Consider the following 57,671-nt stretch of genomic DNA (forward strand, 5'->3'; position numbering starts at 1 on the left):
TCAACCCCGTATTCGCCACCGAATACCGATAAAAAACAGAACCACCCAAATCCTGAGCAGGAGCAGACAAACTCCACCCATGCCCATCCAAAGACACCGACTTCTTCGGAACCAACTCCGCCGGAGGAGTAAAGACAATACGCATTTCGGAGCGCATGAAGCTCTCATCCGTATTTCCATCATCGTCCAGATCTAGCTGGTCTGTGTAAGTATTCGAGTTCCAGGTGTTACCCGCTGGCTTTACTAAATCATTGTTATCCCACAACGTGTAATACTCAACGAGGTTAACTTTGGGATTCATTTCCGCGTACAGTGTCGTATCCAAATCAAAATTGGAACGGACTCCCAGGGATGACCAGTCACCGTTTCCGTAACGCGACTCAAGATCACCATAGTTATACACCAACGCAGTACGACCCGAATTCTTAAAATTCTGTATAACGGTCGGCTCAATCGGCTTCGGCAAAGCCTGACCATACATCCACGAACCTGTCGTGCGCAGATAATTCACACCCGGAGGCAACACTACCAGGTGACGCACATTACGGATAGGCTCATCTAGAGCGCCCCATCTGCCAGAGACATTCGAATTCACATGATAATTACGCACACGCCCACAATTTTGCGGCGTAATAGTCGCAACCGTCAGATTCTCACCACTCGAATCCCTCTTATTCTCACAATTCTCATACACAATCGACATATCAGAATTAACGAGGCCCCACTGCGATCCAGTGAACATGCCCAGCGTAGGGGTAATGCCGTTGATGTACACATCATTGTCCCAACGCCAATGACTTGGTTCCGTCATCCTGACAACGGAAGCATCTGGGCTACCTAATGACACTTGGCCATCAGCATCATTAATATAGGACTGCTGCCCTTGATAACCTTCTGCCTTCCACTTGGCTACTTCTTCTGCTACCGGATAAGCAGAAATAAGTAATCGGTAGCGAACGTTATCCAATTCCAACGGTGTGGTGAAAGCTAAACGCAGGGCTTTATACTGACGTTGTTGGTCGCCAATCTCAATCCGCTGCCCCATCTTCACATCACGGGCAAGCTCAACCTCACTATCGTCATCCTTCACACCATATAAAACATTCGAAACAGCATTGAATTTTGCAATCCAATCAGCTCTGCTCAGTGGATTATCATTAATTGAATACCCCGCTGTTTCATCCAGGCGGAAAGAGTTGTAGTACATTCTGGGGTCAAGCCCATAGTCACGGAATTCACGGTAATAACTCTTAACACCGCTGCCTTGTGCTGGTGTTCCATCAACTTCCGCAAGCTTGTTATTTATATTAGAGAAATCAATTTGCCAACGGATAAGATCCTTCTGCTCATCTGCAGCATTAATAGCTTCTTTGTCGGTGCCGCGATAGAACTTTTCATTGTAGTAGGTGAAATTTCGGTCAACTACCCACTTTGAGATTTCGTTGCGCCCCTCTGGTTTCGGTGGCACATACAGAACAGGCCTAAATGTAGCTGCGGCAGTGGTTTCTGGTAGCTGTTGCTCACTGGAGAGGCCCGGATCAACTGTCGCTACCATAGTGTTCACGTGTTTTAATTGTTCAGCTTTCGTAGCATCTGTGTACACGCGCGCGTTATTGAATTTCAAGAAAATCTGCTTGTAGTAGCCACCACATTCATTCTGGAAGTAGGCTTTCCCTTCCCAGGTGGCACTATGGCTTGACTCATCGTATGTCCAGCCTTCTGAAAGTGAACGTTCAGCTAAAGTTGCATCCTCTGGCAGTTTATCGACGAATTTTACCTTTGTCGGTTGGAAGCGACCGGTACCTGAAGGAGCAGCTTCATTGCCAGCAGGTTTTACGCACAGTTCATATTGGAACACCCTGTTCCAATTCGCAGGTGTATGAGTATCATCAGTGCCTTCACGGTAAGTGAAATCTGCCTCGGAATAGAATGCACCTCGCGGCTTTTCAAGGTGCCGATCCCAGCTCCAGATGGTTCGTTTTGAGGGAGTAAACTTATCAGCAGCCTTCGCAGTGAAAGTAACTGAATCTTCCTTGATGACTCGACCATCTTCGCCAATCAGTTTCCATGTAGGAGTAACTGTGATGCCGGTAGGCGTAACGTGGTTTCTGAAGTTAAAAGAAAATGGAACCGCTGTTTTCAAGCCACCCGTGATTTTGTCGAAACTGTAATCAATACACCAGGCGTCATCTGTTTCTCGACGAGTTGAGCCTTGCGCCTGTGAGGAGTCCACAAATCCTGGCTTCTCCAGATAGTTAGATTTCGGCACACACAGTTCAAGTTTGGCATTCGGAATATTCACGCCTGTACCTGAAACAGCGAACTGCGGATACATATTAATGATCTCGCCCGACCAGTATTCCAGTTTTTTCTCGCGCCCCTGCGCGGAATCAACCGTGTCAAGAACCAGTTTCAGGTTCTGAGTCTCATCAGCATGTGCAACATTTACACCAGGTAAGCCCTGTAATAAGGGCTGAGCCAGTACTGCAAAAGTCACAGCAATAGCTACTAGAGGTATACGGATAAAGCGAGGCATTTTATACATGAGGCAAAGACTACAGTTACCCCCCCCCCGACTCAAGATTTTGAAAAATCTACTAGAGCAGCATTTTTCGAAACAGGCGAAACCCTCAAGTGAAAATGGCTAATTTTCAAGCAAAAGAAAAAGTACCCCCCCCCCCCGCCTTAATTTATTTGTTGAAAATCACAGCATATCTCAGGGGGCGAGCAGCGTATTTGAGACAGCGAAAATTCTCTTTGACATACCCACCGTACGCCCTCATGCACTCCCCCCTCCCTCCCAAAAAAAACAAATCGCACGCACCTGTAAGCCCAGGACCAACGCGCATAAAACTTCAGTATCTGCGTATCAAACGCAAGTCATAGATCCCAGAATCGCCCTCTTATATTGTTCAAGCCAAAAGATTCAGTCCGCCAGCAATCAAAGGAGCGCATAACATTCCGGGCACATAAAAGGTGGGGCCCAAAAACACTCATGTTTTTAGGCCCCACCTGTCGATATATCAGAAAGTATCAGTGCTTTCGTAAGAAAACCCTAAGCTTTCTCATCATAAACAGAAGCTAAATGCCCTTCAATATCATTGAAAATATCCACCAAGGCATCTACTTTGTCTTCTTCAAGTTCACGTATGATGAGTTCGCGTACAAGTTCTTGATGCAGCTCGTAAGCACGGTGTACGACATCCATACCTTGTTCAGTTAGCGACACCAAAACCGCGCGAGCGTCCTCTTGACTTTGAACGTGAGCGATATATCCATCTTTCGTTAATTGCGTGACAAGATAAGTGACGCGTGAGGGCGAGTAGTACACGTGGGCGGCTAGCTGCCCCATCCGCATCGAACGATCTGGGACTGCATGCAAAGCAATGAGGATGTTATAGTCAGCAAGACTAATACTCAGCTTCTTTTTCAATCGGTCTTCAAGGGCATTTTGCAGGCATACCGTTGCCCGAAAGAAAGTATGCCAAGCTCGAGAGCGCGCATCACAGTGCCCATCGGGTGAACTACTTTTCATATCCATACATGTACGTTCTTTTTCAGGTGACATAGGGTAAAGTTACCTAATTTTCACGCATTTTGTTCTGTTCACACACAGAATTTCTCTTTTTCTTTCATGAATTACACTATTTGATTCCCAAAAATAGGACCATCAGTATATGCCGCATTCAGGGAGTAGTACATGAAATCCCCTCATTCTTTCAATCCAACACATACAGCAGCTCCCCTCATTTGCTACTTCTCTTACTTTTACGTCCAGTCCTTCATGTGAGAAAGAAAGGTGAGGCGCACATAAGTATGTATCAGATTCCATTGATGAGGCTCATCACGACTTCTCTTATTTCCCTTCAGGGAAAACACCTATCAGTTCTTTCAGCTCAGCCATTGTGATACGCGCACCTGATGTTCCACCATCAACAACGGCACTCACCAGTTTGCGCTTCTTTTCTTGCAGGGCAACGACTTTTTCTTCAATTGTTCCACTGGCCGCTAAACGATACACGTGTACTTTCTTTGTCTGACCGATCCTGTGCGCCCGATCAATTGCTTGTTCTTCAGCTGCAGGATTCCACCACGGGTCCATGAGGAATACGTAATCTGCTTCCGTTAAAGTCAGGCCTGTTCCACCAGCTTTCAGTGAAATAAGAAACACAGGAGCCTCGCCTTCCCTGAAACGCTGAATAACCTCCTCACGATGGCGTGTTCCCCCATCTAATTGAACAACCTGATAGCCTCGGCGCTCCACGGCTTGACGTATCCTCAATAAAAATGATGTGAATTGACTGAAAATTAGCACTCTATGCCCACGTGGAATGATCTCATCCAAACGCTCTGTTAAAAATTCAATTTTTGCCGAACCTACAGATGACAATGCAGGATCAACCAAAGCAGGATCTAAAGCCAGTTGCCGCAATCGCGTAATCGAAGCCAAAATATCCATTCGATGCGAGTTAAAATCATCCATCAACCCCAAAAGCTGGGCACGTTCACGCATCAAATACTGGTCATAAATATGTTGATGTTCTTCACCCAGCTGAAGCGAAATGAGGTTCATGCTTTTTTCTGGTAGTTCCTCAGCAACTTCTTCTTTTGTTCGGCGCAAAATAAATGGCTGAGTCAAGGCATGTAAATGTGTAAGCACGTCACTGCTATCACCATTTTCAATAGGACGTCGTATTTTCGTATCGAAAATTTTACGTGCCGGCAGCAGGCCAGGACAGGTCAGCGAGAGTAAGGACCACAGATCCGTTAAAGAATTCTCCACAGGGGTGCCTGTTACTGCGAAACACCAAGGAGTGTGAATTTTTCTCAGGGCACGGTAAATCGCTGTTGTGGGGTTTTTCGTTGCCTGCGCTTCATCTAAGACAAGCCCTCCCCACTGGTGTTGCGCCCATATTTCAGCATTCAAACGCATAATCGTGTATGACATGACAACAATATCTGCTGTTGTTTCTTTTATGCTGTCTTTATCGACTTGACGTGTTGAGGTAATGGTTTCCACAGCAAGCTGAGGGAAGAATCGCTGTGCTTCGTTACGCCATGTGGGAACCACTGAAGTCGGAGCTACGACAAGTATTGGCCTGCGGCTTTCCGTATCAACACGGGCGCATATGGCAGCAAATGCGGAGAGCATTTGCATAGTTTTCCCTAGTCCCATGTCATCAGCCAGTATTCCGCCTAGGCCAAGAAGTGCCCGTGAGGTCAACCATTCGTGCCCTTGTATTTGATAGGGGCGTAATACGTCAGCAATATGTGGTAGCGGCTTAAGCGAAGCCTCGGTCGTGTTCTCTGTACGTAATGCAGCAACACGCTGCTGCCATTCGTCTGATACTTCAATATAGTCAGCGAGTTCTTCTATTTCATTCCACAACCCCACATGGATCATGCGTAATGCGGGGGCAGGCGTATCTGCTTGTGTTAAGAGTTCTGCTGCTGCAATGAGTTCTTGAAGGTATTCAAGTTTCGGGTGATGTAATGACACCCAGTGCCCATTGCTGTACACATGTTCTTCACCGTTGTTGAGCGCTGTGAGGATTTCTGATAACGGAATTTCATATCCGTACACGTCGATGGTGGCTCGTAGATCAAACCAATCGCGTGTCTCTGAGTCCTCAAGATGGACACGAAGGGTGAGTGCTTCAGGGGATTCAAGGGTGAGTTTGTGGATGTCCTGGCTTATATCCCATGTCAGATGTGGGTCTTGTATACGTGCGACTACTTCATTCATGTACCGGTCTTTTTCCCATCCGGGGATTTTACGTTCCCGTAGTTCCTCCTCCCACAAATCTGGTGGGCATAGTGCGCGCCCACGCTGAGTAATTGTTGAGATAATTCTGGAAAGCTCAGGATCTTTCACCTGCGATTCAAGGGGGCTTCTGAAGCTTTGCCCAGCGATTTCGTATTCAGACCACCATCGGATCACGATATTGCCCTCTGTGTCAGTTCGCAGGGTAGCTATCACGTGAATGTGGGTAATGGATTCTGAATTCCATGTGTTATCTATGCTAATAACGGGAATATATGAGGTAAGTATGGGTAACCATTGCGAATGAAATTCTGGGATGTCGCGCAGAGGAATTTTTAGCTGCTGTGAGCTGAATTTTTTGTAGGCTTCATTGACGGCGATTCGTGCGAGGCTATAACGGTCCTGAAGGACGATCAGGTGTGTGTCCGTATTGATACAGGCTGCTGAGCGTGACTGATCCTTATGGGTTGCGGCGCTGCGTAAAGTCAGGGCTTCTTCAGAAAGTGATACGTCGCAGCATATTTCCCATAGTTCAGGCGATAAATGTAACGGTTCTGGTGGTGTGAGGCTGCCAAGGAGTGTCATGCCGGATCGTTGTAGGGAACGTAACCATTCCCATGCTTTTTCACCTAGATCATTCAAAGATACATCGTTGCGTGATTTCCATTGATTCCCTTGATGAGCGATTGCGTATCCTTCACGTAGGAGTGCCACGTGAGTGGGATTCAAGTCGAGTGTGACTGATTCCCATTGAGTAGTGGTGATATCTGCCCAACTTGCTCGTTTTGTTGTCCAATCATCTCTTTGTCCTTGACGCAGTGGAGACACGATGATGTGCTGTGGGTCAGAGGTATCAACCAATAAGCCCATTGGTTGGCCTTGAGCGCCTGAAGGGGAACCGACGAGATCCGTTAGGCACCTGCGCCATATGTGGGTGGCTTGTTCGTTGGGGTTATGTGGTTCTGCGGCTTTTTCTGTTGCGCGGCGTTCTGCGTCCCGTATGGCTAATGTAAGCGCAACTGCATGGCGGCAATCTTGTCCTAACGGACAGGCGCATGTGAGGTTGAGGTGGTGTTTCGTCGTGTCGAGAGCAACCCATGCACTGTAGGTCAGTCCTGGACCACGTACACGTCCTCGTATTTTTCCCTCTGGGGTGTCTGTCATATCGAGGACACGTTCACCGGTGTAGTCTCGTAGTCCTTTTCCCCATGTAGCTGGGCCGACTTTTTTCATAATGTCGCTGTCAGTAAGAGCCGCTATGTGTATTCGTATCTGATCAGCAGAAGACATTTTTTCATTGTACGCCATAGGTGTATTGCTTACTGGCAGCAGATTGTGAGGATTTGAGGGTGTGGAGGATACGAATGTGGGGCGCGTAGAGTTTTTCTCTATCGCACCCCATATCCGTATTGAGTTGGTGTGGCTATGTGTGCCGCATGATTTGATCGGTTATTTTTACTCGCTTGCCTTACGACGCGGCATGAAACGACCAAGTACTAAGCCAGCGCCCAGAACACCGAGCATCAATGGCACGGTGAGGATACCTGTTTTGGCTAGTCCTCCCTGTTTGCCGCCATAGGTCTGAGTCTGAGGGGAAGGATCTGTTGGTTGTGCCGCTGGATCGGTCACTGGTTTGCCGTCAACAGTCGGTACAGGATGACCTTCCGGCTGCCCACCTGTTTGAGGGAGTATCGGCATATCCTCATATACAGCTTCAAATTTGAGGTCGCCGTTTACGATGTTCCGTGCAATCAAGCTGAAAGCATCGGGGTAAATCACACCGGCAACGTCACGCCAGCCGACAAATTTCTTGCCCGGCTTGGGGTTGACCATCGGTAGTTCAGGAATGTAGGAGCCTTCTTTCAGTGAAATCATGCTTTCACCGGGCAGTTCTCCGTCCTCACGTGGGTCAAAGGTTACGTTGTGCTTTTTGGGTTCACCTGATTCGATCTTCTTGAATTTTGCGATGTAACGGTGATCTGCTGTGTGTGGTGTGGAAAGAATATTATTGTCAGGAACCACATTGAGTGCTGGGGTGTCGAACCATCCGAGGAATTCGTAGCCTTCTTTAGGGGTTACTTGAGGCAAAGTGGTGACGCCTGCAGCGTTGAGGCTATTGCCTGCTTCAGGTAAGGGGATTTCTTTCACCAAGTCGGTGGTGCCTGTCAGTGATCCGTAATCGCCTGGAACCTCAAAAGAGACGGTTGGTTTTGCTGCTTCTGGAACGAACTTCGCATAGAGTGTGCGCGTACCGAAAGCTTTCCTGTTGAGGATTTCATCATCAGAGATCACGTTCATGGATAGGTCTGCGATCCATCCAACAAATTTGTAGCCGGGCTTTGCTTGCACTGTTGGCAGGGTCCAGCCTTTAGAAGCGATTGAATCTACGTTTCCTTCAATTGGGTAGGTTGCTGTCACTCCAGTTTCATTAAAAGCAGTGAGGGTGCCTTTATCCTGTTCGGTCACGAAGTTCATTTTGTTGACAGGGTAGGACCACACGGCTCGGTAGTGTAAATCGCCTGATCCTGGCCTTACCACAATTGATGATGCTGAAGCGTCGTCGTATATGCCCTGAGTTTCAGTTGAAACGCTGCCTTCTGGGAATACGAGTTTTTCGGTTTCTTGATCCAAAGTCCAGCCAACGAATTTATATCCGTAGGCTTGTTCGGCAGGTGAAAGTGTGGGACGCACTCCTGCTAAGGAAAGTTTCATGCTGTTCAGGCTGGATGCATACAGGATACCGTTCAGCAGTGCTCGGGTTTCCCCAGCATTTTCATCAACAATTAAGCCGCCGCCATCAGGGAAGATGGTAGCGCTCTTTGTTGTTTCATTGTCACCATAGTGGCCAATTTCTGAACGAACAGAAGCGCCTACCATGTTGTAGATCAAGTACCAGGCTAAAGAAGAATCTGTTTGTTCTGTGTGTTCTGGATTGCTTTGCGTTACTTCAATAGCAGGGCTTTCGTCTTCAAGAATTTGCTGGCGAACTCCGTTATCAATCCGGTTAGCGGTAGTTGCGGGGAATTGAAGAAGGTAATCTGTGATTCCTGCGAAGTCACGGGAAATACGCAGTTTATATGTTCCGTAAGGGAGGTTATCAAAACGTACGACACCGTTCTCAAGGGTCTTTGTTTCTAGGACAGTACCTGTCCCGTCAAGGAGGGATACTGCCAGAGGTTCACCGATACGAGGAATTCCCAATTCAGCGATTGTGGAACCAGTATTTTTTAGCAGGGTGTTGTTTTCATCCATCAAAGGGTTAATGACCCGATTAACTGTTGCTTCAATAACACCTGGTCCTGTTGTTGCTGCATTCTCATCATCGGTGTCAGCCAATGCTGATTGTGTCAGCCAGGTGTTCGCAAGCAACCCCATTGCAAGAATCGCAACGATTCCGCCGCGCAGACGCTTCAAAATTTTCATTCCTTCACCCTGTATTCCTCAGTGGCACTCCAACAAATCCTGTCGAAAGCGCTTGCATCATGCAGGAGCCTTCGCAGACATCAAAACCGTGTAAATATGAATGTTTCGTAATACAGCAGCGATCTTGAAAGAATTCATAAAAATTTATACGGCTCTGTGAGCAGAATACATGATGAGATTATTCAGCGCTTGACTAAGAGGGAAGATCAATAATATAAATTTACTTTTTTAAGTTTGCGCCGCTGTTATGCGTAGTTTTTCCGCTAAAATACCACTCTTTCACACAAGCATGAAAAAGGACACATTGCTACTGCCCTACCTCTTATGGTATTGATTACCGTAACCTTCGATCCGACTCTAGATTCTGACGAAAGTTGGGCTTGAGACAGCCTTTCGGCCTGTAAGCCGTCAAAAAACAGGGAATAAGGGAGAAAAGCAACCCATTAGGGCAAAATAAAACCCGGCATCTCAGCGATTTTTCGCCTGAATACCGGGCTTTTCTGGTAGCGGGGACAGGATTCGAACCTGCGACCTCCGGGTTATGAGCCCGGCGAGCTACCGAACTGCTCCACCCCGCGTCGGTAAGATTAAGATTACTCTGAGTCCATAAGTCTCCACAAATGGAAACGTGGTGAGATGAATCATGTGCTCCCCCATATATATGTGCTCACATAAACGCCTCACAGAATCGCCGTGACAAAGTTCGGCATTTTTACAAAAGCACACTCGCTTAGAAGAATGTTTGCGCCACCAGAATTGTCAGCACCAGTAAAAGCGATGAAGCCAGGAAACTCGCCACAACAGCTCGCCCACCTTCACGTAGGATCGCTCCGAAATTCACGTTGATGCCAAGAGCAGCCATCGCCATACCAAGGACGATATATGCGACATCAACAAAAGATGAGGCGTGCGTATGCAACGCAGACACATATGTTCCTAAAACTGAGGCAATAATAAATCCCAGCATGAACCAGGGAAACATGATTTTGCGTTTTGTGGAGCTTTTTTCTTTAACCTGCGTTTTATCCCACCACAGCGCAATAGCTATTGCGGCGACAACAAGCATGAGGACACGACTGAGTTTCATAATCGTTGCGGCAGCTAAAGCTGTTTCACCGAAAGCTCCACCCACTGCTACAGCATGAGCTATTTCATGTAAGCTTGCCCCTGCTACTATGCCTTGCTGCTGCTCAGTAAGTCCAAGTAAGGGAAAAATGAGGATATCAATGAGGGCAAAAAGCGTTCCCATAATGGCAACAGTCGCAACCGCCATTACTTCATTATTTTCTTTTTCATCTGCTTGGTCTGCAGGAACAGTAATAGAGCCTGATATGCCCATGACTGCTGCTGCACCGCAAATGCTTGTCCCACCAGCGGTGAGGACAGCTAAGAGTGGACTAACTTTCAAAGCCCGAGCTAGCGCGTATGTGCCGATCGTTGTCAGCGCAACAATGGCCGCAGCAAAAGGTAAGGATCTGAGTCCTTGTGTGAAGAGGACATGAAGGTTGAGTTTGAATCCGAGGAGGATAATGCCTAAGCGCAGCAGTTTATTTGCTATTAAGCCTGCTGAGGCTTTAACACCCAGCTGTCGCACAGATTTTGATGAGGTGTACCATCTGCGCACGGGAAATTGAAGCAGCATACCGATCAGCAAGGCGATGATAAGAGCACCGAATAAGGAAAATACTGGAAACCTTTTCGCATAGCTCCCTGCTATGGATGCAAGGAAGGTGATGACAGCAACGAGAAGCATATCGACGGAGATGACACGTTGCCACCATTTTTGACAAAAGGTTTTCATAACATTCATCTAACACGATGAAAGCAGCCTAATCAAATGGCTTGTTGGCAGAATGTGAAAATACCAGTCATGCGCATATTCGACGCATTGAAGGTTGATAGTTTTTCCACTTACTTATGGGGTTTATTTAGTTGAGGCGTGTTCTTTTATTCAGTGTTTCTTTTATAGCGTCCATGAGGCGTTGTGCAGGGGTAACAAGCGTTTTATTCACAAGAACTGAGAATACGAGTGAAACAGTAAGTACGAAAATACACAGGATGACGCATCCGCCAACTTTGAGCACACTGGTATCGGTGTATGTTTCCAGATATTGGGCTGTTGGAATTAATACCATCATGTGACAAAGGTAGACACCAAATGAATGTCGGGCGATGAAACTTATGAGCCTGTTTTCTTTTAGATTCGCGCAGGCATTCAGAAGAAATACGTAAACTGCGAGGGCTGTGATGATAAAGAGGGGTGAAGTGTCTTGCGCGTTGATATTGTATCCGCGCAGTATGAGGTAGCAGTCCAGAAGGTAGGTCCCGATTCCGCAGATATAGAGAATTATTCGATATTTTCTTTCACAGAAAAGGGTATTGACAAAAGCTCCTATGCAGAAAACGAAAAAGAAACCACTGATAGGCAAGCTAAGGCTGAATTGGTATCCAAGATTTGTGAATAGGGTTGCTGCTGTTTGGTAAGCCAAGCCGATGATGAGTAAAGATTTTTGCGCGAAAGGCGTGAGTGTGTTCAATCCTTTCGATATGAAAGGTGTCATGAGCAGGTAGCCGATGAGTACGTAGATGAACCAGTATTCTGTCGCAGTGAATCCTTCTTTGAGTAGCAGGTTTTTCAGGAAATATCGGGGCACTTTCCCTATGTTCTGTATTCCTTCGTACATGAGGACGTTGTAGATACTGCGTATAACGAGGTAGCAGGCCACGGGAATGATGATGCCTTTTGCTCGCGCATACCAAAAATGTGTGAGTTTTTCTTTTGTGTCATAGGCACGTATGTTGAAGTGACCTGACATGAGGAAGAACAGTGGGTTTCCGATAAAGAAAAGTGTTTGTGAGCCGATAAAGAGCAGTTGTAGTGGTCGTGACGTGGAGTTATTGATGAGGATAAGCGAGTGAACTGCAACTACACCGATAATGGCGAGGGCTCTGATGACATCGAATTCGTATTGCCGGTGTGCTTGCGCGGATTTTGTGTCAACAGAAACGCTGTTTTTGCGGGAAACACTCAGGGATTCGTTGAAGTGTCGTGCAGCATCACTCATGTGTTTATTCCGATCAGCTAGGGTTACGGCGTTCATGATAATACGCGATCATGCAAGTGTGGGGGTATGAAGTTTTTTCTTCATACCCCCATTACTTTCTCAAGGCGCAAAGCACCTACATGCCTTGCCGCTTCCTATTCGCGTGAAGCACAAAACCTGTAGAGAAGATCAAAAGCGCTACAGCAGAAATTAACAGAGGGGCACTACCAGTATGAGCAAGTATGCGTGTATTGGTTTTCTCTGCGTGGTTCTCTGGTGTAAATACTGATGTTCCTAAGTTGTGCGTGCCCTGCGCAGAAAGCTCAGGATCAGACTGAGCGAGGACTTCAAAAGTGTACTCGGCCTGTTGTCCGTTCTGTGCTGAAGCGATCACTCGGTGTTTGCCTAATGGGAAATCTTTTGGAACAGCCCAGCGCAATACGGCTGTACCATCAGCACTCACACGAGCTGTGCCAGCGACATGCGGCTCCGAGTGAACAGTGAAGGTCACTTCCTGTCCTACTGCAAAACCGTGTGCAGTGAAAGTGATATCTGATCCGACCGCGACTTGAGGCAGTGAGGTCATCACACTGACCGGAGCCAAAGGTGCTGGCTTGGGATCATCCTGAGGCAAAGGTGCTGGCTTGGGATCATCCTGAGGCAAAGGTGCTGGCGTGGGATCGTCCTGAGGCAAAGGTGCTGGCGTGGGATCATCATGAGGCAAAGGAGCAGGCTCGGGTTCGTCCTGAGGCAAAGGTGCTGGCGTGGGATCATCATGAGGCAAAGGCGCTGGCGTGGGATCGTCCTGAGGCAAAGGAGCAGGCTTGGGATCGTCCTGAGGCAAAGGTGCAGGCGTGGGTTCACCATAAGGAAACTCATCGCACACGTCACCAATTCCGTCACCATCGGAATCAGCCTGGTCTTCATTAGGGTGTGCAGGGCAGTTATCAGCGGCATCATCAATCAGATCGCCGTCACGTGTAACAATCAGCGGCGCAGTGGCCGTCGCTGTCTTTCCGTAGCTATCGGTTACACGCAAAGTGATGGTGGTATTGACCGGAGCAGTGAAAAGCGCGGAGTGAATAGGCTGGGCCGTATTTCCAGCATCTGTTCTGCTGATAACTTCAAATACGCCGTCACCGTCAAGATCCCATTCATAAGAGACAATCGGACCTTCAGCAGCAAATGATCCAGAAGCGTTAAATTCGATGTTTTCACCGATTCGCGCGGGCGCAATGGATGTAATATTTGCTGTTGGCGCCTCAACGATAAGAGGTTTAAGTGTCCGTGCTGTCGTGACGTGTCCACCAGTATTCAAGGCGAGGTTCTTTATCGACTCATCGGTGTTCTCATCTGGGTCGATAACGAGGAACTCCACAACATCCGCATTAAAAGCGCTGCGGAGAATCGCATCCCAATCTGGCGTTGAATTTTCGTCAACGTTAATTTCTGCATCACCTAGCAGGATGACAACTTTTCGCGCATCGGCATTCCAAGGGCTATGAACAGCTGTGTCGAGAGCAGTGTATGTGGACAGGCCGCCACCAGCTTCGCTCGTGCTTGTCACTGTTTCTAATGTGCTTACTAGTTCGTCAGCGTTGGAGAAAAAGACCCCGTTTTGAGTCACTGTGGCATGAGGGTCATCAGTATTACGGAAAGTGATGAGGCCGAACCTTGCGTTCTTTCCGCCTTCAGTGGCTTTTCGCGTAACTTCAGTGCTGATACGACGGATTTGTTTTTTCAAGTCATTGAAGGAATCTTTTGTCTCAGTGGAGTCTTCAAGGACGAAAACAACATCGACATCCTTTGAGAAGGATCGAGTGGTGCGCACCGACTGTGGGATTCCGACCTTTTCTTGGAGGAGTTTACCTATTTCCTCGTGACCTGTGATATTGGGATGGTACCAGTGGGAAATTTCAGTGAGGCCTGTTCCTTTGGATGTAGTGTTTCCGTCCGCACCTGTTTTTCCTTCAGTTTCAAAAAATTCATTGATCCAACGTGTCGGATTCTTCTTATACGGGTCCGGGTCAGGTTCATGCCCTGCGAAAAGCACTTCAACGGGAATATATGTCAGACCAACATTGTTGTGTTGTGCAGGATCCCATTCATCTGAGAGGTGTTGCTGCCCTTGGGTTGCTTCTTGACCGAATTGGCGGATTTCTTGAGCTGCCGGGTAGGAGTCATTTCCAAAGAAGGGTTTCAATGTCCAGGTAGTATTTTCTACACTGAGCAGAGGGTAACCAACGAGGACGATTTGAGCGCCGGTACGGACTTTGCTTGCAATTTTCCCTAGCAGTTCTTTCATCTGTTCGACCACTATCGGAAACTGTTCTTTCGCGTTTTTTACTGCTTTTCTACAGGAATTGGGACCTGAAAAAAGTGGAGCAAAACAGGAGCGCACGATATTTTCAAATTGAATGTCATTGCCACCGATTGTCAGCATGACAATATCGGATTCAGGATCAAGAGCAGGCAGTTGCGTGTTCAAAACATCTGAAATCACAGCGCCTGAGTGCGCATAATTACGAATCGTCGTGTGAATGCCTTGACGATTCAGCCAGTTTGCGTAGGTGTGTCCCCAGTTCCGAGTCGACCTAAGCGAAGCCTTGGGTCCGTAGTAGGAGCCTGCGCCGTTACCAGCTGTGTATGAGTCTCCGATGAGGGATAACGTAAGGTATTTGCCCGTGTCATCGGCATGTGCTGCCGGCGTCAGCGCTGTCGTGACTAGAAATATGGCAATAATGCCACTCAAAAGCTTCTTGAACATAGATTTCATCCTTAGAGGTATTGCATACGAAGGCGAAGAACAACCGAGTTATCATCGGGGTCTTCGGACTCGCCGCTCATCCTTTCTGAATTCGTCAGCTCTGAGCTTTGCTCAGGTTTTACTGTCATGAACAAGGTTTTTCCGGTGTCATCCATGCGGCGTGCACACCACAGGAAATCAGGGGCACACTTTTCGTCAATGGCCCAGCCCTCGCTTGTTACTTTTGTGTGCAGCCGTTGCGAGAGCGCGTCAATTTGATAGGGGTTCAGGGATTTAGGAGCCGGCAAAATCTGTGCTTCAACCCATTGTGGGTGGTTTTTTCCAAAGATGGACCGGTGCGCAGATCGATCGACTATGCGTGTGTGGAAGTCATTGTCTTTGATAGCCATTATCTGTTGCGACAGATGGGAAATGCTGTCGGAGGTTCCCCAGTGCTCCTCTCGGCGGCCCCATTCCCATATCCCCCATGATGAGGCGAAAAAGACAAGCAGCGTAATGATCGCAGTGATGCGTCTCCATGAGGTCACTCGTCTTTGCTTTTTCATCATGCGTTCAGTCTACAGTCCCACTTCCCTAGAGAACCTATGGATACAAAAATTTGTGACAAACATCTGAATAAGTATTTTTCTTTCTTTTCAGGCCTTGACATATGGCCTTTACTGTGCATCCACTTACACACGCTTAATCATGGGAACAAGAAGAAATGAACAAAGTGGCGTACACGAAATATGCAGCGAGAGAAGTTCCCTAAAGTCGAATTGTCCAACGATCTGTGCGCACAAAAGTTACACTAATTGCACGCACAGGGTCTTTACCCCACCGTTGAGTGATACTCAAACATGCCTGAGGTTCATCGAGTTCAAGGAGTTGAGTTTCACGTATATCCGGTAGGCCCATGCTGATATCCGTCTCTGTAATACTCAATCCGTCTTCAGTCAAAATATCGGACAGGCTACGTGTAAGGTCGCGCCCAAGCAAACCTGTAAAAGCTGAGGCAACCAGCATCGAGTTTTGAACAGCCACTACTTTGTCCCCTACAAAGCGCGTATGGACCATGCGATAGACAAATTCTTCTCCGCTCAGACCCATCTGTTCAAAGGGGTTCCCCGCACTTTCGATTGTCGCGGAAATAAGGCGAGCATTTGCTCCTTTAAGTACGTCAATTCCAGAGCCTTGCAAGGTAAGAGGATCAACGACGAAAGTACCTCGCCCTCGTTGACCGATGGTTCGTCCTTCATTTGCAAGCATCTCTAGGGCGCGACGAACTGTCATCGGAGCGACTTTGAAATTCTCGGCAAGTTTGGCTTCACTTTCCAGCTTATCGCCGGGGTTCATTCTTTGAATTCGTTGCAAGAGTGCCTCGTACACCGCTGTATATTTTGGCTTCATCTTTCCATTTCACATCCACAAACCCAACACACAATGAGCATCGTTACTTCATCGGGAAAAAGCATCGCCGCCTTCTCAGCACCACATTACCCTACGCTTTCACTTCAGGACAAACCGCATTTTACCGGCGCAAATAGGCTTTTTATCTTCTATCACTTCACTTGACAAAGCAGAAAGAATAACACTAGGGTAATTTTCGTAAACCATAGGTGTTTTGCATAGTGGAGGTAATGATGCCACACCCTCGTCTTTCCCGTATCGTGAGTGGAAATCCTCAGCGTGGAACAATGATCGCCATGCACGGCGTCACTGACAACGCTGCTTCTCTTTCCGATTTCGCCCAACACTACAGCACAGAATGGGAAGTGATTTGCCTAGATTCCCTAGGGCACGGACTCTCCCCCGCTTTCACAAGCGATGAACTCACTTTCCCTTTTGAATCCCTCTACCGCGCAGCCCTCACTGAAGTAGTCGCCGCCGCACGTGAAGCTGATGGAACCGTTGTCCTCTACGGTCATTCCCTCGGCGGAGCCATCGCTGCCACAATTGCCCACCGTCACAGCGAACTCGTTAGCGCACTCATCCTTGAGGACCCCGCACTCCTGACCGATGAACAAAGCGAACTTTACGCTTCTTCTGCCAACGAACTCGCCGCACGCCAAGATCTTGTCAGCGCCCACGTAGGCGAAGCAATCGTCGGCCTCATGGAAAACTATCCCTCCTGGCCTCCTTCAGAATACGGCGCATGGGCACAAGGAAAAGTTCAAGTTGATCGTGATTTCGTGCGCACAGGAGTTGTCGGAACTCCACGCGCACATATCCTCAACGAACTAAACGTTCCTACCCTTTTAGTCACCGGAGACGCCGACGATGTTCTTTTCGGCGCTGAAGGCCTCTCAAAAGTCCAAGAAGCCCACAATCCTTTCATTCACTGCGTATTCTTACCCGGAACCACGCATACCGTGCGCCGTGACGCTCCCGCCACTTTCTACGAACGCGCCGATGATTTCCTGGCTTCACTCAACCTACCTGAGCGCCGCCCACCTTTTATCGTCAATGAACTCGCCCATGTTCCCGGTGCGACACCGCCTCAAACCACATGGGACGTACCCGCACTGCGCAAACGCGGCGATGACCTACTCGGCGAAGAATTACCCGAAGTCGAAGGCATCACACGTGAAAGCGTGACATACAAAAACGTGCCAATGCAGGTACATCGCCCTGAAGGGCCAGTGCGTGCAGCAGTACTTTCCATCCATGGCGGCGGTTTTATTGCCGGACGCGCACGCTTTGACGATACTCGCAACGGAGAACTCTCCCATGCCATCGGTTCCGCGCTTGTCGTCAGTCCAGATTATCGTCTTGCGCCAGAACATCCCTTCCCTGCTGGGGTTGAGGATTGCTTAATTGCTTGGGAATACCTCGAAAAGGAAGCACCCGGCGTGCCCGTAATTCTTTACGGTGATAGTGCTGGTGCTGGCCTTGTCAGCCAATGCATCACAGCACTTGCTCGCAAACGCGCTGGCGGCCCGGCCACGGATGCTTCACAGAGCATTGAACGTCGCCTAGATGCCGTTATCTCTATCGAACCATGTATTGACCCGCAGATGACATCTCATTCATACCGCACCTGCAAGGAAGGGCCGCTGTGGACCGCCGAGGCAGCAAAACACGCCTGGGCACATTATCTTGGCACGGCACATCCGTATGAGGTTCACAGCTCAGTGAACCTGATTGCTGACTTCATGGCACCGACTTTCGTTGTTGTGAATCCAACCGACCCCTTACGCGATGAAGGAATCGCGTGGGCAACCGACCTGGCCGACGCAGGCGTAGCCGTAGAAATGCACATGCTTATGGGGACAATCCACGGTACTCCAGCCACGCTCGGCTCACAAACCTGGGCACATCTGTGCTCGCTCATTTCCCACTTCCTCACCACGAATGTGGCGGGACTAGGAGAATAAATATGTCAACATCTTCATCTAACAAACTCCTCCAAGTCTCCATTGCGGCGGCTTTGGGTGGATTCCTCTTTGGCTTCGATGTTGCCGTTATCAACGGTACGATCGGATCTTTCTCAGGCACAGCAACTGGTTTCGGCCTGTCCTCTCTCATGACAGGAATTGTTGTTTCTATCGTGAGTCTTGGTGCCGCTGTAGGCGCTCTCTTAGCAGGTGGTGCCGCTAACCGCTTCGGACGTATCCGCGTCATGATTGCTGCAGCGATTTTCTTTGCGATTTCTGCGCTCATGTCAGGTCTTTCTTTCGACGTGTGGCAGCTTATCGGCTGGCGACTCCTTGGTGGTTTAGGTGTCGGCATTGCCGCCGTTATCGCTCCGGCCTACATCGCTGAAATCGCCCCGGCTGATAAGCGTGGACGACTCGGCACCCTTCAGCAGCTCGCTATCGCCGTTGGTATTTTCGGCTCTTTCATCTCTAATTTCGTTCTTGTGAAAATCACAGGTTCAGCCGACGCGGTAAGCCTCTTTGGACTTACAACCTGGCGTTGGATGTTTATTGTTGAACTGCTCCCAGCGATTCTGTATGGACTTTTCGTTCTACGCCTTCCTGAGTCCCCGCGTTTCCTTGTCTCTATCGGTAAGGAAGATGAAGCAGCAGCGATCATTGCTGCCACCGGCGCAGATAAGGACCCTGTTGGTCGTGTACGCGAAATCCGTTCTTCACTGGACACCGACCATCGCCCACGCTTTTCTGACCTCAAGGATTCGAAATACGGTCTTCGTCCCGTGGTGTGGGTTGCTCTGGCTTTTGGTTTCCTCATCCAGATGGCCGGTATTAACAACGTACTCCTGTACGCCACTGAGCTGTGGCAAACGGTTGGCTTCACAGGTAACACTGCTGTCTTTATTCCCGTTGTCACTTCGATTATCGGCATCGTGATGACACTCATCGGCATGGCTGTTATCGATAAGGTAGGCCGTCGCCCGCTCCTACTGTGGGGCGCGGTTGGAATGTTTGCCGCTATGCTGACTTCCGGTATTGCTTTCCTTCAAGGAACACTCACCCCGGAGGGCACCCTCAACCTTACTGGCCCGTGGGCTGCTGTTGCTCTTATTGCCGTTCACGCCGTTTATGTGATTTTCTGCGGAACATGGGGCGTGGTGCTGTGGGTATTCCTCGGTGAAATCTTCCCCAACCAGATCCGTACCGCAGGTTTGGGTCTTGCTACTACCGGTAACTGGATTGGTGGCACGCTTGTCACAATGCTGTTCCCTGTATTTATGGAGCACCTTGGACTTGCCGGCACTTACTTCTCTTACGCGGTTGTGGGCGCTATCCTCATCTGGCTTGTTGTCCGTCATATTCCTGAAACAAAGGGCGTTGAGCTTGAGGATATGAGCTACCAGACACGCAAGTAGAACCGGGGTTTGGATACTCCCAGCTACTTACACGAGGCATCCGTCAGTGATTTTTCTGGCGGGTGCCTTTTGCGTGTTCATTTGACCTACAAAAACTAAGTGGTGAGATCACGTTCAGTCCTGATCTCACCACTTATTGACATTCGTCATTGTATGAAATTCACACTTATTGAGTGCTATGGCCTGCCAGCTAACAATTGCTTATCCGGCGAGGTAATGCCGCCTCTTGAATCGCTGTCAATGGATCAAGGAGCTCTTGCGGGTCGATTATGCCAGCAACAGCCCGAAGCAGTGGCATATCTTCCAAGGTCAACACATCGCTTTGCTCAACAAGAGTCAGAGCCAAGCCAACTGCTGGCACGCCTTCCACAGTCTGCTCCAAGCGTTCCATTTCAGCGAGAGCTTCCTGAGGGTTCTCTCCCTTGCCTAATCGCACACCGTACACCTTATTACGCCCAGATAAACCCGTAACTTCTAGGTCACCCACACCGGCTAAACCAAAAGCTGTCTCTGCTTTAGCTCCAAGACTGTGACCAAGTAAAGACATTTCTTTGACGGCTTGAGCAAAAGCTGCTGCTTTGAGGTTATGGTGAGGAATACCCGTAGCTTCTCCAAGACCATCTGCGATACCTAAAGCAATCGCGTACACGTTCTTCATTGGCGCACACACTTCCACACCCACTTCATCGTCACTGCTTGCAATCGAGTACAGTGGCGTGCTGGTTCTGGCGGCAAATTCTTCAGCGAGCGCCCCATCACGGCAAGCAAAGATTGTGGCTGTCGGCATTCCCTCGGCACATTCATTTGCTTTCACCGGTCCCGCAATGGCAACAATTGGTGGGACTTCGATGCCTTTTTTCGCTGCGATAGAGCGAATAGCATCTGGAAGTAGCTGAATCACTCCCTCGTCATTTGGGCAAAATCCTTTTGATGTGAGCCATAGAGCTTTTGCTTTCGCAATATTCGTAAGTGCTAGCTCTGTTACGCGGGGTACACCTACCGAGGCCACGGACATGACGATGACATCGCTGCCTGCAAGGGCTGTTTCAATTTCATCTGATCGAAAAGTTGTGACAGCGGCGGGTACGATTGCGCCTGTGCGCGGGTGAGGGCGTTGTTCTTCGATTGCGTCAATGAGGTGATCGTCAAGCCAGGTTCCCCATAAACGCACGTTCCAACCGGAATCAACCAGAGGTTTACACAGTGCTGAGCCCATTGCTCCAGCACCTAAGATAGTAATAGTTGCCATTGTAATTTTTTCCTTTCATGTTTTTACTCAAGGCTCAGCCTGCATATATTGCGGCTACTTTGAGATGTGCATATATGTGCTGTTTTTCTGGTTTTATGATCTGTTTTCTTCTTGTCGGACAACGCCATCGAGTTCGGTGAAAAGTTCTTGTAGTACGGGGTAAATCTTGGCTTGTATTGCTCCGATTTTCCGGTAGGCATCATGATTGTCCATGTTGGGTTCAATTGTTTGCCCAAAGGTAGCCATTGCTTTTGCTGAGGCTGCGACATCAGGTAGTCCTCTATCAGTGCCAGATGAGTGCGCGTTAATGCCTGCCATTGCGAGTACGGCGGCGCCGAGTGCGGAAACTTCATCGGCTATGCATACGGTGAGTGGGACCCCTACCACGTCAGCCATCATTTGTCGCCACAGTGGTGATCGTGTGCCTCCACCCATGATGCGTAGTTCTGTGATTGGAATGCCGGAGGCTGATTCAAGGAAATCGAGGTTACGACGCATTTCAAGGCAGATTGATTCCATCACTGAACGATACAGGTGTGCGCGTCCGTGGGTTCCTCGCCAGCCGATAACAGCGCCACGAGCTTTTGCGTCCCAGTAGGGGGATTGGACGGCGTTCCAGTAGGGCAAAGTGAGTAGGCCTTCTGCGCCTGGGGTAATTTTTGAGGCCATGAGGTCCTCGTATGCTACGTCCGTGTTGCCGGGGTTGTCGGGGTCGGCGAAAGTTTTGCGTACCCAGTCAGCTAGGTATGATCCTGATGATTGCAGCACTTCCATCACGTAGTGGTCGGGAATGCCTGAAACATGGGTGCGGAATGCTGGGTGATAAATGTATTGGTCGGATTCAATACCCGCGTTTACTGCGGTACCCATGTTGAGGTAGCCCACGCCTGGATCTACAGCGGCTGCTCCGATTCCTGCGGCTTGACCATCACCAAGACCTGCGATTACAGGAATGTCGTGTGAGAGTTTCCATTCTTTTGTCAGTTCAGTGCGGATTTTGCACATTTTTGTTGCTGGAGGGATCAGTTGAGGCATTTGTTCTTGGCTCACTCCGGCGATTTCAAGGAGTTCGCTGGACCAGGTGCGTGCTCGGATGTCAAAGAGTCCCAGTGAGTCAGCAGCGGCTGTGGAGGATAGCCAGTGGCCGGTCAGGTTAAAGGAGATGTAGCCGAGGACGTCTACCACGCGGTCGGCTTTTTCTAAGATTTCGGGCTTCTTTTCTTTGAGCCAGGCCATTTTGTAGATTGCTGGTGTCACGCCTGCGGGTTTACCAGAGAGTTGGTGTATGTGACTGTTGCCGTATTCAGCGATCTGGTCGATTGCACGCCCGTCAAGCCAGAGGATTCCGTGAGCCAGTGGGGTTCCGTCTTCTGTAAAGGGAGCAAAACTTTCACGTTGATGTGTCAGGCCGATTGCGCAGATTCGGTCGCGGTCACGTTGGTCAAGTGATGCGAGGACTTCACTGATGGTTTCGTGGGTTGTTTCCCACCATAGGCGCGGATCGTGTTCGTAAAAGTCCATAGCTGGAGTTAAAAGTGGGATGGGACGTTTAGCTGTTGCCCATACGTTTCCGTCTGCATCAACGATGATTGCTTTCGTTGATTGTGTTGAGGAATCTACTGCGATAACGAGTGGCCCGTCTGTGAGTCGTTTCTGAGTTGTCATTTTGTTACCTTTCGTGATCTTCTTTGACCAGTGCGGGAACGCACACAGAAATAGTAACGTAGATTCTGTTAATTATCACAGGTTTTATGAGAATAAAAGGATGGTGGGGCGCTCGCCACACAAGAGTATTTCTTCAACTTGCCTAAGAAATAAAAAGAGATATGCAAGTAATACAGCGAAAACTGAGGGGGTGCGGGGTGAGCATATCCGCCTCATATTTCCGCAGGTACAGAAAATTGCTGCCGTTTTTCAAACAGGTAGGAATGATATTACCGCCGGGTAAATTTTGGCCTATCGCCAAGTATTTGAGGAAATAACTGAAAGTTTCAGCCCATAAACCATCGTAATAAACAAAAATTCACAAATATTATGTGAAAGATCAAAAAGCGTACAATAATTAGATTTCAAGTTTTCGCATTCTGATCTGAAATGTCACATCGCCAGAAAATGTAAATATTGAAGAAGTGAGAAGCAATATATTAATGAAGCATCACATTCGACTGGATGCTAAATTACTTTTCGTGGAAAGTAATATGCTGCTCCTCTTGACCTCACTTGTCATGGCACGATTCCTTATATGGATTGTTGCCAATAATTCACTATCGGAGAACGCAAAGGTTATCACAGCATATTTTTTCCGTGTGCAAAGCTTGTCGCTCCATACACTAGAGCAGTTCTTCGCCGTACTTGGCACGGGCGAGCGCGAAAAACTCGACTCTTTGCCCCGCCCCTCACTAGTGGAGAACGTATCATGAGGACCGAATACAGTAAACGCAGCCTTTCCATGTTTATTGCTGCCAGCGGCACCATCATTGAGTGGTTTGATTATTCGCTCTTTTTCTATCTTGCAATGTCTTTGAGTCATACTTTCTATCCAGAAATGGATTCTTCCCTGCTCATTGTGTTAGGGACCGGTTCAGTGGGTTTCCTTTTTCGTCCGTTGGGCGCGGTTGTTTTTGGGCATATCGGGGACGCGAAAGGCCGTACTGTCTCGTTAGTGATTTCAGCGGGGTTAATGTCGCTTTCTATGCTTGGCATTGCTTTGATGCCTGGATATGACACTATAGGAATTTGGGGTGGTGTAGCGGTCCTTCTTTTGCGTGCTCTCGCAGGTTTTTCGGTGGGGGCAGAGTACACCGGAATCATGGTGTACCTGATGGAAAGCGCTCGTCCTCATCGGCGTGCTTTAACCGCTAGCTGGGCAGCTGCTAATTCAGAAATTGGTGCTTTGCTAGCAGTTGGCTCATCTGCGATTACAACTTCCATCGTAGGTTCTGCTGCTCTTAATACGTGGGCATGGCGTATTCCTTTCATATGTGGAGCGATACTTGCTGCCATCATGCTGCCCTTACGTAAATTCATGGTGGAAAGTCCTGCCATGCACAAAAAAGCAACTGAAATGCGCAGTGAAATTGTCGGTAAGAAAGAAGGTCCACTCACCTATGTTCTGCGACATCAGCGACGCTCAATGCTGGTAACTTTTCTTATTTCTACCGTCGGTTCAGCGACCTATTTCCTTACCATTACCTACTTGCCGACCTATATTGAAACCGTTGATTCTGGTGACAGTCAGATGGCACTCAATTACGGGATTATCGCGGCAGTGTCAGCAATCCTTGTCACACCATTTTTTGGCCTTTTGTCGGATCTTATTGGCAGGCGACGCTCATTTACAGTACTGCTCGTAGCGGTTATTACACTGGCCATCCCCGGATATAGCCTGCTGACCTCACCGAATATTCTTGTTCTTGCAGGAGCGGTGGCTGTACTGGCAATTCCCGCTGCCGGGTGGAGTGCTGCTGCTGCGAGCGCTATTCCTGAGCAGTTTCCCACGCAAGGTCGTTATTCTGGAATGGCCATTGGCTACAATCTTGCCACTGTAATTTTCGGTGGATTGACTCCGCCTTTGGTCACGTGGCTTATCCAGAGTACCGGGCATGTGCTTGCTCCTGCTTTTTATGCGAGTGCCGTCGCAATTATCGCTGGTATTCCTGCCATCATCCTCATGGGTGATACGGTCAAGGATCAGAAACGGAAGTGACGATGAGCGCGAGCAGCACTTATCAGCGTAAAAGCACAATTTCAGTGACATAGGCGTCCGTCGTATTATCACCAATCAATAGGAAAATTTTTAAGGAATATAAGACAAAATTTGAAAAAGCGCTTGCGGACGATTTCTGCGCATTGTAAATTGAGTCTTGGGATACCCATTGCTCCAACAAAGATGTACCCCAAGACTCATAAGATTCGCCACCGCTTTACCCAACGAAGGGAAAGGCCCATGTTTCATAAAGTAAAGAAAACAAGTGCAGCAGTATTACTGTCACTCATCGTTCTCACCGGCAGCATAGGCATAGCCCACGCTGAAGTAGTGTACTACAAAGGACTAGCCGTAAACTGGGACCACGGTCGCACACTGCTTATTTACAGCTACTCTGACGTAAATACAAAATATTTTGAACACGCTACCACCGCTAATAGCACAACATCCGGATGGAAAAAACCTGGAGTTCGCGCATATGCCAAGCAGTACATAGGCGCATCACCTGCAAGCGCATACTGGGATTGCCGCTAATCCTTACCCATGCTCGTACACATTCATTGAAGTAAACGAAAAGCGGTGGTGAATTCTTATGGGCAAAATTCTGCGCTTATTCACTTTTATTTTAACCCTTTTATCTAGCGCTCTCTTTGGTTTAATTTCCATTACAACTACCGGTGACAGTTTTTTACATACGCTCGATCAATACGGACACAATGGGACTGTCATATACCTACACCAAGTTCCCGAAGATAAGGCACAGTCAGCAATATCAACCATATTGCAAGAAGTAGATGCGCATCACGGCTTCATTATCCGCGGTGACATGCTACTCACTAATGACGGTGATTCCGCTGGATACCGTTTCGGCTTTTACGGTGACATACACACAAATGCGCAAGCACTGGAATTGGAATATTTAGGCACCAGAATTTTTTATAAGGAAAATATCGGCTTGTTACTCAAAGCAGATAAAGGTGCCACTTTAGGCCTTGACCAATCACAAGCCGATCAAATTTCTCCACTACCTTCAATATTTGCTGGACCAAAAGTCATCGGCATCAAACTCACTGATCTACTGGACAGCTCAGGAACAGTCAACGGCACCTATCGGATTATCGGAATTACTCCCCAAGACTTTCGCTCCCTGACTACAGATCTTGCTGCTCTACTGGACACTGACACGCACGCAATAACCACCCCACTCAGTGGTAAATACGTCTACGACAGCTTACTTACCAGCATTGCATTGGGAGCAGTCGTTATCACCTGGTTCACCCTCGTATTTGTCTGTATCCTCGTGACATATCAAAATATATCCTTACTTGGAGTCCACGTTTTACTGGGCTGGTCACGAACACGCTATGTTCTCAAAGTATTCTTCCCATTACTCACGGTTTCCCTGTGTGGAATATTTCTTTCCTGCGGGATTCACCTTTATGGTTTAGAAGGATTCACCTACACTACCGCCCTCATCACTGAGGCTTTACTTTCCGGTACCCCAGCAGTTGGATTAACAATAACCGCGGTAGCGCTTGCTTCCCTCGTCATTTTTCAGGTAAGTCCCGTGGGCGCGATACGAAACCGTGTTTCGTCAAAAATTATGGCTACCTGCCTGCTTATTTTCTACGTACTTTCTTCAGGCGCTGTCGTTTACGCAATGTTTTATCTTGATGGCCCTTTATATGAAGTAACCCATATACGTGAAGTTCAACAACGCTGGGCGGAACATTCTGATCTCGCAATCTTGTACAAAGAACAAATTGGCAATAATACTGCCTCCTTTACGGGGCAGGAAGCTGAACATTCGGTTGAATACTATAACTGGTACCGTTCCTTTGAAGGAGAAAAAGGCGCGTACATCGTTCACACAAACTACTACAGTGACGACTTACTTGAAAGATGGCGCGAAGATCAGATCTACCCTCACGTTCCCAATTCCTCTTTCTGGGAACTTGTCGCCTCCCCTAATTACCTCACAGACCACGGCATTACAGTTGACCCACAACTTGTGCAGCAAGCCATGCAGGGAAAGCGACTATACCTCCTGCCGGATACCCTCAGCCCTGCTGATAGCTCAGCCGTAGAAGGCTACTTGACGGATTTCTCGCTACAAAAACGCGAAAGTCCCATTCGCAATGATTTCACAAAGAATCAGCAACTGATCTTCCAGCGCTACCATGTTTCAGATGAAATTTTCATCTGGAATACAGATACGAGCCTGCCAAATACTGTGAAAAATCCCGTTATTTTAGTGGCGACAACGGATAACATGACTCCTTTTGAATCAGAAAGCCTCTGGGCGGAAGGACTCGACAACAGTTATATAAAACTCGATAGCACAGCCACACAGAAATACCTTGACCCCCACTACTTGGCGAAATACGGATTAGATGACAATCATCCTCAATTCCTGCTGGTTTCTGACTTTATTGCCGGATTACAGAAAACTCTGACCGAAACTATCCGCCTTTTCGGAATAGTCATAGCACTTGTCGCATTACTTGAATTGGTGATTATCTCATCATTAGTCAAGATTTTTGCCTTTTCTAAACGAGAACACATCGCAGTTAAACGCCTCATGGGATATCCATTGACGCATATTTTCCTACCACCAATTCTCCTCGTTATTTCTACCAGCATTTTATGTACACTGACCGCTTTCATTCTGCGGAGCACAAGCGGAGTAACAACTGTCCTTATTTTTGGCGCCCTCCAAATGCTTCTACTTTTCTATCAAGCAAAGAAAGCCAGCCTCGAAGGAATCGTTTCCCTTATCAAATCAGCATAAATACCTCAGCAGAAAGAATAATCATCATGTCAGACATTCTTAACGTGCAGAACCTGACCAAAATCTTTGGTCAGCGTATCGTCATTGACAATCTCAGCTTTCATGTTCCTGCAGAGGCCAGCCTAGCAATCACCGGACCCTCTGGATGCGGGAAAAGCACATTGCTCAATATCATCGGTATGCTTGAAGCCCCCACTCATGGCAGCATTATGCTCGAAGATAAACCTTTACCCGCTATTAACTCCACTGCAGCAACGAAACTCAGGCGCAAACAGATTAACTACCTTTTTCAGTCTTACGCGCTTATCAGTGACCTTACTGCTCATGATAACGCTATGCTGGGCCTCCACTATGCCCCTATAAGCAAAGAGGAAAAAACTGCACGTATCAACGAAATCCTCGCAAAGCTCGGGCTTTACCATGTGAAAGATGAGCGAGTATCCACTCTTTCTGGAGGGGAACAGCAACGCCTAGCTTTAGCTCGCTGCATTCTCAAACCTGGCAACCTCATACTTGCAGATGAACCAACCGGCGCTCTTGATCGGAAACTCTCAGGTCGAGTCCTAGAGCAAATGCTTGAATTGCAACACGAGCACCACAAAACCCTCATCATTGTTACTCACGACCCACATGTGGCTAAAGAATGTAACTATGTTATGCAGCTCAACGGAAGTGAAGATGAGCGCGAGTAAGAAATTCACAGCCCTGCATCTGAATACCTGTCCTCGCATATAACGACGAGACATTTCCAACATCTTTCGAACTTACGAAGCAATCCGTAAAACTGTTATCGTAACGCTGGCGTCAGCACTACGATAAAAATTTGTCGAGTGTTCCGTTCCGGAAGGCTAAGGTGCCTCCTTACCTGATACGGAGTGGACTGGGCGCCATTTGATTTTTAAGAGAGGCTCTTTTGTCCACTTTGACAAAAATTGTGCAGGAACCACAGGAACCATCTGCCACACCTATCCACAAACAGCATGAACTTCCCCATTTTGCTCGCCCTCACTTGACAATGTCAGGACTTTACCTTGGCGCTTTTCTTGGGATGCTTTCTGAAACAGCAATGAGTATTGCCTTGCCCGCTTTGATGGACGATTTTAGGATCAGCGCGGGGGTTGCTCAATGGATGATTGTCGGCTACATGCTCGCTATCGGCATCGTCTTACCTTTTGTTGGGCTGCTTCTGCGATCTTTTAATGCCAAAGTTGTTGCTCAATGCGCTTTAGCTATTTCTCTTATTGGGGCGATTCTGTCAACCTGTGCTCCCACATTTGCACTGGTATTAGCTGGACGCATGCTCCAAGGCGTTGGAACTGGCATTATTTTGCCCACTTTGTTCTCTGCGATTATTCACATTTTCCCTCCTCACCGAATTGGGGCCGCGAACGGAGTTGCAGGCCTAACAATCATGCTTGCACCTGTCATAGGCCCTACCTTGGGAGGAATCCTCGTTGGTGTATTTTCATGGCGTTCACTTTTTGCTGTTTTCGCATTTGTTGCTGCGCTCGCTTTAGCGTTGATAACGCTACGATTTGTTAATCCCCTGCAGCAAATGAAACAAAGTGTTGATGCAGTATCCGTTGCTGAATCGATCATCGGTTTCGGAGCGCTTATTTGTGGTGTTTCTTTGATAAGTGAGCAAGGACTATCGCCCCTTGTTATCCTGCTCATTATCTTAGGTATCACCAGTATTGCTTTATATTCACAGCGACAATTACGTATCAATCATCCGATCATGGATATTTCATTGCTTATGCGCAGTGATTTCAGGACACCTGCCCTCATTGTTACTTTGTCTTTTGCCTGCACTCTTGTGTGCATGTACATTGTCCCCTTGGAGTTACAAAGAGGACTTGCTTTAGATTCCTCATATGTGGGTGTCATGATGTTACCTGCCGGTGTCGTTAACGCGCTGTGTTCATTTGCTGCGGGTCGTCTTTACGACACGTTAGGATCTACCCCCCTTATTCGTTTCGGTGGCGTGATGACACTTATCGGTATCGTCATGTTCATGATGATTGGAACAGGAACATCAATGTTCTTTTTCGTCATGTCACACATCGTCATCATGGTGGGGATCCCATTCATTCAGCAGCCTGCACAGTCAGCAGCATTAGCGAGTTTGCCTCGACAAAGCGCATCCGATGGCTCAACCATTCTTAATACATTGCAGCAGGTGATCGGCGCAGTTGGAACAGCTTTAGCAACATGCCTTCTTGGTTTTGGAGTGTTTTCTGTCAGCGATCCAGCACAGGGCTTCATCACTGGCTCACGTTATGGCTATCTTTTCGCGGCCGTTTTAGTAGGTAGCGCGCTTCTCATTTCATTGCTTCATCGTCGGGTGGCCGCACGTTCTGCTGTGACGAGTAAGGATGAAGCGCACTGATATATCAGAGCATCAGGATGTGAGCTAGCACCATGCGTCCCGCTTGTGTCGCGCGTCTCCTTTAAGGAGGCACCCCCCTGTTTGCGCTGATAAAAACCAGTGGAGGCTAGGTCTTTGACCTATTCCCAGCCTCCACTGGTCTTTTTCATATGGGCTTTGGCCTATACGCCTAAGCGACACGCCAGATTATGCGTTTTCCTTTCTCTTGATTACCACACCAATTCCGGCACATCCCAGTGCAGCAAGGAAAAGTATTCCCAAAGAGGCGCCTGTGCGCGCAAGATTACGTTTTCCTTTTATCCGAGTCTGTGTTGTAATGCTTTGCGAATCATTCTGTTTCGTCGTATTGCTGTCCGTTTGTTCTACTTCTTCTGATTTATGAGGCGGGAGCGGAACAACTGTTGTATCGCCAGTTGGAGTCGTTGTTTCTTCCGCCCCTGAGGTGCTGCCCGCAGAATCGCTTGCTCCATCTGAACTCGACTCACCAGCCACAGGACCGGTCGGACCTTCCGAAGCAGACTCATTACCCGCTGCTGGGCCACTCGGTCCATCTGAACTCGAATCGCCAACCGCAGGAGCGCTCGTGCCCTCTGAAGTTGTCTCCTCAGTTGATGGATCAGGTGTTTCTTCTACTGGTGGTGTTTCAATTGTCAGCGTCAGATTTGCTGCTCGTTCCGATGTTGCTCCTGTCGCAGTAAATTCGTAATCACCTGGGTGCGCATCCGAGTTTACCCGTAAACGGAATTCAGCGACCCCCTCAGAATTTGCAAGTGCGGTAAAACCGTTCCGACCCTCAAAAGCATCCGTCGGAGTACCCACTGAGCGGAAAAGCGGTATAACCACTGATGCTAAGGACACCGGTGCCTCATGAGTAAGGTTCACAGCTTCTCGCGGCTCAAATCCGCTGGTTTTCAACGTCAATTCTGCACCTGGCTTGACGCTCAGATTAGCTCCCTCTGCTCGTCTCAAAGTTGTCTGAGGTACAACACGAAGGTCAAAACTCGCATTCTTTGACGAAACAGCCCCTGTAGCTGTCACGGTATGCGTTCCTGTTTGCGCGCCCTCAGCAATATCAACAGTGAAACGAATTTCCCCGTTCTCATCAGCAACAACCGTGTCATTTTCTGTCACGATTGCCTCATCATGTCTGAGGGTTACTTCCTCATTTGGCGCGAAATGAGAGCCTGTCAATGCTACTGCTTTTTCGGCGACGCTCACAGGTTTTTCCGGGCCAGTCAGAGCAGCCTGCTGGAGTACGCTCATCCTAAAGGATGTTGTTGCACGCGCAGGTGTATTTGTGCCGTCCTTATCGGTGACGCTCACCTGCACTTCAGCGTTTTCCACTAGGTGAGTCGGAGTACCAGAAATCGCCATCGTTTCTTGGTCAAAAGACAATCCCTCAGGAAGTCCACTCACTTCAACAACACGATTGGCTTTTTCGTCGCCTCCTGCAACTTCCAATGGGATAGCGTCAATAGGCGTACCTTCGATCATGGTCTTATCCGCAATGGAGGCGAGGGTAAGTGTCGGGAGGTCACATATTCCTTCTCGTACCCAGTTCAACGTCACGTTAGTGTAACCAATACCATTCCCATCCATTTCGTACAAAATACCAATACGACCATCAGGTTGGATTGCAATTGACGTGTAGCCCGTGTAACCAGAACGGTATTCACGACGGTTTTCATCAAGCCAGGTACTCCCATTATCACAGCTCACTGACAATGAACCATTCGTGCGAGCACGCGCGTTGAATGTGTTAGAGAAAAGAAGAACTTTCGATTTCGCTGTCCCTTCAGTTGCCGTGGGGAAAGCACGAATAATCGTCGCGTTATTTACTGGGTCAGTCAGTTGTGTTTCCAGTGTTGCTGGTGTCCACGTCAGGCCACCGTCATGTGAGGTGGCGATCAGACGGTTTCCGCCTGGTGAACGCGAATTAATCATGAGGCTACCGTCACTCAGTTCAACCATCTTTGTTTCATCAAAGTTACGGTTTACTCCTTGAGCCACACGCGCTAAGTTTCCGAGCTGCCAGGTCTGACCGTGGTCATCAGAGTACAGGGCAGCCGCGTGAATAGTGCTACCAGCCGCTGGTGTCAGTTGGAAAGCATAAGGTTGAACCAAGCGGCCTTTGTATTGGCCGTGTTGGATTTGCAGGCCGTTACCTGATGTTGCGAAACCTGATTTGAGGGTTCCCACATGGTCACGGATAGCCATATTTGTGAGGTCGCGGCTAGTCCATGTGTGCCCGTTATCGGTTGATTCTGCAACATGGAGGTGCATTGCTGTACGGTCGTTTTCTGCAATAACACCTTGGGTGAGACGATAGTTTCCTTGCCAGAAACCGTTGTCATATGAGAGCACGTGGAAGCTAAAGATTTTCCCTGTTTCGTAGTCAACAACGTAAGAAGGGTCAGAGTATCCTTTTTTCTGCGCCCCACTTTGTCCTTGTGAGATAACGGTTTGTACTCCCCAGGTTTTTCCGCCGTCAGTGGAACGACGTTGAACAATTGAGTTCGGGTTAGGTGAGTCAGCAGCGGACCCTGGCCGACGATCATAGGCGGCAAGGAGGTCACCGTTTGGCGCTTTTGTCAGTGATGGAATCCGGTAGTACATGCCCGCTGGAGTATTTCCGACGGAAAGAACTTGATCTTCGCCTCGTTCAGCAGGAAGGGAAGGATCAGCATTTGCATAGCTACCAGCTGTTGCTTCATCCCAGGTTCCAGGAACCGAAACGGGGGTAGAGGCAATTTTTGCTTGTTGGAAGAGTTCCCCATCAACACGTACTTCCATCATGAGTGATGGAACAAATGTACCGCTTTCAAGGTCAACGGTTGTCAGTGCGTGCGTCACTGTGCAGGTTTTGTTTTCATTGTCGGCGAGTTGCCCACGACAAGTCGCGAGTTCTTCTTCGGTGAAGGTGCTGTCGTCTGGCTTGAATGTCACCGAACGGGGGTTGGATGTTTCTGTTGCTTCGTAGCGGATATCAAATGAGAGCGTGTCCCCTACCGCGTATTTACTTTGAGCTTCCCCCCCCCGTTGCTTTTGTGTCATTTCAACGAAATTCACGACTATAGGTTTCACGGGCGCTGAGGAGCCTTCTGTCAGATTCGTAGGAGTTGTCGTTCCGTTGTAATTTTCAGAACGGTACAGTGCGTATCTCACGTATGGAGCGAAACCACCATGTGTTAAATCGTCTTCGGTGACGATGTGGTAGGCGTGCCCAATACATTGGATCCATGTTGCTGATGTTCTCATTGAACGACATGTGTCAATGTTCGTGAGGTTTGATTCTGCGGGCCGCATTCCGCGGGTTATTCCTGTGAACTGACGGAATGCCACAGTGTAGTTGATTCTGTCCCCTACGTTCCAGACTTCTTTGGGTTGAGTGGGAACAATTGTTGCTTCGCTGTAGGAATCCACATCAATAACTGTTGTGTTTCCTTGGGCTGTTGGTAGGGCAACTGATTCAGATGATTCAGTTGATTCTTTCATCGTGTACGTGATTGTGGGGGTAAATCCTCCATTTGTCACGTCATCTGCGGTGAGTATGTGAGTCATTCGGTTTGAGCACACACCGGTGTCATGCGCGTTGATGGCGAGTTGGCAGGCCGCAAAGTTTTCCAGATTCGAGGCTGTAGGAACGAATACTTTCTGCATTTCTGAGTTATTTGTGACGTGCACATCAAAACTCATTGAGTCGCCTACCATCCATACATGTCCTTGCGGTTGCGGATTCGCCAGTTCGAGGGTGATGGTTGCGGGACTCGGTTGTTCTTGCGCTAGAGCAGGGGGAATTACCGATACTGTCATCGCCAGTAGGGACCCGAGTATCACGACAGTCTTTCGACGTCGCATTGTGAACCAACACCCTGATTTTTCCTTTTTCATGAGTGCTTCCTTCTGTTTTTACTTAGCTTCAAACGGAGAGTTCGGTCAACGGTGACCTTGTTTTCTTTTACATCGTTGCATATGAAAACAAGAAGCTTACTCATGCTATCAACTTTATGGTCTGATGTCTGACAAACGGATTCTTAATAATTTTTCCTTGTATTCTTTTCCCTCTGCGTGTACGTGACAACTTTTCTTTCGCGGAATCGCCCCGGCGGAACCTAAACTGAGCCTGAGGTCGCCTGCAGAGCATATGGAAGGAAAGCAGTCATGCGTCTGAAAATTGGGGAAGTTGCTCAGCGTTTTCAATTACCGGTTTCTACTTTACGTTATTACGATTCACAAGGTTTCTTTCCACGTATGCAGCGAGTTGGCGGGCAACGAGTATTTGGTGAACGTGAGATTGCGACCCTCCATGTCATTGATTGCCTCAAGTCATCTGGCCTGTCTATTGAGGAAATAAAACAATTTATTCACTGGTGTGAACAAGGAGACGACACCTTACATAAACGGCTTCAGCTCTTGAGTGACCGAAAGAAAATACTTGACGAACAGATCAAAGAACTCCATCGCGTTCAAGCTATGCTCATCTACAAAACTTGGTATTACCGCACAGCAATTGAGCTTGGCAGCGAAGAAAAAGTACGCGAACTGCCTGCCGAATCCGTACCGGAAGATATAAGAGAAACACGCAATTACGCCTATTCTGCTTATAAGAAAACGGAAATACCTCAGAAATAATCACCACTACACGCGCTGCTTTTGTGGGTATATACAGAAAGTGGGCGATACAGGGCAGGCATTTGGTTGCGCGGTCACATCTGCATGACCTACCGGAATAGATCTATGTGAGAATAGCCATTCTTGGAATAGGTTTTTTAATTCGGAGCACAGCAGCACATGATGTAAACTAGGTACTGCTTTTCCAGCATCGGGGTGTGGCGCAGTTTGGTAGCGCGCCTGCTTTGGGAGCAGGATGTCGCAGGTTCAAATCCTGTCACCCCGACCATAAAATCTCAGGAAATACACTTTTCCTGAGATTTTTATTTTTCATATGTAGGCAATATTCCAGTGACAAAAATGGCGACCAACACGTTTTGGCCAATAACCCCAATAAGCCACTGATTGACACTTTGATGATGAGAAACTCCTATCCTCAGTAGCTTTTCAGACTCACTCCGAAAATTTGAGAAACCAAACTTTTCACAGCACAACTGCGATGAGATTCAGACTCCACATGATGCAACTTTGTCGTTACCGCAGATATTCGATCACAGTAAGCCCTCGAAAAAATTACCAACACAGGCAAACAAAGGCGCACGAGGCATCGCAATAAACGATTCCTCACCACCGACAAAAATTGCAGGTGCTATCGCCACTTTTATACTCACTTTTCATATTCACTGGCCTGCAACTGTATGTTTCTCCTCTGCACACTTGACATTCTTACGGCTACATGGTTAATTAGTCATGTAATTAACCATTAAAGCTAGTTAGCTGTACTCCAAGGAGGTGAAAATGACAGAACATTTCACAGGCTCCACCCCCATTTACATGCAGATTGCCGAAGAAATCCGCAATCTCATCATCCGTGGAGCACTAACTGAAGGCGACCAACTGATGTCAACAACCGAATATTCCACAACTTACCGCATCAACCCCGCCACCGTAGGAAAAGCATTTACGCAACTCGTGAGCGAAGGACTTGTAGAAAAACGTCGAGGTATCGGTATGTTTGTACGCGCCGGCGCACAACAGGCCCTTCTAGCAAGCAGGCGCGAAAGATACTTCACTGATGTCCTCAGACCTGCTATTGACGCAGGACTTGCACTCGGACTCACAGTGCATGACATCACAGCCCTCGTAAACGCAGACAACTCCCCTCATGAAAGAGAAAACTCATGATCCACATTGAATCTCTCAGTCATACTTATGCAAGAAAAACACACGCATTACGTGAAATCACATGCACACTATCACCCAATTCTGTCACTGGTCTTATCGGACCCAACGGGTGCGGTAAAAGCACTCTTATGGAAGTTTTAACAGGCTTCCTCCCAATCCAAGAAGGTCGCATCACATATAACGGACAAGAACTTACCAGCGCAGACCTCACCGCACTCACCGCGCTAGGAAACAGCGGACGAGAATTCACACTCGCACATATGAAAGACCTCCTCGGTTACGCACGATGCCGACCCACCTGGAATGAAAAACTTTTCACCCATTACCTGAAACGTTTTGACATCACAGTTTCACGCAAAGCACTCGGTAAAGTTTCATCTGGGCAAAGCGCCATTTTCAGCGGTGCCCTCGCCTTAGCTTCCGGAGCACCTCTGACTTTACTTGACGAGGTCCAAGCAACTCTTGATGTTCCCCATCGCTACGCTTTCTACGAAGAAATCATGCAACTCAACGCTGACATCATTGAAGGAAAACATCCCGAACGAAAATTCCTTATTTCCTCGCATATGGTTTCTGAGTTGGAAAACCTCACAAACAACATCATCATCATGCGCAATGGGCACATTCTTACTGAAGAAAGCACCGAGGATCTACAACACCGCGCGCTAGTTCTCACCGGATCAATTCAGGCAGTCACTGCTCTCCTTACACACCACCCTGACATTCGCGTGTTATCTGAACGCACACTTGGGCCTACACAGGAAATCACAATTGACCTACGCACATGCGACCTCACCCCTGTCATAGCTGAATCTTTCGGACTACTTGCGCGCTACGCATCACTACAAGACACATTCCTTTCTCTTATCCACAAGGACGCCTAATGATGACTTCTCATTCCCCAGCAGCACAGCAAAACACTCACTTTATGCGGCTCACTTTAGTTCACATGAAATCTCACGTACTGCCCATCATTGGGATAGCTGCGGGCATCCCCTTCATTCAACTAGCCATCAACTTGAGTTTTTCTTTCATTCTGCGCACTCCTGCACAGGTATTTCTTACAGAATCGTGGATCCTCATTGCTTCCATTTCAGCCTTCATCATGACCTACATATTCGCTACCTCGAATATGCGTGAAATCATGACATCTGGCCTTAGCCGCTGGAAAGCAGTAGGCGCATCCTATATCAGCACACTTTTCCTGCTCGGAATCACACTCATTGCTATCTTGCCCCTGCATTACTTTGAAAAGCATGGTCCTTTTGATCTCTCGCATGAGATCTCCCTGCCCTCCCAGCTCTTACTTGCTGTACTGACAGTTATCACGGCAGATGCTGCCGCACGCCTGCTGTGTTTGATTCCGCGTTTTATTAGTTCTCCTCTTGGACTTTTCTTTGCCTATCTTGCGGCAATCCCTCTGTGTATTACATCCATAGGAGCAGGCATCACATGCTACTCATTGCTCACACTTGAACAAACACTCAACATTCCGCTTTTTTCCTCGGGGTATTACCTGCTTGGAATTGCCACAATTGTCACCATGATTCTCGGATTCGTTATGAGTCCACGTGGGCATATCCGAAAAATTGGGTAACTATTCGGTTAGATCTGCACTACTTCTTAGACAGATCACCATGCGCTAGCAGTGGGGGTGCTTCAACAAAAGCACCCCCGAACGCATATAAAAAGCCTGATTTATGTATCAATCCTTGATTGAGCGCCTATGCCCTAAGGCTTGAGCAATATATTTCCCTGTCAGCGTCCCACAGCCCGCCGCAACATCAGCAAGCATCTGCATGGGTGTTCCTTCAAAAACCACCTGACCGCCATCGGAACCAGCCCCTGGACCCATATCAATAATCCAGTCAGCATGAGCCATCACAGCAACATTATGTTCCACCACAATCACTGATTTACCGCTATCCACCAGAGTATCCATCAGGGTGAGAATCTGGGCAATGTCTTGCATATGTAAACCTGTTGTCGGCTCGTCAAGAATCATCAGAGAAACCTGAGGGTCCAGCATATGCACAGCTAATTTCAGGCGTTGGCGTTCCCCACCGGACAGCGTATTCAAAGGCTGACCCAGCGGCAAGTAGCCCAAGCCAACCGCGCACATAGCCTCACATATTTTCTGCGCAGCAGGGATTTTCACCTCTGGACGAGCAAAATATTGTGCAGCGTCATGCGCTGACAGTCCAAGGACATCCACGATACTTAAACCACCCAGAGTGTATTGCACAACGGAATCATCAAAACGACGTCCTTCGCATATTTCGCAGGGAGTTGTCACTGTTTCCATGAAACCTAATTCTGTACGTATCACCCCTAAGCCCTGACAGTTCGGGCATGCACCCTCAGAATTTGCACTAAAAAGTGCAGGTTTTACGCCATTTTCTTTAGCGAAAGCTTTACGGATCGGCTCTAATATGCCCGTCCACGTCGCAGGATTAGAACGCGATGATCCTTTGATAGCGCTTTGATCCACCACAGTAGCCTGTGTTCCTTTCGGGAAGGACCCTGGAATAAGGGAGGACTTACCAGAACCAGAAAGCCCAGTAACCACACACAAAACTCCTAGTGGCACATCTACATCCACATCACGCAGATTGTGTACATTCGCTCCGCGGATCTGGATGCTACCGCGTGGTGTACGCACAGCAGCAGCTTCCTTCAGACTTACAGAAGATGACAGGCCCCGTCCTGTAGGCGTATCAGCAAGACGTAGTTCATTGGGAGTGCCAGAAAAAATAATCTGCCCACCTTTTTCACCGGCACCTGAGCCCATATCAATCACATAATCAGCTAAAACAACGGTTTCAGGATCATGCTCCACGACAAGGACTGTATTGCCTTTGTCACGCAATTCCATTAAAAGCTGATGTATTTGTTCGACATCATGCGGGTGCAGGCCGCTTGTCGGTTCGTCAAAAATATATGTCACATCTGAAAGAGGTGACCCTAGGTGCCGCACCATGCGAATACGCTGTGCTTCACCACCTGACAAGGTGCTCGTCGCCCGGTTTAACGACAAATAGCCTAGCCCCACACGCAGCATTGATTGCAGTACTAAGGCGACGTTTTCTAATAGAGGCTGAATAGCATCATCATCAATCGCAGCAATCCACTGGGCAAGGTCACGTATTTCCATGGCGCTTAAATCAGCTATTGATTTGTCTTGAATGTAGGAGCTTCGAGCCGCTTGACTCAGCCGCGTTCCCTCACACTGGGGGCACAGGGAGAATGTGGCAGTTCTTTCCACAAAAGCACGCATATACGGTTGTAAGGCTTCAATGTCTTTCGACAAGATAGATTTACGTATTTTTGGGATCAGACCCTCATAGGTCATATGAATACCGGCAATTTCAATTTTTTTCGGATCAGAGTATAAGAGGGTTTCCATTTGCTGTTTCGTGAAAGTTGACACGGGTTTATCAGAGGGGAAGAATCCAGATTCACTGAATTGACGCACAGCCCATCCGCCCACTTTATATCCGGGAACAAGGATAGCGCCCTCCTCTAATGACAGCTCCTTGTTGATGATCTGTTCCATGTCGAGATCCGATACTGTGCCACGCCCCTCACAGGTCGGGCACATACCGCCTACCTGAGTGAAAGTTTTCTTTTCTGTCAAAGTACGCGTTCCCTTTTCCACTTTCACAGTCCCGGCACCAGTTACTGTCGGAATGTTGAAAGAGTAGGCCTGAGGGCCACCAATATGCGGGAAAGCACATTGAGAAAAGAGAAGACGCAGCATTGCATCCACATCTGTTGCTGTCCCCACGGTGGAACGAGGATTTGCTCCCATCGTCTCTTGCCCAACGGTAATGGAGGCTGTAATTCCGTGAATCTTATCCGCATCGGGACGCGCAGGTGTGCGCAGAAACCCCTGAATGAAAGCTGAATGTGTTTCGTTCAGTAAACGTTCGGATTCAGCGGCGATAGTGTCAAAAACTAATGAAGACTTACCTGAGCCTGAAACACCAGTAAATACGGTGAGTTTACCTTTGGGAATATCCACATCCACATTGCGTAGGTTATTTTCGCGCGCTCCGCGCACCCTAATGTATCCCCGTGACGATGAGGTTGAAGTGTTTAGTGGCGTCAACATAACCTGTGTTCACCTGTCTGGTTGTTGTGGAAACATGGATTATCTGTGAGGTATATCAGTGAAATACGAAGTAAGATCAATGGCTTTTCAACTGTCTACACCACGAGATCATATTCGCGACCATGACATTCCCGTTAGCACATGTCACATATAAGTAAAAACAATGAACTAAACCGAAAAGAAAGGAAAATAAAATACGTTCAAAGGTAACCAAGCCCTATGGGGTGGCTGACGGGACTCGAACCCGCGACGTCCTGGACCACAACCAGGTGCTCTACCAGCTGAACTACAGCCACCACCGCTGCGTACGAAACGCAACGAAGAAAACTCTACCAGAGGGAGCGCTGAGCGAAAAATCGACACAAGCCATTCTTAGGTGGCATAGGACACTCTTTTATATATTGCGACACTTTATGCCGATATTTTCCTTATTTTCGCACCCTCAAGTAGCAGGTTCACCAAAAAGCACGCATAGCAATAGCGTCTGCAAAATTATCCAAAGCTTGCGGTGTGGCCGTCAAATACAAATCCGCATCAACCAGGGACACTTCCATCACGTGGAAAGAACCTTTCCCATCAGGAACCACATCCACTCGGTTAAATAGGAACTGCTCATCACGCCCCATACGCGAACGCACATAGCCATGAAGTACCTGACGGATTTCTTCACCCCACTTCCACGCAATACTATCGGCGCTCTGAGCAGTCACCACAGCCTCATGACGCGACGGATCAGTAACAGACGCAGGGTGCAAAGCCGGTCTTTTTTCAACAGCATGAGACACCAAACCATTAAAAAAGACCAAAGAAATCTCGCCATGCACATCAATTTCTTCAAGATAACGTTGCACCATAACAGAGCGCCCGTGATTCAATAAATCCATCGTCTGCGCAATAGCTGCTTGACGCTGATACGTGTCAATAGAACTGTAACGCCCAATGTCACGCACTCCCGACGACACTGACGGTTTCACAACGAAATCACCGAAAGCCGGGAAACGAGTGTGGATCTGATGTTTCGACAGTTTATGAGCAGGATCAAGCCATGAGGTGGGGATCGTTGGTAGGCCACGATCAGCTAAAGCAGCTAAATACCGTTTATCTGTGTTCCAGTCCAAAATATCTGAATGATTCAAAATACGTGGAACACTACGCGCCCATCGTAAGAAAGAATCACGGTCTTTCGCGTAATCCGTTACTGAACGGACAACGCACATCCCCGCATCTGTCCAATCCGTATCAGGGTCATTCCACACGCGAATAGCAGGGTCAAGCCCCCGCTGAGCTAATGCATCAAGCAAACCCTCCTCACCACGATAAAGATGAGGCATATCGGCTGCAGTTACTAAAGTGACCTTAGGCTTCGTCATGGTTCCACGTTACCGGATATTCAAGGCAAAAATGCGCTAACGCAGACCTGACGGACGCGAAAGCGCCTCATTCAGCACCTCGTTGAGTAGCTGAGTGTAATCAATACCTGCTTTTGCCCACATGTGCGGGTACATGGAAAAAGGTGTGAAACCTGGCATGGTATTCACTTCATTCACAACAATAGAGCCTGTCTGCGGGTCATAAAAGAAATCCACACGCGCAAGGCCTTCACATTCCAATGTGTCAAATGCGCGAACAGCGATTTCTTGGATACGTTCAGCTACCTGCGGTTCCACATCTGCCGGACATGTCAAAGACACGCCTTCTGTATCAAAATACTTCAACGCAAAGTCGTAGAACTGGCCTTCTGGGACAACTATTTCACCAAGTGGTGACGCTTGAGGGGCACTCCCCCATGAGCGCGCTAGTACGCCACATTCGATTTCACGACCAGGAGTACGCGCCTCCACAATAATACGCGGGTCATTATTTCCTGCTTCTTTTATTGCGGCAGCAAGGTCCGCTGGCTTATCCACTCGCGTAATACCGATAGAAGAACCAGCTCGGCAAGGTTTCACAAAGACCGGATATCCTAAAGCATCAATACGTTTGCTACATTCGTGAGGATCCTCATTCCATTGGCGCATTGTCACTAATTCCCAACGCCCCACATCAATACCAGCCGCAGCGAGCACTGTTTTTGTTAAATGCTTATCCATTGAAATGGCGCTGGAATTTACCCCACATCCCACGTAGGGCACACCAGACATTTCAAAAAGCCCTTGAATTGTGCCATCCTCACCATACGGACCATGCAGTAATGGGAAAACCACGTCAACATTACCGAGGTCACTCACCTGCATCCCATCTTTGCTGCGTGTCACTTCAATGAGGCAACGAGTCCCCGGCACGAGCATCACTGAAGATTCAGAGGCCTGAATAGATTGCCCACGCCCTTCATGAAATTCTAAAGCTTGAGGGTCATCCGCTACACGCACCCACTGCCCATCAGGGGTAATACCTATCGGAATAACATCCCACATTGTTCGATCTATTGCACGAAGAATACCGGCAGCAGTTGCACATGAAATCTCATGTTCACTGGAGCGCCCTCCCATAACGACAAGGACACGTGGACGTTGAAAATCACTCATACCCCTCATCCTATGCCGCATAGCCGAAGTTCTTACTTCACTTCCTCATGGTGTCCCTTGAAGACTGCGAAATCTTAAAGGCACATGCGCAGGCGGGAACGAAAAAGCTCACGAAATTCACCCGATATGCCAAAAATATGCCAACGCGTTACACAAATACACGAGGACAACAGGTAGCCCCTGGGACATACTCACTGTTTTCAAGTGCGTTAATAGATCAAAAACTATCGCATAACCTTCCCTGCCCCTTACATGATGGTTTCCTTCCGCTAGGATGAAAAGAAAGGGGGTCCCCTGAGTTTCACGTCTTCAGAGTGCTACTTGTTCTGAGTGAATATTGTTCACAGTTTCTGAGACTGCAAGGGTTAAGACCAAACAGCAGAAAGGCTTATAGAATGTCACGTTCACTGCGCTGCTTCGTTGCAGCATCCGCCGTATCTTTCTTTGCGTTGTCCCTTGCCGGTTGCTCACATTCACAGTCAGCACAGGACGTAGTTTCCTCAGCAGCTACTTCGACTTCTGCCACACAATCATCAGCATCTTTGCTGCAAAGTGGTGCTTCTGGTGCGCAATCTATTTACTCAGAAGCTGACGCTTCCCCTATTGCTGGCAATGACTGGAAGCCTCTGGCAGATTCACGAGAAGTAAGTGACCACGAAAGCTCTTTAGTTCTCCATGATGTACGTGTTGGTCACCATGAGGGTTTTGATCGTGTTGTCATTGAATTTGCAGGTGAAGGCGATACGGGTTGGATGCTTCAATGGGTTACTCAGGCTCATGAGCAGGGTCGCGGCATGCCTTTGCCTCTGAAAGATCCCGCAATTCTTGACGTTGTCCTCACAAATACCGTTATGCCTATCGACCAGGCACAGCAAGCGCAATACTATTCAGGACCTCGCACATTCACGTCAAACGGTGTCAGTGTTGCTGTTGACGGCACTTTTGAATCACATACGCATATTGCTTTGGGCTTGGACTCACAACGCCCACATCAAATTGCCGTTTTGACACAACCAACACGCATTGTCATTGATCTGAAGAAATGAGGGGGATTCTGCGTCCTTCTCGCGGATCCCACCACATATTTTCAGGCGGATTTTCACCGCGCAACTGCGCTAGACCTTCGCAGAGAGCACGGTAGATGCGGCGATTTGCTTCTTCAACAGCTTTCCTGTCGGCTGATCCGAGCTCGGAGTACAAGTCACTGAGGTCTACTGCCTCGCCTATAAGAAAATCCACTGTCCGCGCAGGTCGTATGTCAACAATCCTTCCAGAGGACATAATCATGTGCGCGCCCCACGACGCCAAAGGAATAACCGGTGCTCGCGTATCCAAAGCTACACGTGCAACACCTGTTTTTAAGCGCATCGGCCACACGTCAGGGTCCTCAGTAAAAGTGCCTTCAGGGTAAATAGCAACGCATTGGCCTTCATCAATAGCACGACATACGGGCGCTAAAGCATCTGAACGGTTCTGTGCTTTCCGATCAACAGGAACCAAGTGAAGCGCACGAAAAATCGCCCCCACGACAGGAAGGCGAAAGAGTTCGGCTTTAGCCATAATACGCAGTGGCACCCCGCGGCGAGCCATATACCAAAAAGCTAAAATTCCATCTAAAGGGGAGGTATGCGAACATGCCAGTACATATCCACCCGATTGCGGAAGATTTTCTTCACCGCGCACGCGCAGGCAAATCCACGGTGTAAGAAAAATATTGAGGACCCCACGGGAGAAACGATGAAAACCTCTCACCGGGTCTGCACATTGCGTCATACTGTGTGAGTGTAGCGGCAAGGATAGTGAAAATTACACAAGGACTCGCGCAACATGCTGTTCAGCAGTCATTGTTAGAGGAGTTTCACCTACGTAATCACCATCAGCCATAGCGATCACACCTTCCGGTGTATGTACGGTGATTTCGCGTACGGACCGCACCGTCATTGCGGGGTTTTCACCACGTGTCACAAGTACTTGAGCGAGGACTCGAATGGCTTGTCGCATAGGTAGCGGGCCGATATGCACCAGTTCGATCTGCCCATCACCGATACGTGATGAGGGAGCAAGGTTAATTCCTCCGCCAAACCATCCAGAGTTGGAAACAGAGGTTAGCCAGCCACCCAAATCTTCTTCTACACCATCTACCGTCGCAAGAAGCGGGGTGGGCCGGTGCGTACGTAAAGCAGATAAGGCTCCGTAGGCGTAAGTTAAACTCCCTCTGCGTAGCCATGAGGTGTCATTGGCAATCCGATTTGCCAGCGCGTCAAAGCCGAAAGAAACAATGCCAAGGACAATACGACTGTTTCCGTGAGGATCGGTAATCCGTATGCCGTCAAGTTTTTGTTCAGTAAAACCTTTGAGTAAAGAACGTGCGCGGGCTACCGCATCTGTCCCGATCCCCAGAGCGCGACATAAATCGTTACCTCGTCCCCCTGGGAATGGGACAAAAAGCGCTCCTGAGCGGTGCACACCACAAGCTACTGCTGACAGGTAGCCGTCTCCTCCTAATGCTCCAAGCAGGGGCACTTGGGATGCGGCGGCGACTTCTTCAGGGTCCTCATCTGGGGTTGTGACGCGAACGGAAACATCCCATCCGCCTTCACGTAAACATGACACAACTTTTCGTCCAACGGTAACTGCGATTCCATGCGCTGACATGGAGGATACGAGCAATTCCATATGCTGTGGTTGAGCGAGCGCGGACGCTTTTAGGGATCTTTCCTTTTCAGCAGTGCCGTCAGTATCTGCGCTGTCGGTCTTTTCATCAGGTATATGTGGCATTTCGCGCATACCGATTCACCTTAGTCTACGTATTCCACACGAGCATCAAGCTGACGAAGTTTCGTTGTGAAGTGCTCATATCCTCGTGAGATCACGTCAATACCTGACACTGTTGAGGTTCCTTCAGCGGCGAGTGCTGCAATAAGGTGAGAAAAGCCTCCGCGTAGATCGGGAACTTCAATAGAGGCTGCATGCAGCGGAGTCGGGCCTGAGATAACTGCTGAATGGAAGAAGTTTCGCTGCCCAAAACGACACGGGGTTCCGCCTAAACACTCACGATACAGTTGAATGTGGGCACCCATTTGTCGCAGTGCGCCTGTAAAACCGAAACGATTTTCGTACACCGTTTCATGGACAATCGACAGGCCATTGGCTTGGGTGAGTGCAACAACCAGTGGCTGTTGCCAGTCTGTCATAAATCCAGGGTGTACTGCGGTTTCCAAGGCTATGGAACGAAGCTCGCCACCTGGATGATAGAAACGAATACCGTCATCTTCAATATCGAAAGCGCCACCGACTTTACGGAACACGTTGAGGAAAGTAGTCATATCCGGCTGGTGCGCGCCGAGAACTCGGATGTCTCCCCCTGTAGCAAGGGCTGCGGCACCCCATGAAGCTGCTTCGATACGGTCAGGTAAAGCCGTGTGGGTATATCCGCGAAGTGATTCGACTCCTTCGATTCGGATACTGCGATCTGTGTCTACAGAAATAATGGCGCCCATTTTCTGTAACACATTGATGAGATCCATGATTTCTGGTTCAACTGCTGCGCCGCGCAGATTTGTTATTCCTTCTGCACGTACTGCTGTGAGCAGCGTCTGTTCTGTTGCTCCTACGGAAGGAAATGGTAGATCAATAACCGCGCCATGTAAGCCTTCAGCTGGCCGAGTAATGTGGATACCATCACTTTGTTTATCGACGATGGCACCAAATTTACGTAGCGTATCGAGGTGGAAGTCGATGGGACGGCCACCAATCGCGCAACCGCCAAGTTCCGGTATGAATGCTTCGCCTAGCTGATGTAAAAGCGGGCCACAGAAAAGAACCGGAATACGCGAAGTCCCGCCTAGTGCATCAATATCGGATCTGCGGGCATACTGCACTTTACTGGGATCAAGTGTCATTACCCCACGATCTTGGTCAAAATCAACGGTAACTCCATGTAATCCCAGTAGACGTGAAACTACATCCACATCTCGTATCAGAGGAACATTTGCAAGCCGTGAGGGTGTTTCGCCTAGCAGTGAGGCTACCATCGCTTTGGGAACAAAGTTTTTTGCTCCTCGGACGGTAATCGTCCCTTGGAGGGGGTGTCCTCCCTCAACGGAAAGAACCGAATGCATCGTGCAGCTCCTGACCGTGACACACATTCCTCATCTTGCAGGATCAGCTCAGGCTTTCGCATTTTTCACTTGGTTCCTGCTGTAGGTGACATATGTGTATGTGTCGTTGTTTTATCCGATTTTTATGCCTCAAGACATAAAACCGCATGGGATAAAGAATACGGAACTATCGTACAGTCGGCATACCCAACGCAGTCACCGGACGTGCGGATACCACTTCAACAGCTGGCAGGCTACGTGCAGGTAATGTCTGCGGTTTGAATGAGAAGCGTTCTTTTTCATAGGCGTTGATTGCTTCTTCATCACGGAGAGTCAGACCAATATCATCAAGTCCTTCCATGAGGGTCCACCGCACATAGTCATCAATGTCGAATGTGGTGGTAAAGGAACCGCATGTGACAGTGCAATCTTCTAAGGAAACAGTGAGTTGGATTCCTGGGTCTGTTTCCATCATTTTCCACAGTTGTTCACAATCTTCATGTGTGATGATTCCAGTTACCAGACCTTGTTTCCCTGAGTTTCCTCGGAAAATATCAGCAAATTTTGGAGCCAGAACCACTCGGAAACCATAGTCTTTCAGTGCCCACACCGCGTGTTCACGTGAGGAGCCTGTACCAAAGTCTGGTCCAGCCACAAGGATCGAACCCGAGCGGTAGGGTTCCTGATTCAAGATGAAATCAGGGTCTGTGCGCCATCCAGCAAATAGCGCGTCATCGAAACCTGTGCGGGTGACACGTTTAAGGTACACAGCTGGGATGATTTGGTCTGTATCGACATTTGAACGACGCAGAGGAACACCAATGCCGGTGTGGGTGATAAATTTCTCCATTTTCTTACCTTCCTGTACGTCGTTTTCAGTGTGTTTCAAGGGCCTGCAGGTCAGCGGGAGCACATAGGGAGCCTTTCACAGCTGTGGCAGCGGCAACCAGCGGGGACACGAGGTGAGTTCGTCCACCTTTTCCTTGGCGGCCCTCAAAATTGCGGTTTGAAGTCGAAGCGGATCTTTCACCTGGTTTTAAGGTGTCAGGATTCATACCTAAACACATGGAGCATCCGGCATTACGCCATTCTGCGCCAAAATCACGGAAGATTTTATCGAGTCCTTCAGCTTCGGCTTGTAGGCGTACACGCGCTGATCCTGGTACCACGAGCATACGAAGGCCTTCAGCTTTCGTTCGGCCTTGAAGGATTTCAGCGGCGGCACGCAGATCTTCGATACGACCGTTGGTGCAAGAACCAAGGAAAACTGTGTCAATGCGAATATCACGCATGGGGGTACCAGCTTCCAGTCCCATGTATGCGAGAGCGCTTTCGGCTGCACGGCGTTCAGTTTCATCTGCGATGTCTGCGGGAACCGGCACCGAAGATGATAGTGGCACGCCTTGTCCTGGATTTGTCCCCCATGTGACGTAGGGTTCAATGTCGGGGCCGTTGAGGATGACTTCCGCATCATAGGTAGCGTCTGCGTCACTTGCCAATGAGCGCCAATATTCAACGGCTTTATCCCATTCTTCTCCTTCGGGAGCGTGAGGGCGGTTTTTGAGGTAGGCAAAGGTTGTTTCGTCCGGAGCCACCATACCTGCGCGCGCACCAGCTTCAATGGACATATTGCAGATTGTCATACGTCCTTCCATGGACAGGCTGCGAATAGCTTCGCCCCTGTATTCAAGGACGTATCCTTGTCCTCCGCCTGTGCCGATTTTGGCAATAACAGCAAGGATAATGTCTTTTGCTGTTGATCCTGGAGGTAGTTGCCCATTCACAGTGATTGCCATTGTTTTGAAAGGGGCAATGGGGAGTGTTTGTGTCGCAAGAACGTGTTCGACTTGCGAGGTGCCGATACCGAATGCGAGGGCACCGAAAGCCCCGTGCGTTGATGTATGAGAATCACCACATACGATCGTCATGCCTGGCTGAGTAAGTCCAAGCTGAGGACCGACAACGTGGACGATACCTTGATCGGCGTCACCTAATGAATGCAGTCGAATACCAAATTCCTTGGCATTGGAACGCAAAGTATTGATTTGGATACGTGAAGTCTCGTCAGCGATAGGTAAATCAATATCGACTGTCGGGGTGTTATGGTCCTCGGTGGCAATCGTCAGGTCGGGACGTCTCACGCGCCGCCCTGCAAGTCTCAAGCCTTCGAATGCTTGCGGGCTTGTGACTTCATGGACGAGATGCAGGTCGATGTATAGGAGGTCTGGTGCACCGTCTTGACCTTTTTTCACAAGATGATCTCGCCAGACTTTTTCTGCCATTGTTCCGGCCATGCGACTCAGTCCTCCTTTTCGTTTTCCCTGATAAAACAGGTTTTAATCTCCTCTTTCAGCGGCAGCATGAAACAGAAAAATTCTCTCTATTGCACCGCATCCATATCAATCGTTACCAGTTCCACGATGTGAAGATTTGCCATCTCACTCCATGAGATGACACAATGTCAGGCATGGAGGATTCGTCATCAAGCGGAGTAGGCGTCTTGGATAAGGCCGCAATGGTCCTTGGCGCACTCGAAGCCGGACCTGCGACACTTGCCCAACTCGTTTCCGCCACAGGTTTAGCACGACCGACTGCGCACCGCCTCGCGGTTGCCTTAGAGTACCACCGAATGGTGGCACGTGATATGCAGGGTCGCTTTGTTTTAGGCCCACGCTTACAAGAACTCGCTTCATCGGCAGGTGAAGATCGTTTACTTTCAGCTTCAATGCCTGTCCTTGTGGCCCTGCGCGATCATACGAAAGAATCCACTCAACTGTTCCGCCGTCAAGGGGAACATCGAGTGTGTGTGGCAGCCTCAGAACGTGAAATGGGACTACGTGATTCCATTCCCGTCGGAGCTGCGCTCTCTATGAAAGCTGGTTCTGCTGCCCAAGTGCTCCTAGCTTGGGAAGAACCCGATCGTTTACACAGAGGCTTATACTCTGCTTCGTTCAATGCAACGATGCTTTCCCAAGTACGTCGGCGAGGGTGGGCACAGTCCGTAGGTGAACGGGAGCCTGGCGTGGCTTCAGTATCTGCACCGGTACGCGGCCCCTCTGGACGTGTCATTGCAGCTTTGTCGATTTCTGGGCCTATTGAACGTATGGGACGTCAACCCGGACGTCAGCATGGCCCTTCAGTAGTTGCAGCAGCGAATAGACTCTCAGAATTTTTGCGCAGTATTGAGGGGATGGAGGAATGAACTCCCTTTTTGGCGATAAGTATCCGCGTCTGCGTAATTCTGCTTTACTGGCTTTGCTTGTATCAATGGTTTTCCTGTTCGGCCTTAAGGCTTTGCATACATTTGCTTCACAGACAATCGTTGCGCAGGTTTTCTCAGTACTTTTACTTATCGCAGCCGCTGGAGCTTTCTTAGCTTTTTGCGTTCTCTGGTTTATGCGTATACGAGCGATTTCACGCGATAAGCGCTCTGATTCACAAAAATAAACCCCAAGTAACGGACAACAGCGCTATCAACCCCTGCTCTCATGTGCTGTGAGGCCTTAAACTCACCTGAGTGCTGCTCCCCGTATGCGTGTTCCGTCAGGGCTTCAAAAGCCGGGGCACGCTACGAGAAACTGCTCCCCCATATGCGTGTGTTCCGTTGTTTTTACATAAGAACACGTCGCCCGCTAGCCAGCAGCCATCCTGACCAGGCAATCCCTATACCGCATACGAATACTCCACATGTAATAAATCCTCCAGGAATATTCACACGCGCCCAAGGCGCTTGTGACACAAGATGCGCAACATAAGCGATCCATCCGGTAAAAATACTTGCACACCAGACAAAAACCTGTGACAGGCCCGGCAGATGAATTGCTGTGACAGCCGCACCTAAAGACAGCAAAGTGGCAGGCGCAACCGCTGGAGCTGCACACATATTTGCAACAGCACCCCAAAGGGGCCATTCCCCCGTCATGTGAACAATCAGTGGCCCTGTCACAATCTGACAGCACACAGAAACCACAAGAACTTCACAGACACTTCCAATGAGCCGCCCCCTCCATCCTTTGCGTTTTCCTCCGTGCTGACGTATCCCGCTCATAATCCTTTGGGCAGGAACAATTACCGCCCACGTTGCAATAACTGAAAGAGCAAAAGCAAAAGAACGTGAATTCCATGGATCTTCAGCAAGCATGGCGATTGTCACGCACCACAATGAAGCCAGTGATTGTCCTGCTCGATTCATCCACATGCCCCCTAATGAAATGCCTGTCATCAAAGCTGAACGCACCAGTGATTCTTGTGGACCGACCACTGACACCATCACAGCAGCAGCTAGGGCACATACAATGAGGCGCACACGTCCACGTGCAGGTAAAATTCCTGATAATACGCCCATAATGATTGCCATGTGACTACCTGAAATAGCAACAAGGTGAGTTAAAGAAGCCGTGCGCATATCTGCTCGGAGTTTTTCGTCCATCATTCGGGTATCTCCCACAGACATTCCTGGAACCAAAGCACGTGTATGCGCAGGAAAAACATGTGTCACTTCCTGTAAGCCCGCACGAAGTTGACGTACATATGCGTCCCAACCGGTCGACACCGAGGTAACAGATACGTGTGAGACAAATATGGTTCCTACAGCCTGAGTTCCTGAAAGACCAGCAGGTATGATGCGCCCGCGAATGTGTACCGTGTCGCCACGCAGAATACGAGGTGTGCCACTGCCTCGAAGAATAAATAATGCTGAACTGGCACATTCATCTGTGTGAGAGGAAGGATGTGCGTAACAGTTTCCCTTTTCTTGCTGCACAGGATGATGAATGAGGTGACTACGTGCCCATGCAGTCCAGTACGTACCGCCCCAAGCTAAGCTTCGTTCTTGTGGGTCAGTGAGCACTGTCGCTTCTACATTCACCCTTTCTTTTTCTTGTGTTTGCGCCTGTATAAAAAGTGGATCGCTATTTCGTGCCGATAATGCGCAGTATCCCACAATATATGTTCCTAAAACGCACAGGAGCACTACCGCAAGGGCTAAACGAGTCGATCCGGGTTGGGCACGAAGGTGTCGTCCTTTTTTCTGCTGATATCCACAGCACCACGACGTAAACAAAGCGAGGATACTCAAGACAATAGCAGTCGCGATACATATATGGATGACAGGTTGCTCCTTCATATACAAAGCAAAGGAGGAGGTTCCCCACCAGCTTCCAATCCATGCGCTGAGAGCAACCGGAAAAAGACGAATATCGTATGTGTTCACGTGGTCTTTATGCCGTATATTACGTGTTGCTTTTGCAGGTTTGCCTACCTGCACAGGCATCATCGTTGGCATGTTTTGGTAGCAATCTTTTCCAACATGGCTGCTCCAATTCCAGGAACAGCATCAACATCAGCTAAAGCAGAAAAAGCTCCGTTCTTTTGACGATAACTCACTATTCGGCGCGCAAGAGCAGGGCCTACCCCATCCAGTTCTTCAAGTTGCCTCGCATCGGCACTGTTCAGGTCCACGCAGGGAGAAGTTTCTTTCGTCCCCGACTCATTTTCTTTTAGGCCATTGTCCGCACCCGTGTACCCTTTGGGACGAACAATAATATGCTCTCCATCGACCAATTCCCGCGCAAGATTCACACTGGAAGGGTCTGCTTCACTGTCTAATCCTCCTACAGAATCAATTGCTTCATAGACACGAGCATGTCCACCTAAAGTCACCACGCCTGGGTGTATCACATTTCCGCTGACATAAACCGTAATATCTTGCTTTCCATTGGCATTACGGGAGGCCGCCTCATGGGCATATCCTAAGGGGAATATTTTCCCATCAGATTGAGGCTCATCTGAGCTCTGACTAACGCGCTCATCATCTTTTTGTGAGATGTCCTCGTCATTTGCAGCAGAATTTTCTGTGAAAGATGATTGTTCTTTCAGTAAATCATCACTCAAAACACTGCTGTGGTGTCTCCATATACCAATAGCTACGCATATCAGCAGCAGGGCACAAATAAATAGAACAATCGGCATTGTTGGAAGTAAACGCCATCGCCCATGTAAAGACGCTTTACTGAATGAAGATATGCGGTCGTGAAGGATATTTTCCTGTTTTTGATCCTCATGACCATACACCGCATGTGTCGATAAGCGTCGCTTCAGATCATCAATGTAGCCCATATATGAACTATAAGAAGCAGGGGCAGCATTAACTCTTTTGCTCAGTGAATTGTGCATAACTTATGTCTATGCGATGCCTTTTGTGGATGAGACAGCTACATGTCATATCTACTGCTATATATGCCGCATACTGCATATTGAGACATATGACGTACACGCTTTCACTATTGGCAAAAAGTTATTAAAGTACAAGTGTTCTTCCGTTAAGAACACAATGACTTCAAGGGGACACCATGCGCATAGGCTTCATCGGTACCGGCTCCATGGTATCGGCTATCGTGCGCGGCGCTGTTACCAATGGGATGAACCCTGCAGATTTCGTTGTAACAAATCGTCATATTGATAAAGCGCAAGTTCTTGCCGATGAACTAGGGCTTCGTCTCGTTCCCACCAATACGCAGCTAGTACGCGAAGCTGACATAGTTGTCCTTGGCGTTAAACCGCATATGCAGACCGAAGTCATTGAAATGATTGCGCCCACCGTTATCGAATGTAACGTGTGCATTGTTTCGATTGCCGCAGGCCGCACCACAGACTCCATTGCCGCTGATTTTGTCGCCCCTATCCCTATTATCCGCGTCATGCCGAATGTGAATGCTCAGATAGGCCGCTCCATGACAGCACTATATGCGCGAGGCGCTACCAATGAACAGGTAGAAGCCGTGACCACCCTCATGAATAGCGTCGGCAAAACAGTCACTCTTGACGAAAAAGATTTCCCTGTTTTCCAAGCTCTTGCCGGCTGCTCCCCCGCTTGGGTCTACTCCATCATTGAGGCACTTGCACGCGCTGGCCTCAAATACGGCCTCACAAAATACGACGCTGTCACTATTGCCGCACAAGCTCTCAGCGGCTCTGCTGAACTCGTACTTCACTCTCAAAAATCAGGCATAGTGCCCACCCAGCTTATCGATTACGTCACCTCCCCCGGTGGCACAACTATTGCCGGTTTACTGGCAGCAGAGGAGGCGGGCCTCAGTACGGCCCTTCTCCACGCCGTCGACGCTGCCGTTGCGCGCGATGCTGAACTTGCCTGACCCCTTTCCGGCAGCGTCATTTTTCTTTCCCCTGTACCCTTTTTAACCTCCATGTAGGAGTTTTTGTGCTCGTCAATGCTGTTGTTATCGCGGTCCTTGTCATGTTACTTCTGGCAGTACTTCGCGTCCATGTTGTTATTTCTTTATTTATCGGCGCTCTCGTTGGCGGATTAATTGCAGGCCTTGGCCTTAACGCTACAATGGTTGCTTTCCAGGATGGCCTTGCTGGAGGAGCAAAAATTGCTTTATCCTACGCTTTACTTGGCGCTTTCGCTATGGCTGTGGCCCACTCTGGTTTACCCGCTTTACTAGCAGACTGGATTATTCGTCGTCTTGATCGGGAACAAGAATCAACCTCAAATAAAACCTTACGGTGGACAAAATGGGGAATCCTCACAGGAACCGTTGTCATGGCGATATTGAGCCAGAACCTCATTCCTATTCACATTGCCTTTATTCCCCTCTTAGTTCCCCCTCTCTTGATCGTCATGACACGACTGAAAGTAGATCGCCGCGCTGTTGCTTGTGCAATGACTTTTGGTTTAGTCACCACATACATGTTTCTTCCCATCGGTTTTGGCCGTATTTTCATTTACGATTTGCTCTACAAATTTATTGAAGAGGCAGGTCTTGACGTATCAGGGGTTAACCCACTGATCGCTATGGCCATTCCAGCAGTAGGTATGTTGTCAGGCCTACTCATTGCACTTTTTGTTACCTACCGTGCTCCTCGTGAATACACATACCGTGCAGTTGATGATCGTCATGAACAGCAGCGCATTGATACGCGCAAAATTATCGTTGCTGTCATAGCAATTATTGTGTGTGTTGCTTTGCAAACATGGTTAGCCCTCAACGGTTCTGACGCTGATCCAATGCTTGTGGGCACACTCATTGGCTTACTCTTTTTCATCGCTACCGGCGTGGTGAAATGGAATGAAGCGGACACAGTTTTTACAGATGGTATGAAAATGATGTCCCTTATCGGCCTCATCATGATTACCGCTAATGGCTTTGCTTCAGTAATGAAAGCTACCGGAGCAATTGAGCCTCTTGTCGCTCAATCTGCCGCACTTTTTAACGGGAATCGTGCAGGTGCGGCTCTTGTCATGCTCCTAGTTGGCCTCATTATCACAATGGGGATTGGATCATCCTTTTCCACGCTGCCAATTATCACTGCTATCTACGTTCCGCTATGTATTGCCTTGGGGTTCTCCCCCACCGCAACCGTTGCTCTTATCGGCACAGCTGGCGCTCTAGGGGATGCTGGTTCACCTGCCTCTGATTCCACTCTTGGCCCAACCTCTGGCCTTAATATTGACGGGCAACACGATCACATGAAAGACACTGTGATTCCGACATTCCTCCACTTCAATGTGCCTTTGTTGCTTGCAGGATGGCTTGCTGCACTTGTTTTGTAAATAAAGCCAACACTGCCCTTCGTACATGTTCCCCGTATCCATTTCACAGGGTACGGGGAACATGCACATGCCTATAACTACAAGGGATCTGCAGTGTATGCCTCACAAAATAATCATTGCTCTTTCTCGATTACTACCAGGTTTTTCTGACCATGAGGCGCACTCATCCCACAACTTGCGAGCAGCAACCGGCATATAAGCTGTTTCAACCCACAATTCACCCTCATTTTCGTCACACCATGAATCATGTATGAAGTAAAAATCAGGTATTTCATGCCATACAAGTATCCAATGCGGTACGTCTTCACCATTCAGGGGCTGTAAATCAACCAACAGAATGACTCGTTTACCTTCGCGTAATGCGTCACTCATATCAGTACAACCCAAAGGGCCAATGTATTCTTGCGCCCCCGCTTCAAGCGCAATTTTCCGATGATCGTCATAAATTTTTTGACGTAAAAAAGTATCCACCATGGTATGTGGCGCTTCACAGCCAATTAAAGGTCCAGGCGCGGAAGATTTCACTAGAACCGGTACGCCCAACGATGCTGCTACAGCGGTCAGACCATAATGATCCGAGCCGTAGGTGTATGTTGCCTGCCGCCAGATTTTCATTTCAGCAGCAAATCCACCATCGCGGTACGTATCCGCAAAATGATCGCTTGTTGTCGCTGTGGCTGTTCCCAAAAACTCCTCAGAATTCAGCGCCATAATAAGGCTTGCTGGCCCGCAGGTGAAATCACTTTGCTGTCTTTCATAGGGAGGCGCAATTGAAATCCCACATTCGTCTATGCTCAGCCCTTGGCATGGACGTATCCACCCAGTTGGCAGGATTCGACCTGCCTGCTTCGCAGCAGCAGAAAAAGCGTGTAAAGGGTCTGCAAGCTGGGTAAATTCTTCTGTTTCAACAATATGACGCAGGATGTGATCCTGTGGCATACAGGCAGCTTTCACCACACATGCGCCTTGATTTTCAGCTTCTCGAATAACCTCACGGATAAGCGCTCTCAAAGCATCCGATATTTCAGATTCTGTGAGCCCTCCTGCACTGTTAAGGCACCAAGCAACTATTGTGCGTTGCTCGGCGATACGTCGATGAACTTCCCATAAGAAAAGCTGCGGCAGTATTTCAGATTCTGTATGAGGGAACACGCCTGTTTCGGGGGCTTTCTCATACGCAGGACCCTCATATGCATACTCGTTTTGCAGTTTTTGTGCTTCAGCAGCATCTTTTTGTGCAGGTAGACGCGGTGATAGGCCTGTGGCAGTCCACAGTGTTGCTTGTCGTTTACCTCCGCTTTGACCCCAGATTTTCGCATAGTGTTCAGGTACGCCAAGACTCATCAGGTATTTTGTCGCGTCCTTTTCAACAGACACATTGTGATGACGTATGAGGTATTGTGCTGCTGTTTTTTCTTCTATCATTGCTCATTTCCCTGTGCTGTGGAGGGTGAGTTTTCTTCGATACTATTCCTTGCTCGTCCTGGAACAGCTTCAAGGAGAAGTCGAGTGTAGGGATGATGCGGATGGTGAAGTATGTCAGAGGTTGCTCCCTGTTCAACGATCACACCATCTTTCATTACCGCTAAACGATCACATGCTGCCCGTGCCACAGCGAGATCATGAGTAATGAAAAGCAAAGAAAACCCGCGTTCTTGACGTAAAGATTCAAGAAGTTCAAGAACGTGTGCTTGAACGGACACATCCAAAGCAGAAACAGGTTCGTCGCATACAAGCAGACGCGGCTGCGTAGCAATAGCACGTGCAATAGCTACACGTTGGCGTTCACCTCCAGATAAATCACGCGGCAGCCTACGCGCATATGCTGTTGGGAGTCCTACAGAATCTAATAGATCATCAATTTCCCCGCTATCACGACCTATCGCCTGTAATGCTTCCGATAGGGTACGTCCTATTGTCAACGCAGGATTCAAAGCAGAATACGGGTTTTGAAAAACTAAGCCTACCGGTGGTACTTTCCATCCACGACGTGAAGTTTTCAGGGGCGGAAAATTCTGATAATCATGCGCCATATGAGTATGAATCTGGCCTGAATCGGGGCGCTCCAGGCCAACGATACAACGCGCAAGTGTTGTTTTACCGGATCCAGACTCACCAACAAGTCCCACAGCTTCTCCGGCATAAATATCCAGATCAACACCTTCAAGTGCGACATGTGTTTCATGCCGCGATGAGCGGAAAATTTTTGTCACTCCACGTAAAGAAAGAATTGGTTCGGCGGGATCGGTTCTCGATTGTTGCAGTGCAGGAGCAGAAATATGTGCTCGCGGATTTTCACCATCTAAACGTGGTTCCATAGCGGCAAGATGTCGCGTATATGCGTGTTGGGGCTTGCGTAAAACCTCAGTGATACTCCCGTACTCAATCATGCGACCGGCACGCATCACGAGGACGTCATCACCGAATTCACGCGCAACAGCAAGATCATGAGTAATCAGAATGAGTGCCATCCCATGATTGCGGCATAAACCTGTCAGCAGCTCAAGTATTTCACGTTGTGTTGTCACATCTAATGCTGTTGTTGGTTCGTCAGCAATGAGGACATGAGCGTGGGTTTCAATGGCAGCGGCGATAGCGACGCGCTGACGCATTCCTCCAGAAAGTTCATGAGGACGCATATGCGCAACACGCGGTGG

At 48.6% G+C, this 57,671-nt stretch carries 41 protein-coding genes and 3 tRNA genes (1 of these 44 running past the window's edge); 18 read left to right on the forward strand and 26 right to left on the reverse strand.

Annotation, left to right across the window (positions count from 1 at the left end):
- The 10 genes from LRP57_RS03975 to LRP57_RS04020 all read right to left on the reverse strand — a co-directional run.
- Positions 1-2,545: hypothetical protein (locus LRP57_RS03975; protein WP_231205247.1), on the reverse strand; the 2,545-nt coding region annotated here is incomplete at its 3' end.
- A 510-nt stretch (positions 2,546-3,055) separates the two neighbouring features.
- The gene (locus LRP57_RS03980) at positions 3,056-3,568 is read right to left on the reverse strand and encodes a MarR family winged helix-turn-helix transcriptional regulator (RefSeq protein ID WP_231205248.1); all 513 of its coding nucleotides are present in this window, start codon (positions 3,566-3,568) and stop codon (positions 3,056-3,058) included.
- Between the two features lie 288 nt (positions 3,569-3,856).
- Entirely contained in the window at positions 3,857-7,054 is a 3,198-nt protein-coding gene (locus LRP57_RS03985; protein WP_231205249.1) for a DEAD/DEAH box helicase, read from the reverse strand.
- Between the two features lie 165 nt (positions 7,055-7,219).
- Positions 7,220-9,187, reverse strand: coding sequence for a carboxypeptidase-like regulatory domain-containing protein (locus LRP57_RS03990; protein WP_231205250.1), 1,968 nt, complete (start codon positions 9,185-9,187; stop codon positions 7,220-7,222).
- A gap of 501 nt (positions 9,188-9,688) precedes the next feature.
- Positions 9,689-9,765: transfer RNA gene (locus LRP57_RS03995), tRNA-Met, on the reverse strand.
- A gap of 152 nt (positions 9,766-9,917) precedes the next feature.
- Positions 9,918-10,988, reverse strand: coding sequence for a YeiH family protein (locus tag LRP57_RS04000; protein ID WP_231205251.1), 1,071 nt, complete (start codon positions 10,986-10,988; stop codon positions 9,918-9,920).
- Positions 10,989-11,115: 127 nt separating this feature from the next.
- Entirely contained in the window at positions 11,116-12,288 is a 1,173-nt protein-coding gene (locus LRP57_RS04005) for an acyltransferase (RefSeq protein WP_231205252.1), read from the reverse strand.
- 79 nt (positions 12,289-12,367) lie between these two features.
- A complete protein-coding gene (locus tag LRP57_RS04010; protein WP_231205253.1) occupies positions 12,368-14,998 on the reverse strand; it encodes a GDSL-type esterase/lipase family protein in 2,631 nt (876 codons plus the stop codon).
- An 11-nt stretch (positions 14,999-15,009) separates the two neighbouring features.
- Positions 15,010-15,546, reverse strand: coding sequence for a hypothetical protein (locus LRP57_RS04015; RefSeq protein WP_231205254.1), 537 nt, complete (start codon positions 15,544-15,546; stop codon positions 15,010-15,012).
- Between the two features lie 199 nt (positions 15,547-15,745).
- Complete coding sequence (locus LRP57_RS04020) at positions 15,746-16,387, reverse strand: GntR family transcriptional regulator (RefSeq protein ID WP_269213845.1); 642 nt, start codon at positions 16,385-16,387, stop codon at positions 15,746-15,748.
- A 233-nt stretch (positions 16,388-16,620) separates the two neighbouring features.
- On the opposite strand from LRP57_RS04020, the gene LRP57_RS04025 reads away from it, so the two are divergent.
- The gene (locus LRP57_RS04025; RefSeq protein ID WP_231205256.1) at positions 16,621-18,354 is read left to right on the forward strand and encodes an alpha/beta hydrolase; all 1,734 of its coding nucleotides are present in this window, start codon (positions 16,621-16,623) and stop codon (positions 18,352-18,354) included.
- Between the two features lie 2 nt (positions 18,355-18,356).
- A complete protein-coding gene (locus LRP57_RS04030) occupies positions 18,357-19,769 on the forward strand; it encodes a sugar porter family MFS transporter (RefSeq protein ID WP_231205257.1) in 1,413 nt (470 codons plus the stop codon).
- Between the two features lie 190 nt (positions 19,770-19,959).
- On the opposite strand, the gene LRP57_RS04035 is transcribed toward LRP57_RS04030, so the two are convergent.
- Positions 19,960-21,018: an NAD(P)H-dependent glycerol-3-phosphate dehydrogenase gene (locus LRP57_RS04035; protein WP_231205258.1), complete on the reverse strand. Its 1,059-nt coding sequence runs from the start codon at positions 21,016-21,018 to the stop codon at positions 19,960-19,962.
- A 93-nt stretch (positions 21,019-21,111) separates the two neighbouring features.
- Entirely contained in the window at positions 21,112-22,683 is a 1,572-nt protein-coding gene (locus LRP57_RS04040) for a xylulokinase (RefSeq protein ID WP_231205259.1), read from the reverse strand.
- A 482-nt stretch (positions 22,684-23,165) separates the two neighbouring features.
- Between LRP57_RS04040 and LRP57_RS04045 the strand changes: the two genes are divergently transcribed.
- From LRP57_RS04045 to LRP57_RS04070, 6 genes are all read left to right on the forward strand, one after another.
- Positions 23,166-23,438 carry a hypothetical protein gene (locus tag LRP57_RS04045; RefSeq protein ID WP_231205260.1) on the forward strand — a complete coding sequence of 91 codons (273 nt, stop codon included), beginning with the start codon at positions 23,166-23,168 and terminating at the stop codon, positions 23,436-23,438.
- The gene (locus LRP57_RS04050) at positions 23,435-24,724 is read left to right on the forward strand and encodes an MFS transporter (RefSeq protein ID WP_231205261.1); all 1,290 of its coding nucleotides are present in this window, start codon (positions 23,435-23,437) and stop codon (positions 24,722-24,724) included. Before LRP57_RS04045 ends, LRP57_RS04050 begins: the two co-directional genes overlap by 4 nt.
- A gap of 240 nt (positions 24,725-24,964) precedes the next feature.
- Entirely contained in the window at positions 24,965-25,258 is a 294-nt protein-coding gene (locus LRP57_RS04055) for a hypothetical protein (protein ID WP_231205262.1), read from the forward strand.
- Positions 25,259-25,316: 58 nt separating this feature from the next.
- Entirely contained in the window at positions 25,317-27,515 is a 2,199-nt protein-coding gene (locus tag LRP57_RS04060; RefSeq protein WP_231205263.1) for a hypothetical protein, read from the forward strand.
- A 26-nt stretch (positions 27,516-27,541) separates the two neighbouring features.
- A complete protein-coding gene (locus tag LRP57_RS04065) occupies positions 27,542-28,207 on the forward strand; it encodes an ABC transporter ATP-binding protein (protein ID WP_231205264.1) in 666 nt (221 codons plus the stop codon).
- Between the two features lie 221 nt (positions 28,208-28,428).
- Positions 28,429-29,904: an MFS transporter gene (locus tag LRP57_RS04070; protein WP_231205265.1), complete on the forward strand. Its 1,476-nt coding sequence runs from the start codon at positions 28,429-28,431 to the stop codon at positions 29,902-29,904.
- A gap of 186 nt (positions 29,905-30,090) precedes the next feature.
- Here LRP57_RS04070 and LRP57_RS04075 read toward each other — a convergent pair whose 3' ends face one another.
- Positions 30,091-33,795 carry a sialidase family protein gene (locus LRP57_RS04075; protein WP_231205266.1) on the reverse strand — a complete coding sequence of 1,235 codons (3,705 nt, stop codon included), beginning with the start codon at positions 33,793-33,795 and terminating at the stop codon, positions 30,091-30,093.
- 270 nt (positions 33,796-34,065) lie between these two features.
- On the opposite strand from LRP57_RS04075, the gene LRP57_RS04080 reads away from it, so the two are divergent.
- The 5 genes from LRP57_RS04080 (at position 34,066) to LRP57_RS04100 (ending at position 37,297) form a co-directional block, all read left to right on the forward strand.
- Entirely contained in the window at positions 34,066-34,536 is a 471-nt protein-coding gene (locus tag LRP57_RS04080; RefSeq protein WP_231205267.1) for a MerR family transcriptional regulator, read from the forward strand.
- Between the two features lie 191 nt (positions 34,537-34,727).
- Positions 34,728-34,804, forward strand: a tRNA-Pro gene (locus tag LRP57_RS04085).
- A 509-nt stretch (positions 34,805-35,313) separates the two neighbouring features.
- Positions 35,314-35,700: a GntR family transcriptional regulator gene (locus LRP57_RS04090; protein ID WP_231205268.1), complete on the forward strand. Its 387-nt coding sequence runs from the start codon at positions 35,314-35,316 to the stop codon at positions 35,698-35,700.
- Complete coding sequence (locus LRP57_RS04095; RefSeq protein WP_231205269.1) at positions 35,697-36,584, forward strand: ATP-binding cassette domain-containing protein; 888 nt, start codon at positions 35,697-35,699, stop codon at positions 36,582-36,584. Before LRP57_RS04090 ends, LRP57_RS04095 begins: the two co-directional genes overlap by 4 nt.
- The gene (locus LRP57_RS04100) at positions 36,584-37,297 is read left to right on the forward strand and encodes a hypothetical protein (protein WP_231205270.1); all 714 of its coding nucleotides are present in this window, start codon (positions 36,584-36,586) and stop codon (positions 37,295-37,297) included. Before LRP57_RS04095 ends, LRP57_RS04100 begins: the two co-directional genes overlap by 1 nt.
- A gap of 108 nt (positions 37,298-37,405) precedes the next feature.
- On the opposite strand, the gene LRP57_RS04105 is transcribed toward LRP57_RS04100, so the two are convergent.
- From LRP57_RS04105 to LRP57_RS04120, 4 genes are all read right to left on the reverse strand, one after another.
- On the reverse strand, positions 37,406-39,814 hold the full coding sequence (locus tag LRP57_RS04105; protein WP_231205271.1) for an excinuclease ABC subunit UvrA: 2,409 nt from the start codon (positions 39,812-39,814) through the stop codon (positions 37,406-37,408).
- Positions 39,815-40,034: 220 nt separating this feature from the next.
- Positions 40,035-40,110, reverse strand: a tRNA-His gene (locus LRP57_RS04110).
- 159 nt (positions 40,111-40,269) lie between these two features.
- Entirely contained in the window at positions 40,270-41,184 is a 915-nt protein-coding gene (locus LRP57_RS04115; protein ID WP_231205272.1) for an ATP-grasp domain-containing protein, read from the reverse strand.
- A gap of 36 nt (positions 41,185-41,220) precedes the next feature.
- A complete protein-coding gene (locus tag LRP57_RS04120) occupies positions 41,221-42,339 on the reverse strand; it encodes a D-alanine--D-alanine ligase family protein (RefSeq protein WP_231205273.1) in 1,119 nt (372 codons plus the stop codon).
- Positions 42,340-42,734: 395 nt separating this feature from the next.
- Here LRP57_RS04120 and LRP57_RS04125 point away from each other — a divergent pair, with 395 nt between their 5' ends.
- Positions 42,735-43,385 carry an AMIN-like domain-containing (lipo)protein gene (locus tag LRP57_RS04125; RefSeq protein WP_231205274.1) on the forward strand — a complete coding sequence of 217 codons (651 nt, stop codon included), beginning with the start codon at positions 42,735-42,737 and terminating at the stop codon, positions 43,383-43,385.
- Here the strand turns inward: LRP57_RS04125 and LRP57_RS04130 are convergent.
- The 5 genes from LRP57_RS04130 to leuC all read right to left on the reverse strand — a co-directional run bounded on the left by LRP57_RS04130 (position 43,366) and on the right by leuC (position 48,733).
- Positions 43,366-44,112 (reverse strand): lysophospholipid acyltransferase family protein, encoded by a 747-nt coding sequence (locus LRP57_RS04130; protein ID WP_231205275.1) that lies wholly within the window; start codon positions 44,110-44,112, stop codon positions 43,366-43,368. The two genes, LRP57_RS04125 and LRP57_RS04130, sit on opposite strands and share 20 nt — an antisense overlap.
- A gap of 33 nt (positions 44,113-44,145) precedes the next feature.
- A complete protein-coding gene (locus tag LRP57_RS04135) occupies positions 44,146-45,126 on the reverse strand; it encodes a diacylglycerol/lipid kinase family protein (RefSeq protein WP_231205276.1) in 981 nt (326 codons plus the stop codon).
- 11 nt (positions 45,127-45,137) lie between these two features.
- On the reverse strand, positions 45,138-46,460 hold the full coding sequence (murA, locus tag LRP57_RS04140; RefSeq protein ID WP_231205277.1) for a UDP-N-acetylglucosamine 1-carboxyvinyltransferase: 1,323 nt from the start codon (positions 46,458-46,460) through the stop codon (positions 45,138-45,140).
- Between the two features lie 166 nt (positions 46,461-46,626).
- A complete protein-coding gene (gene leuD / locus LRP57_RS04145) occupies positions 46,627-47,289 on the reverse strand; it encodes a 3-isopropylmalate dehydratase small subunit (RefSeq protein ID WP_231205278.1) in 663 nt (220 codons plus the stop codon).
- 25 nt (positions 47,290-47,314) lie between these two features.
- Positions 47,315-48,733, reverse strand: a complete 1,419-nt coding sequence (leuC, locus tag LRP57_RS04150; RefSeq protein ID WP_231205279.1) for a 3-isopropylmalate dehydratase large subunit — start codon at positions 48,731-48,733, stop codon at positions 47,315-47,317.
- A gap of 173 nt (positions 48,734-48,906) precedes the next feature.
- Here leuC and LRP57_RS04155 point away from each other — a divergent pair, with 173 nt between their 5' ends.
- Entirely contained in the window at positions 48,907-49,641 is a 735-nt protein-coding gene (locus LRP57_RS04155) for an IclR family transcriptional regulator (protein WP_231205280.1), read from the forward strand.
- On the forward strand, positions 49,638-49,886 hold the full coding sequence (locus LRP57_RS04160) for a hypothetical protein (protein WP_231205281.1): 249 nt from the start codon (positions 49,638-49,640) through the stop codon (positions 49,884-49,886). Before LRP57_RS04155 ends, LRP57_RS04160 begins: the two co-directional genes overlap by 4 nt.
- A gap of 163 nt (positions 49,887-50,049) precedes the next feature.
- Here LRP57_RS04160 and LRP57_RS04165 read toward each other — a convergent pair whose 3' ends face one another.
- Positions 50,050-51,723 carry a ComEC/Rec2 family competence protein gene (locus LRP57_RS04165; protein WP_231205282.1) on the reverse strand — a complete coding sequence of 558 codons (1,674 nt, stop codon included), beginning with the start codon at positions 51,721-51,723 and terminating at the stop codon, positions 50,050-50,052.
- Entirely contained in the window at positions 51,711-52,556 is an 846-nt protein-coding gene (locus tag LRP57_RS04170) for a helix-hairpin-helix domain-containing protein (RefSeq protein ID WP_231205283.1), read from the reverse strand. Before LRP57_RS04170 ends, LRP57_RS04165 begins: the two co-directional genes overlap by 13 nt.
- A 233-nt stretch (positions 52,557-52,789) precedes the next feature.
- Between LRP57_RS04170 and proC the strand changes: the two genes are divergently transcribed.
- Both proC and LRP57_RS04180 read left to right on the forward strand, forming a co-directional pair.
- Positions 52,790-53,593, forward strand: a complete 804-nt coding sequence (gene proC, locus LRP57_RS04175; RefSeq protein WP_231205284.1) for a pyrroline-5-carboxylate reductase — start codon at positions 52,790-52,792, stop codon at positions 53,591-53,593.
- A gap of 65 nt (positions 53,594-53,658) precedes the next feature.
- On the forward strand, positions 53,659-55,014 hold the full coding sequence (locus tag LRP57_RS04180; RefSeq protein ID WP_331274739.1) for a Na+/H+ antiporter family protein: 1,356 nt from the start codon (positions 53,659-53,661) through the stop codon (positions 55,012-55,014).
- 102 nt (positions 55,015-55,116) lie between these two features.
- On the opposite strand, the gene LRP57_RS04185 is transcribed toward LRP57_RS04180, so the two are convergent.
- Both LRP57_RS04185 and LRP57_RS04190 read right to left on the reverse strand, forming a co-directional pair.
- Positions 55,117-56,439 (reverse strand): peptidase C39 family protein, encoded by a 1,323-nt coding sequence (locus LRP57_RS04185; RefSeq protein ID WP_231205285.1) that lies wholly within the window; start codon positions 56,437-56,439, stop codon positions 55,117-55,119.
- On the reverse strand, positions 56,436-57,671 hold the 3' portion of the coding sequence (locus LRP57_RS04190) for an ABC transporter ATP-binding protein (protein ID WP_231205286.1). It continues 402 nt past the right edge of the window; the window shows 1,236 of its 1,638 coding nt (coding positions 403-1,638); the start codon falls outside the window, past its right edge; its stop codon occupies positions 56,436-56,438. The genes LRP57_RS04185 and LRP57_RS04190 overlap by 4 nt, the downstream gene beginning before the upstream one ends.

It is taken from the genome of Schaalia sp. lx-260 (genome assembly GCF_021083645.1).
Classification (GTDB): domain Bacteria; phylum Actinomycetota; class Actinomycetes; order Actinomycetales; family Actinomycetaceae; genus Pauljensenia.

Excerpts from the sequence above, each read along its gene's own strand:
- LRP57_RS03980 (WP_231205248.1), bottom strand. The coding sequence starts at position 3,568 with ATGTCACCTGAAAAAGAACGTACATGTATGGATATGAAAAGTAGTTCA.
- LRP57_RS03985 (WP_231205249.1), bottom strand. The coding sequence starts at position 7,054 with ATGTCTTCTGCTGATCAGATACGAATACACATAGCGGCTCTTACTGAC.
- LRP57_RS03990 (WP_231205250.1), bottom strand. The coding sequence starts at position 9,187 with ATGAAAATTTTGAAGCGTCTGCGCGGCGGAATCGTTGCGATTCTTGCA.
- LRP57_RS04000 (WP_231205251.1), bottom strand. The coding sequence starts at position 10,988 with ATGAAAACCTTTTGTCAAAAATGGTGGCAACGTGTCATCTCCGTCGAT.
- LRP57_RS04005 (WP_231205252.1), bottom strand. The coding sequence starts at position 12,288 with ATGAACGCCGTAACCCTAGCTGATCGGAATAAACACATGAGTGATGCT.
- LRP57_RS04010 (WP_231205253.1), bottom strand. The coding sequence starts at position 14,998 with ATGTTCAAGAAGCTTTTGAGTGGCATTATTGCCATATTTCTAGTCACG.
- LRP57_RS04015 (WP_231205254.1), bottom strand. The coding sequence starts at position 15,546 with ATGATGAAAAAGCAAAGACGAGTGACCTCATGGAGACGCATCACTGCG.
- LRP57_RS04020 (WP_269213845.1), bottom strand. The coding sequence starts at position 16,387 with ATGAAGCCAAAATATACAGCGGTGTACGAGGCACTCTTGCAACGAATT.
- LRP57_RS04025 (WP_231205256.1), top strand. The coding sequence starts at position 16,621 with ATGCCACACCCTCGTCTTTCCCGTATCGTGAGTGGAAATCCTCAGCGT.
- LRP57_RS04030 (WP_231205257.1), top strand. The coding sequence starts at position 18,357 with ATGTCAACATCTTCATCTAACAAACTCCTCCAAGTCTCCATTGCGGCG.
- LRP57_RS04035 (WP_231205258.1), bottom strand. The coding sequence starts at position 21,018 with ATGGCAACTATTACTATCTTAGGTGCTGGAGCAATGGGCTCAGCACTG.
- LRP57_RS04040 (WP_231205259.1), bottom strand. The coding sequence starts at position 22,683 with ATGACAACTCAGAAACGACTCACAGACGGGCCACTCGTTATCGCAGTA.
- LRP57_RS04045 (WP_231205260.1), top strand. The coding sequence starts at position 23,166 with ATGAAGCATCACATTCGACTGGATGCTAAATTACTTTTCGTGGAAAGT.
- LRP57_RS04050 (WP_231205261.1), top strand. The coding sequence starts at position 23,435 with ATGAGGACCGAATACAGTAAACGCAGCCTTTCCATGTTTATTGCTGCC.
- LRP57_RS04055 (WP_231205262.1), top strand. The coding sequence starts at position 24,965 with ATGTTTCATAAAGTAAAGAAAACAAGTGCAGCAGTATTACTGTCACTC.
- LRP57_RS04060 (WP_231205263.1), top strand. The coding sequence starts at position 25,317 with ATGGGCAAAATTCTGCGCTTATTCACTTTTATTTTAACCCTTTTATCT.
- LRP57_RS04065 (WP_231205264.1), top strand. The coding sequence starts at position 27,542 with ATGTCAGACATTCTTAACGTGCAGAACCTGACCAAAATCTTTGGTCAG.
- LRP57_RS04075 (WP_231205266.1), bottom strand. The coding sequence starts at position 33,795 with ATGAAAAAGGAAAAATCAGGGTGTTGGTTCACAATGCGACGTCGAAAG.
- LRP57_RS04080 (WP_231205267.1), top strand. The coding sequence starts at position 34,066 with ATGCGTCTGAAAATTGGGGAAGTTGCTCAGCGTTTTCAATTACCGGTT.
- LRP57_RS04090 (WP_231205268.1), top strand. The coding sequence starts at position 35,314 with ATGACAGAACATTTCACAGGCTCCACCCCCATTTACATGCAGATTGCC.
- LRP57_RS04095 (WP_231205269.1), top strand. The coding sequence starts at position 35,697 with ATGATCCACATTGAATCTCTCAGTCATACTTATGCAAGAAAAACACAC.
- LRP57_RS04100 (WP_231205270.1), top strand. The coding sequence starts at position 36,584 with ATGATGACTTCTCATTCCCCAGCAGCACAGCAAAACACTCACTTTATG.
- LRP57_RS04105 (WP_231205271.1), bottom strand. The coding sequence starts at position 39,814 with ATGTTGACGCCACTAAACACTTCAACCTCATCGTCACGGGGATACATT.
- LRP57_RS04115 (WP_231205272.1), bottom strand. The coding sequence starts at position 41,184 with ATGACGAAGCCTAAGGTCACTTTAGTAACTGCAGCCGATATGCCTCAT.
- LRP57_RS04120 (WP_231205273.1), bottom strand. The coding sequence starts at position 42,339 with ATGAGTGATTTTCAACGTCCACGTGTCCTTGTCGTTATGGGAGGGCGC.
- LRP57_RS04125 (WP_231205274.1), top strand. The coding sequence starts at position 42,735 with ATGTCACGTTCACTGCGCTGCTTCGTTGCAGCATCCGCCGTATCTTTC.
- LRP57_RS04130 (WP_231205275.1), bottom strand. The coding sequence starts at position 44,112 with ATGACGCAATGTGCAGACCCGGTGAGAGGTTTTCATCGTTTCTCCCGT.
- LRP57_RS04135 (WP_231205276.1), bottom strand. The coding sequence starts at position 45,126 with ATGCGCGAAATGCCACATATACCTGATGAAAAGACCGACAGCGCAGAT.
- murA (WP_231205277.1), bottom strand. The coding sequence starts at position 46,460 with ATGCATTCGGTTCTTTCCGTTGAGGGAGGACACCCCCTCCAAGGGACG.
- leuD (WP_231205278.1), bottom strand. The coding sequence starts at position 47,289 with ATGGAGAAATTTATCACCCACACCGGCATTGGTGTTCCTCTGCGTCGT.
- leuC (WP_231205279.1), bottom strand. The coding sequence starts at position 48,733 with ATGGCCGGAACAATGGCAGAAAAAGTCTGGCGAGATCATCTTGTGAAA.
- LRP57_RS04155 (WP_231205280.1), top strand. The coding sequence starts at position 48,907 with ATGGAGGATTCGTCATCAAGCGGAGTAGGCGTCTTGGATAAGGCCGCA.
- LRP57_RS04160 (WP_231205281.1), top strand. The coding sequence starts at position 49,638 with ATGAACTCCCTTTTTGGCGATAAGTATCCGCGTCTGCGTAATTCTGCT.
- LRP57_RS04165 (WP_231205282.1), bottom strand. The coding sequence starts at position 51,723 with ATGCCAACGATGATGCCTGTGCAGGTAGGCAAACCTGCAAAAGCAACA.
- LRP57_RS04170 (WP_231205283.1), bottom strand. The coding sequence starts at position 52,556 with ATGGGCTACATTGATGATCTGAAGCGACGCTTATCGACACATGCGGTG.
- proC (WP_231205284.1), top strand. The coding sequence starts at position 52,790 with ATGCGCATAGGCTTCATCGGTACCGGCTCCATGGTATCGGCTATCGTG.
- LRP57_RS04185 (WP_231205285.1), bottom strand. The coding sequence starts at position 56,439 with ATGATAGAAGAAAAAACAGCAGCACAATACCTCATACGTCATCACAAT.